Here is a 55455-nt window from a genome sequence, read left to right as displayed (position 1 = left end):
GATGAAAGACAAATCTTTCTGACGTCTCCTGAGATTTGTCCTTAAGACCCTCGATGAAAGACAAATCTTTCTGACGTCTCCTGAGATTTGTCCTTTTGACCCTCGATTGAAAGTCAAATCTTTCTAGCGCCATTCAGACAGGTTTAGTTAAATATAGAGAGAGTGTCCGAACAAAAGAACAATCAATACAAAAACCAGCTTTTATAAAAAAGTATAAATAATTCAATTCATCATAGAGTTTTATAACGGCCAAGATTAAAGGGGGGGTTTATTTGCTTAAATTAGTGTTCATTATTTTACTCGTTCTTCTTGCCATTACTATACTCTTCTTTATCTTAACAAAAAATAAGCAGGGAATGATTCGGACTTATTCTATTTCAACTTTTTTAGGAACAAGTACTGATGATGATTTTCTGGGACCAAAACAATCTATCACCGAAAAAATTAATAATTTTTTCAATGATAATCAAGATGAGGATGATAACATAGACGATGGTGGTGATGACACCGGAGAGTAGCAAAAATGCTGAATCGGGCGTATCGATTCAGCATTTTTGTACCTATCTTTTTGTCTAACTAAATTCCTTAATGAAATTATTAAATTCCTTTATAAATAGTTCTGATTCCTCTAGGAATGGATAATGATTGGTGGGTTACACAAATCGGGTTTCCCTCACCCTTAGTAAATACTTCAAACGTTCCACGAGAGGTTTCAACTAACATCTGATTCCAACAGTTCATATTTGAGACTCCTAATTTTCTTTAATCTATAAACATAATTTTTTAATTACATCTAAATTCAACAGTATTCTATTCTCGAATACATTTCTCCTCTACATTATAAGAAAATAAAGAATGAAAAGATGATTAGGGTTTGATAATAAGTATCAAAAAGGAGGGATTATGATGGATGGAAAATACAATACAAATGATGATGCAAACGTTGAGATGAAAAAAGCGCTAAGCAAAAGTAGCCCTAGAAAGAATCCAAATATGAGTGAAGCAGAATTTAAGATGAAATATCAAGGGAAGAAGCCAATTTAATCATAAGAGGGGCAGGTTTTTCTGCCCTCTTAATTTTCTTATTCATCATTAAATTTAGGTTTAATAGCATCGATTATTAGCGATGGAAATAATAATTTATCCCCTTGGTTCCTAGGATCAAATCTTTTCGAACGAAAAATAACTCCATCTTTCCCATCCCATTCATTGAAAAGGAAGTTGCCGTTCTCATCGCAATATTCGAGTAAATTCACTTTATACCCGGCCGTTTCAAACATTTTAGATAAGGTTTTATAGTTATGTACAATCTTATGACTTGCAGCAGGATGATCTTTTGGACCAGGACCACCTACTTTAACGATATTTTGGTACTCCTCATTTGGAAAGAATCCATCTGGAACAGCACAACGTATGTAACCTGAAGGCTTCAGAAAATCAAAACAAAGTTGTGCAGCCCTTACACCTTCTTCGTAGGTTAAATGTTCCCAGACGTGTTCAGCTAGAATAGCCGTTATAGAATAATGATCAAACCTGCCTTTCCAAGTATTAATATCGATTAAATTAAGTTCATCTTCCTGTGTATGAATCCAACCAGGATTATTATTGTACTCCCCTGCTCCAATCACAACTCTGATTTCCTCTTTTCTATTTCCCACTGGTTTCTCTTCTATTTTTTTCTTTTTAATTTTTGCTTCTGCTTTCTTTTTATTTTCAGAAACCCGAAATTTAACAATTTCACTAATTACTCCATATGGCAACGGCTTGTCTTTAGGAAACTGAACGGCACCTTTTGAACTTTTAAATTCGGATAAATCATGTTTAAAAGCTTCAATTCCGCTTGGAGCCGGATAAAATCCAATGTGATTTTTATTGGCCGCAAAATGAACTAGATTACCATGTAAGTAAAAAGTCGGCATTTGGTAACTTATTTTTTCTACTGCCTCTGGTGCTGACTCCTTTATTACATTCCTTATCTTTTGTAGTATTTCTTGAACTTCACTCGGAAATTGTAAGATGTATGCATCAATAGAATTTATTGTTTTATTTGCTTCCATGATGGCTCCTATCCTTCTCAAATTAATCCATTTGGAAATTTTATAGTTCTATCCAGAATCTTTTAACAATATTTCCATCTTCTTCGATAAAATCTGAATCTGGAATACCACCATTATTTATAATCGTTTTAAAGGACCCTGTATTATCTTCATCACATACAACAAGTGCTTTTCGTATTCCCAACTCTTTAGCTTTTTCAATCGATAATGACAATAATTTAGTTGCAAATCCTTTCCTTCTCTCTGAAGGTCGAATACCGTAGCCAATATGACCGCCTCTATTCAATAGAAACGGTGTTAATTGATGTCTAATATTCACAGCACCAACTATTCTTTTATCCTGATTAATTAACCAAAAAGTTGAGTCAGGAACCCAACCTTCTCGCAGATTATGTCCTTGTTCATTATCTTTTAAAAATTGGACCATTTCCTCAAAGTCTGACGGATCCTTTTGAATCACCCAAGGTACCATATCTTCTTTGCTATCTACCCATTCTTTATAGAATGAGAGGTATTCATCTTTCAACTCTATTGTTGGTTTAATCAAGGATAGATGATCGCTAGATTCCATTAATAGTCTTTCATATGTTACAGTTCCATCCTGTATCTTCAAAAGAAACACATCCGGATTTTTTAAACTTCTCCAATCTTCAAAGCCGAACTGATGTTGATAATGATTTAAAAGTAAGGAAAGTAAATTTCCATGTGTGACGATGACAGTATTTAGCTTCTCACTTTTCAGAACTTCCTCCATAACGGTAATGATTCGTTTCTTTGCTTCACTACTCGATTCGCCGCCTTCAAATTTCAATTCAAAATCATCAAAGGTAGCTCTTAGTTTTACAAGCCAGTCCGCCAGGTTTTGGGAACTAAGTACACGTTCTGTTAACAGCTCATTTTTTTCAATTTCAAGATTCATTCTTTTTGCAAGTGGTTCTACCGTTTGAACAGCACGCTTATATGGACTAGAGATTATGCGGTCTATAGGGATATCTCTAAAGAATTCAGATAATTGGTTGGCTTGTTGAAAGCCATTGTCTGTTAGAGGTGCTTCTGCCGGCTGCCCCTCAGCCTCACAATGCCTAATAAGATAAATTTTCTTCAATCACTTCCACTCCTATTCTTCAAAAGTCTTTCTGAATCCGTAAAATGGGCGATAGCCCTGACCTTCATAAAAAGTATGAGAGGTACTTGAAGCAAGCAGTTCCATTCTTGTACTTGGATATTGAGCATGGACGTATCGAAGTAGTTCTCTCCCGATACCTGTTCCACGGTAATTTTTGTCAATTAACAATTCACAAATATATAAAGTGATACGTGTATCCGTAAAACCTCTAATATACCCCACAATTCCATCGTCTTCTGCTTCCACAACTAACGATACATTTGAATGTTTCCATGCCTCTTTTGTCTCTTCGTTCTTCTCAACTAAGTTACTCCAGCCTTCCTTCTGGTTTAACTCTTGAATTCTAGTAAAATCATCTTCCTGGTACTGCCGAATACGAATGTTCTTCATTAGCTACATCTCCCCGTTATAAGAAACAAAATGATCACCATTTAATATCGGAACACTTTGATAGACATTTAACCTGCTGCAATGCTCTACGTCTGCTGCAAATCCTCGTTCACGTAATTCCCGGCCGCTTCCACTATCCCAAATAAGTGCATCTAATTTTGGCTTCGCCTGCAGGAATGCACCCAAACATACTTCTGCTTCTGGTGATTTTTCACCTTCCAAATAAGATAAAATAGCGCCTGCACCTAAATAATCCTCCATAGCAGGACGAAGGGTATCTTCCTCTTCTCGCCCACTACTCCATTGTTCACCACAAGGGATCACTGTGATATTTGCCTTCGTTTTTAATTTTAGTTGATTAGCTGCGGAAGCAACTTGAGCAGCATTTAATAAAGATCCAACAAAAAGTGCTTTTGCCTTTGAGCCAATCCAAGTACAAAAGGCACCATTTAGCGAGGAAAGTACATACTTATTATTTGAATGTTCTTTATTAAAAGTAACAGGCGATAATGTTGGCTTCCCTGCTTTTGCTGCCTCCGCTCTGCCCAAAATATATTCAGCATTCACTTTTTTTGCGTATTCTTTCCCATCCACATACGGGGGATAAGGATAAATCACCGCATTAAGGTGTAAGGCGGATACGACAGTCGATGAAAAACTGAGGATATCGACTATAATAATGATATCACCGCGTTCTGCTGCTTCTCTAGCGCCGCGTCTGCCCCATTCCATTCGGCATGCATAGGGGGATTGACTGAACAATACAATTACCACCTTTAGTTAATTTTTTTGTTTTGATTAGAAAGGACGGATATTATGCTCAAAAAATTTACGTTAAAAACAAACACCCGTGATCAAATGATAGAAATCACACAGCAGGTTGAGGCATTCATAAGAGAAGATAACCTGCGGGAAGGATCAGCTATTGTCTATTGTCCACATACCACAGCCGGGATTACCATAAATGAAAATGCAGATCCAGATGTGAAGCGCGACATGATTCGGCGCTTTGACGAGGTTTATCCTTGGCATCATGAACTCGATCGGCATATGGAAGGCAATACCGCAGCTCATATGAAAGCAAGTACCGTCGGGGCTTCACAATATGTTATTATTGCAAACGGACAATTGCTGTTAGGTACGTGGCAGGGAATCTATTTTTGCGAGTTTGACGGACCACGCACACGAACGTTTTATGTAAAAATCCTCTAACCTTAAATGATTAGCCGAAATAGTTAATTCTTTATTAGGTAGTTTTTTTCCTTCTTATGTTATCAAGATTGCAGGAAGTTTTTGTTTAAATCTACTGGATAAAGGAAATATAAAAGGAAGCATGTGGGAACCGAACAAGTTCAATTTTTACAAAGAAAGGGTTTTACGAGAATGATTGTACTGGAACGGGAACAAAGCTTTCTTATGGTAACTCAGAATGACCATGCACATCTAGCTGGAGAAATCGCCCAGAACTGCAAAGAGGATTATTTTTTTAATGATAACCATACGGAAGAAGTGCTGCTGGCAATCAAAGAACATGACCGAGGCTGGATCGAATTGGATTCGTCTCCGGTTTGGAATGATAAAACAGAGAAGCCGTACTCTTTTATTGATTATCCACTATCACTGAAAATAACTTTTTATAAAAAGGGGTTAGATGAAGTAGAAAAACTCAGCAAGTATGCAGGACTTTTATGTAGTTTGCACTACTCCTCTTTCATTCAAGATTCAAGCGAACCCGCTGTCAGGGAATTTTGGAAAGCGGAAAAACAAAGACAGGAACAGCTTTCAAAGGCATTGCAATTAACGGGAAATGAGCATAAACAAAAAGCCCTTATGTACCACTTAGATCTTTTAAAATTCTGTGATTATTTATCCCTGTTTATTAGTCTAAATGAACCTGGCGATAATAAAGGGACTCACCCATTTTTCCGCAATGGGTTTCCACAATTATTTTCGTTTGTTACGGACAAGCCAATTGTTGCTCATTGGGAAAACCGGGATACAGTTTCGCTTTCCTTCTCCCCTTTAAAGGGAGTATTGGAAGTAAATCTGCCCTATAAGGATGTAATGAAAGATCAAATTGAAGAGGATGGCATTATACAAGCATATAAGAAAACCCCTGTTTCAATTAGGAAGGTAGTTTTTAACTAGTAAAAAATGCTCTACTCCTTTATGGAGTAAAGCATTTTTTCATAAATCTTCTAATATGTTCCGACTTTGTGGATCTTCATTAAAGGTTAGAACTTCATCAACTGGCTGGTAGGACTCTCCATAGAAGTGTTGATCCTTATAGGTGTGAATCTTATTATACGTCTTTCTCATGGCGTCAAATATCAGCTCTTCAGACTCTTTATTTGGAGCCCAATAAAGAATTTCCATTTTGTTCATCTCATTTGTCGCTAATGACCTGCGCTCATACCCAATTGAATTTGCGTGTTCAAAACCTTCACGTTTATAAAAATGAAGCCTCTTCCCCGTATCACTGTCTTCATACTTAACGGGTTCCACTTCCAGAATAATCGGCTTTCCTTTTTGTTTCATTTTTTCAAGAAGCTTGTGACCAAGCCCCTGCCCGCGTGCATCTTTGGAGACAAATAGATAATCAATAAATACAAAATCCTCTAATTCAGCATACATCAAAACATGATTAGGACCTTCATCTTTATAATAAATATCTGAACGCTCTTTCAACAACGTTTCCATATGCTCTCTAGATTTCATTTCTTCAATCGGAAAATATTGGTTTAACTTCTCATACCAATGCATACCCTACTACTCCTCTGTTAAAGTGTCTTAATGAGAGAAGTATGTGTGATTTTTCCATATTTCATTCAATGATTATTATCGATCTTCTTAATATGATACAATGGTTGTTATTATCTAATATACCAAAATCAGGAGATTAAAATGAAAACTGAAAAGGATAAAATGTTGAGCGGTGAGCTCTATGACGCTGCGAATCCCCAATTGTTACAAGAACGTATAAATGCCCGAAGACTCACCAGGTTGTACAATCAAACAATCGAAACCGATGAGGAGATAAGGACTGGTCTGTTAAAAGAGTTATTCGGAACAACAGGTAAGAATATATACGTAGAACCAACCTTCCGATGCGATTATGGATACAACATCCACGTTGGCGAAAATTTCTATGCAAATTTTGATTGTGTCTTTTTAGATGTATGTGAAATTCGAATCGAAGATAATTGTTTCATTGCCCCTGGGGTTCATATTTATACTGCGACACATCCCCTTGACCCCAATGAAAGAATTACAGGGAAAGAGTATGGAAAGCCAGTGACCATTGGTCATAATGTTTGGATTGGCGGAAGAGCCGTTATTAATCCAGGGGTCAGCATTGGAAATAATGTTGTAATTGCTTCAGGCGCAGTCGTAACGAAAGATGTACCTGATAATGTTGTGGTAGGTGGAAATCCTGCAAAAATCATAAAACCAATCGAAGGGTTATGATAGGATCCCTGCCCAAGAAAACCCTTGTACAGACAAGCTTCAATCATTTCTTCCGTTGCTTTTCTGCATAGTCTCTCAATTCGGACTGCCTAAGAATTTCCTTCTCTGCCAGTCCGAATCGCAGAACTATTTCCCCAATGAAAACCCATGGAATAACCGCCCGCCATATGGCTGCAGGATATCATCCACCATCGCAATAATCTTATTTTTATCACCAGTTTTATAGAAAGCATCAAACGCTTCAACAAATTTATAAGCAAACTTCTCATCGTAGTTTTTTAATGATCGTAATATCCATTTAGAAGTACCAATCCATTGTCGGTTCGTTCTTAAGACAAATTCGCTAACCATTTCAGCAAGTGTATGGGCTATAAATATTTCTTCTGCCCGCATTATACAGCCAATAAAATCATCAAGCGCATCGGTAATAAAATAACGCTTAATTCTTATGGTTTCAGCTGACCATGCTTCGGGACCTTTCTCTAGTAAATCTCTTGCCTCTTGTTTAATAAGATCTAGGAATCCACTATCTCTTAACACGATACCCTCTGACACCATTTTAGGCAAAGAAGGTCTTGCTCGTTCACAATCACTTTTAAAAAACTCCTTATATGAAGTTAAGTTATGTACAAAAACCTCTATATTCCAGCCAAATTCAATGACTGATTCTCGATATGCAGAACTGAGGTTACTGTCAAATATCACAATATCAAGGTCAGATGTTTCGGTGGCTTCACCTCGAACGACGCTCCCTGCTAATAAAGCTCCTTGACACGACGGAAAATCATTCAAGATAAACAATTCCGCTGCTTTACATGGATCGAATCTTTTCATTTCCCTCACTCCAATTGCGCTAATTATTTGTCGCAGGCCTATATAAAATTCACAGACTGCAAATGAGTGATATCTCCTTCTAGCACAAGCTTATAACCATTATCAGCCATTTCTACAATCGTAAGACTTGTATCATGAATATAGGGAGGGTCCCATAAGGTTTCAATAGGTGTATTCTTAAAAAATGAATACAAACATTTGATAACGACTGAATGTGTAACAATTAATATATTTCCAGATTTATATTCTCTTTTTATCCGTTCTAAAACCTGAATGGCTCTTGCACGTGTTTCTTCAAACCTTTCTCCTCCAACAGTCGTAAATAGATGTGGTGTATTCCAGAATGACTCAAATTCTGTTGGATACAATTCTTTAATGGATGAATGAGTTTTTCCTTCCCATTGGCCTAGTTTAATTTCTCGTAAATTCTCATCATAAATGACAGGAATATCTCTTTCCCCTCGTATCAAGCTGGCAGTCTCTCTCGTCCTCCCGCTTGGACTTGAGAAAATAGCCGTCAACTCTGTTTCTTTCAATCTCTCACCTAAACAAACTGCATTTTTTACTCCGTTATCTGTTAGATTCGAATCAAGCCAGCCTTGCATTCTTTTTTCACGATTCCAGTCTGTTTCACCATGCCTGGTTATGTATAGCGTAATCATAAACATTCTCCCCTAATTACTTCAATTAGTTTTCTCGCTGTTCCTTTTAACTTCGTTTCATTTTCTATCACAATCTCATCATCTGAATAGAAATCAGCAAACGATTGATCCTTATATCTAGGTACCACATGCATGTGATAATGCGTTAATTCATTAAATATCCCGCCATTTTGACAAATAGTGATTCCATCTGGGTTACAGAGTTTTTTAATTGCTTTCGAAAGAAGAATAGAAGCCTTCATAATGGAAACCATAGTATTTTCATCCAGTTCTTCCGCGTCATAAACATGTTTTTTCGGGAGTATCAAAATATGCCCTTCATTAAATGGCTCGTGGTCTAAGAAACAACAAACATACTCATCTTCAAAGACAACATGAACAGGCAGATTTTTAGTTGCTAACTTACAGCCTAAGCATTCCATTTAAACACAACCTTTATATTCTATCTGATTTCACTTTAACAAAAAAAAGCCGTAACTCACGACCTTTATACTAGATTTTGAAGTGTTTCTAAAATATATAAAATAAATTGGTGTATCAACGTAAATAGTTGTGACAAGAAATAAAACAAGGGATCAAACATCACATTCATCCTTTCACAGCTGCCTGTCATATACTATGCATCGTTGGACAAGTATGAAAGTGATAAACGTTTATAATTTTACAATAAAAATGAAATAATCAACTGGCTGAAACTAACAATAATTATACTTTGGCCGAGACCGCTTACTATACCAGTTATGAACCTTAATCGATTATTACTTTCTCGAAATTGCCTTTTTTGGGTCCACCCATCCAATACCATGGGGAAATTTAATAGGATCCCCAGCCAAAGTGGAAAATATAATCCAAAGAAAAATAAAAAAGGAAAAAATAAATAACCTAATAGGATTCCCGTGCACCTTGCGCATAATGGCAGTGTATGCCCTTTTATGGTTATACTCCTAGACTTCATCCGATGGCAAGGTACAATGTCGGTCAAGACCTTCAGATTAATTACAATTTGGCCCACAGTCACAATCTGGTCCCCCGTCACAATCTAATTTCCTATCACAGTCAGGCACGCAATCAAATGTAGGACAATCTGGCGTACAATCATATTTCTTTTTACGATATTTCTTCCTTCCATAATAATATAAGATAAACAGCATTAATAAGAGCCCTGCAACTGCAGCAATTATCCCAAATACCATTTCTCCATTAATTAACAACGTAGTTCCGACCACAAAGGAAATAATCATCCCTGTCAGCAAAAGAAAAAACATCATTCCACCTTTTTCTTTAGGAAGTTCTTGTATTCTTAAACATTATAATACCAATAGTAACAACTAGCATAGGTCCTATAATAAGGTATTTAAAAACATCAGGGGTCGCTAAACAATATAAACTGAGTGGCAATGCCCATATAGAACCTATAATAAGCCATATTGGTTTCACAGAAAAACTTCCGTAACCAGTTAAGAACATTGGAAGCAAATACATGATTGTATATGATGTAAGAACATCTGGTTCTGCGCTTGTATGGGTATAAGGGTTAAAGAGTAAAATGTAACTGCAAAATAGTAAACTTCCAATTGATACGACAGTCCCAATTAATCTCATAAACTTCATCTATTCCCCTCCAAAAAAATCAAAGCTAATTATTTATATTCCATTTTTCATTAAAAAAACCTTTTCCGAATCTAAAAAGAGAGCAGCAACATTGTGCCGCTCTCTTCGCTGCTAAAATTCAGGTAGTCGATCGAGATTGTTCTCTTTTATCCCATCAGGTTCACTTCGTATAATATCTCTTCCGTATTTATGAAAAACATCAACATGGGCAATCTGGCCTGATTTTGCTTCCGTTAAAGCAGTGATGTAATCCAGTTCTCTTCCTGAGCTTGTTTTGAATGCGATAATGTCTCCATCATCGTTTTTCCTTACGGCCACGAATTCCTCTTTTCCATTAGGATTGCTTTGACCTGCCTCAAACTGAGCTTGCTGCTCACTTTGCTGCTTGTATTCCTCATAGATTTTTTCAAAATTCTTATCTTCCATAACTCCCACCTCCGAACGTATGTTAGTATTTTGCCATATATACTTGATACCTATTCAAAATACACAAAGTTGACAAAAAAGCTCATAAACAGCACGTGGTATAATTTACCTAATTGGGGGCGATTATATGGAATCAAATAAAGAAAATGTTTGGTTTTTTATTAAAGATTCTCAGCAACAAGGGCCAGTTTGTTTATTTGAATTAAAGAAGTTAATTGAACAGCGAGTTCTTTCGGGTGATACTTTCGTTTGGAACAAATCAATGAACTGCTGGCAAATGGCAAAAAGCCTGGATATTTTTTCAGAAAGTATCGTTGCCTCCTCAAGAATTCACCTTCTCCCGGATAAATTCAAAACAAAAGAAGAATATGAAGAAGCTACTTATCCAAATGGAAGACCCTATGTCCGGTACCTTGCTAGATTTTTCGACCTATCCTTATTTTCCATCACTTTTATCCTATCGGTATCTATTCTTTATCCAGCATTTATTGAGGAAACTTCCAATTTATATATATTTATCACCAGTTTACTACTCTGGATAATTGTTGAACCTGTCCTCATATCGATTTTCGGCAATACTTTGGGGAGGGCTTTCCTAAGCATAAAAATTAAAAGTGTGAATGGTGAAAAACTAAATTTCACAACTGTGTTTAAGCGAAGTTTTTTCGTTAATATATTAGGTATGGGATTCGGTATCCCGATTGTTAATTTTATTTGTTTCTTCTTTTCTTATCGTGACTTAAAAGGCCATGGAATGTCTACTTGGGATTATACAATTGGAACCGTTATTTTGTATGGAAAAGTGAGTATGTCCAGGCTTTTTATTGCTGGATGTTTACCAGTTGGATTATTAGCCGCAGGATTTTATATTTAAAGTGCTAAGAAAAGGAGCTGTCATGTTGGAGTGAAGAATGTAATGAAAATTTTTGATAAAAATCATGATCCTCGCAAAAATGGAAAACTGCTTATAGAGATTACAGGTAAAAAACTTGATGCCGCAAAGGTAATTTCAGAAACAGAGGAAATTTTCCAACAATGTAGTAAAAATGAGCCCGTCCCTCGATTACACAAAGTAATCAGAGTTCCATTTTCGAAGAAATTCACTGAGGGTCTGTTTCGGTTATTGGCCAAACCATTTAGCCTCTTGGAACCTACAAAGCTATACGTCGATTCGACCGGAAATGTATATCCTGAATGGAAGCAGAAATTGGATGCTGAATATGAAAACCTCCTGCGCACCATCACAAGGGAAGTAAATATTGAAGATTTTGGCGGGATTGGGGACGGAAAAACAGATAACACAGCTGCTTTTAAAAAAGCGCTTGGAGATGGCCGGGTAAAAGTAAAGGTGCCGGAGGGCACTTTTATCACAAAAGGTATTTACCTTCCTTCTTGGACATTTCTAGTGGGAGCCGGAAAGGGAAAAACAATCATTAAACTGCATAAGAGTGCCGCGAAGGGAACAAGATTAATTACCAATGCCAACCATTGGAAAGGAAATCATCATGTATCTGTACAGGGAATGAGTTTAGATTGGAATGTCGAAAGGCTTGGGGTTGTAAAAAAGACGAGTACGTGGGGCAATCATTCAAGCTGTCTAACCTATGCCAATGTCACCTTTGGATGGGTGAAGGATTTGGAAGCGATCAATCCGGGACTCCATTGCTTTGATATTTCCTCAACCCTGTACAATTATGCGGGAGACGGCTTTCGTGCAAAAGGTGGCAGCCAGTATGTGTGGCTTGACACCCTAAATGGATATGGTTTTGGGGATGATGGGATTACGACCCATCATAGTGATTACATACTTATTACATACTCTCATATGTGTGATCCGAGCGGACGAGCCCATCAACGTGGTGTTTCGAATTCAAATGGCATTGAAATTGATGATGGCTCAAGGAATGTAGTGTTAGTTAATAATTCTTCAGCCAGATGTTTTGGAGGCATTGAAGTAAAGGCTCATCAAAATTCGTCTGCTGCCTCCAATATTCAAATTGCAGGGCATATCTCCGTAAATGACAACCGTTCTTACAACTTCCGTCATATCGGACATCATAAAAGTACAGATACAGTGTCAAAGTCGGCATACAATATTACTGCGGTGAATCTTGCCGCCATCAGACCAATCTTTACAGATTTATATAAAGATTCCACACCTCGCGGCTTAGTGGTGTCGGGATATAAAAATGTGGTGATCAACCATTTTACATTGATTGGGGACCCTGATTACGATTATAGAAGCAACCCTATTATTGCGTTACAGTACCGAGCAAGAAATGTGGTTCTAAACAATCTTTCAGTCAGAGACTTTAAGAGTGCCAGTGCAGACATTAAGGCTTATGGAGGAAAAAATCGCGCTGATTCAATCTTAATCAATCATGTCGAGGCTCGTGACTCTGCCTCAAAAGTGATTGATATAGGTAAAGGTATACAAGATATACGAATGGAACACATAAATCAAATTTAAAAAGCGTCTAAGATATGATTATCTATGACGCTTTTCTTCTTTATCCACTACAATTTCGTCCACTAACTTTTCCGCAACTTTCCGATATAGGTTGCTCATGTGTACAAGCGAAGAAATCATAAGTACCTGTTCAAGATGGGCAGAGCTCCGATCCTCCATTTTTTCTACTTCTGCCTTTACATCGTTGACCTGTTCATTAATATGCATAGTAAAATCAGCAACATTTTTTTGAGAGAGAGCTAAATAACTATTATAAAAAGAATCAATTTCTATATCCTCTTTGATCATCCTTTTATTTAACCCATCGAGCGTTATTTGGATATCGTTAATGGATAGAGCCCCTTTTAGTTGGTAAATCAAACTAATTAAAATTAAATGTTCTTTTGAGTACTTCTTATTTTTTATTGGAAAAATGAGTTTTCCCTTGGCATAATTATTGATCATGGTTTTTGTCAAAACCTTTTCCTCTGCATTTCGCTTCGAATGTGAGAATTTGTTTTCAAATAACTGAATTACTTGATCCATATACAAGTCAATATTCGGTATTTCATCTAACGAAAGGTTTGTTTCCAGTCCAAGCTGACCAAGTATTTCTTTGATTTTTTCCATGATAAAAACTCCGATCCATGTTTAATCTGATTAACATTATATCGTAACAATTATCCGTTGACTAGGTATTGTTTTACGAGTATCATTATAAGTAGTTATTAAAACTACATGTTGCAATAGGAGGGTTATTACTTGAGTAATTATATTCGGGAACCAATTAATGGACTCACGCATCTATCAGGAGCGCTTTTATCTTTTGTAGGACTTCTTGCGATGGTAATTAAAGTGTCGAGTACGACATCGTCAGCTATGGCCATTACAGCTGTTATCATTTTTGGTGTCAGCATGATCCTCCTTTATTCAGCTTCTGCCACTTACCATATGGTAATAGCGAAAGATCATGTTATTGCTTTTTTAAGAAGACTTGACCACTCGATGATTTTTATTTTGATTGCTGGTACCTACACACCTTTTTGTTTTATTAGTTTAAATGGAACCACTGGTAATATACTATTTTCCATTATTGCTGCGGTAGCATTAAGTGGGGTTGTTTTTAAAATGGTCTGGTTTCAATGCCCACGCTGGATTTCTACAGCATTGTATCTCGTCATGGGATGGATGATTGTATTTGTATTCTCGCCATTAGCGGGAAGCATGGATTCGATGGGATTATTTTTATTAATACTCGGCGGTATTTTTTATACAATCGGTGGAGTTATTTACGGAGCAAAACCAAGATTCCTTCAATCTAAATACATGGGATTTCATGAAATTTTCCACATCTTTATCATGCTTGGGAGTTTGTCTCACTTCTTATGTGTGTTTTACTTTGTAATTTAAAAATAGAAAAACGCCCTCAAAGGCGTTTTTCACATTGAACTATGAGTTGTTTTTATTCTCTCTTGCAGCTTGTTTCCTTGCTTTTTTGCTTAACCCTTTATCGGCACCAAACTCCGTATCTGCTTTGTTTCCTCCAGTATGCGGCTGGTTCCGATTGTTATTTTTATTGGTCATTGGTGATATCCTCCTTTTATGTAGATTGGCTAGTAACACCTTTATACTGCATAAAAATATAGGTATTTATACCTAAAATCTCTTTATTTCTTTATCGTAATAAAGCGTTAACAAATATTAAGAACTATCCCTTTTGAGCACCTAAGAACTCTGTTGGAAGTTCGGTTTCGACTACTTTATTTTCGTTGTACACACGATAGGCTTTGCTAGTTGGTCTTGAACTAACTATTTTACTTATTTCTTGTTCAATGTAATGAATGGCAACCCCATCATCGGCTGCAATACCTGCTTGTATCTTATTAGTTCCAATAAGATTATGGTACGCAGGTCTTCTTTCTGCTTCCCCATCGTAATGAGGACAATTACTGCCTTTTAGGAAACCTAAGCAATGGAGTGGTTCCAGTCCGTCCCCAAAGGAGTCCGTTACCCCTTCCTCAAACCAACAAATGGAACCCGCACTAATCCCTGCTAATAGGATTCCTTGGTTCCAAGCTTTTTTTAAAATGATGTCTAATCCCCAATCCTTCCACAAGGCTAACAGATTTTTTGTATTTCCACCGCCAACGTAAATAATATCTTTATCCAAAATATAGCTCTCCAAATCTCTGGTCGGCGGTCTGAATAATGATAAATGTGATGGTCTGCAGTTTTGGTTTTGGAAAAAGCCATAAAACCTTTGAATATAATTCTCTGAATCTCCACTCGCAGTGGGAATAAAACAAATCTTTGGATTTTCTTTACCTGATTGCTTCAAAATATAAGTATCCAACAATGTATTTTCCGGCTCCATGGAAAAGCCGCCGCCGCCAAGAGCAATAATTTGCCGCATATTTTTCCTCCTGTTTAAAGTCTTATCGATATGCTTTTATTCCATTTTCAAATGCTTTTACATCGTTATTTTCCACCCCATGCAGGGCTTCCTGCAACGCAAATGTACTCCTGTAAAACCTAACTCGTTCAGCTATTTCGGCTCCATTTGGATACAAATCCAAACACATGTTAAAAAAATCTTCCCCATAACTGGATAGTATTCCTGCAAGATCATATGCCTGGTCACCTCTACCACTGCCGCCAAAATCTATAATCCCTGAAATAGTATAGGTAGTTGGTTCCCATAAAATATTTGTCGCCCCAAAGTCACCGTGGACCAAGGTGGTGTTGAGGTTTGCGCATGCTTCACTATTTAGAAAGGTTTCAAAAGAATAAGAGATTTGTCGTTGTATTTCTGCCCTCATAAAAGGATAAAGCTTATTTTGTATTTTTTGATAAAGGGTTACCATTTGTTCACGGGGATCTGTTTCCTCTAATTGTAGTTTATTTTTAGAAATTGAATGAATTTCGAGAAGGAAGTTAACAAGCTGTGATGCAAGACTTTTTAAAACTTCTTCATTTTTAATGCGTCCGATACTAGCTTTCCATAATGGAGAGCCCTTAATTAACTCATAGCCAACAAAAACTTTTCCTACTTCCCATTTTTGAAAAGATTGATAGATGGGATTTGGAATTGGTATCGATATAGTATTTTGGATAGCTTCTAAAATCTCAGTCTCTCTTTTTAAACTGTCTATCCCCATTGGATATTTTGGAAATCTAAAAACGATGGATCCATTTACAATGATGACATCATTATTTTGACCAATATCATTAAGCTGACAGTCCTTAATGGAAAGGCTGGGGTAAACCTGGTTAATACATTCAATATATTTCTCCATTCTCTATACTCCCTTTTAACTCTTCCTATGTCGTAACAAATGGCAGACTAAATCTATTTGGATTTAGCTGCCTTATCTCTCTTACCAATTCACGTTCGCATCAGGTGCCTTGTCGGCTACAAGATTTAATTGAATATTATATTCTAGATAAGCTTTTAATCCAGAGAGGACCATTATGTACCCTCCCATAGAATCGATGGCCTGGTTTACCATATCATCTCCGCTTCCAGAAAAGCCAGTGTTTGTAATGGAAACAAAGGTTTCACTTTTAGTTCTAGGAGTAAATAGCCACTCAACCTGTGTGCCGTCAGTCCAATCAATTCTTATTAGCTTGTTTTGCTCCAATTCTTTAACAAATAATTCATCGCCGACAGCATACATTTCCCAGTCCCACCGGATTGTTTTTCCCTCTTCTAATCTTCCGCTGCTTTTGGTGAACCAGAATTTTGTTGTGATTTCTGGGTTTATAAAAGCCTCATATACTTCCTCGACTGGTTTGCGGATAAGCATTTCTGCTTTAACCACTGGTTTTTCATTTAGTGTTATCATGCTAAATACTCCTTTTCCTTTATTTATAGCCATTATCACTCTATGGTATCTAATTCGAGCTTATTTCATTTAATACTTTTTCAGATAATCGATTAGCAATTAATTTATAGCCAGCAGGATTGGGATGTAAAGAATCACTGAAATAGGTGCCTTTGGGTTTATCTTGAAATAGGTCAAGCGTGGGAACAAAAGAGGTTCGCTGAAAATTACCTGCAACTTCGATAATCCCATTGTTCCAATCTGTTATGGTGCTTAAAATTTCCTTGTGATTCGAGTATTCTACATATGGTTGATAAAGACCTAAAATAAAAATAGGAGCCCAGGGATTTCCTTTTCTTATGTTTTCAAGGATTTTATTGAGGTTGGTTGTGAATGTAACTTTACCCTCATTTATTTTTTTTACATCTAGTGGGTTAAATTGATAATCGGCACTCTTTCTAAAATCATTCGTTCCGATAAAAAGAATAATATAATTTGCTTGTTTTATTTGCGCAGTGATTTTTTTATCCTGCAGTTGTTCGAGAACTTTATCGGTAGAATATCTAGGTATAGCAAAGTTACTCAGTTTGACAGGGGTATTCTGTAAATCCTCCAATTTTACTTTAACATCTTCTATGTATCCCTTTTTTGCAGGATCCCCTACTCCATGTGTGATGGAGTCACCCAGAGCTACAAGGTTAATACCCTTTGTACTGGCCGAGGAACTACGAATACCGGTATAAGAAGCAAACAGAATTACGCTTATACAGAGAAAAAAGATAAAATTTTTCATATTTCAAACTCCTACTTGTATTGTTATTTAGAAGTTTTCCCAGTGGAACCGACACTCATGTAGTATCATAAAAGAATTAAACTCCAGATAGTTTCTAGTTTTTATCTAACCCATGGAAGGAACCCGAAAATATGCAAGCGGGTCTTTCAAATCATCTGTAAAAACACCTGTATTTCTGAGAACAGCCTCTGCAAAATTCAAATAGTTAGAACCTGTAGATGTTATGACATTTTTATCAATAACAAGATGTTCTTTTAACTGATTTTTTGGAACTAATACATGACTGTATAATGGATCGTCCGTATCTAACGAAGCTGTATACTTTACTTCCTCTAGTATACCTGCAGCACCTAATATAGCAGGGCCCCCACAGATTGCTGCAATTTGTTTCTTTTCGCTATAGAAATGCTGGACTATTTTCTTTAGTTCGGCGTTATCTAGAATAGGCGCTGGGTTACCGCCAGGTATGATTAATACATCAAAATCTTCAGGATTCACTTGATCTATCGTTAAATGGGGAATGACCTGAAATCCGGCACAAGACTGAATAGGTCTTATCTCATTTTCAACAGTAAAAGAATTTATCTGGTACTTTGAATCTATACAGGTTAATAAAATCATGACTTCAAAATCAGCAAAGGTATCATAAGTTAATAAAAGTGCCTTTTTCATATTATCTTTCTCCTTTTTAGTACAGAATAATGTGGCCTTAACGATGAATAATGTCGTACTTTTATCTCTTACATATTCAAGAAATTTAGTTAATAATCCTCTAAAAAATATAGATATGTAAATAAAAGAGGAGCCCCTATCGCGGAGCTCCTCTTCTATGCTTTTACTTCGTCTATAATTCTGTTTAGCTCTTCTTGCAGCACGATTGCATGATTATATACGGGATCTTTTGCACCGTATAGAAGAGTAACTCTTCCTTTTGATGTCAGTGTATAGATTTCATTTATGATCTTCTGTTTCTGTTCATCCGTACGCAACTCCTCTAAGTACTTAGCACGAAACTCCTCAAACAACTCTGGCTTATGACAAAACCATTTGCGAAGATCAGGACTTGGAGCAACCTCCTTCTCCCAAGCAGTCAACCTTGCCGCCTCCTTCGAGATTCCACGCGGCCAAATACGATCCACTAATATCCGAAAACCATCAGACTCATCATACGGCTCATAAACCCTCTTCAAGAAAAAATCACCCATTAAAATCCCTCCTCAACTAGATTTCGGTGAAAAGTGTCCATACCAGGTGGACACTGTCCACGGACGGTGACAGGCACCATCTTATAATGATTCTAATTTAGTCCTCGTCTTTTATGTCGAGGTCTTCGGGGATGGGTTCGTTTAGGATTTCTTCGATTAGGTGTTTGTATTTTTCGAGTTGTTTTAGGTGGGAGTTGAATTGTTCTTTGTTGATAACCCACGTTTCTCCGTCATGGATGGCGCGAATTTTTTTTTGTTTGATTAAGTCTTCTATGGCTGCTTCTGGCATGGATAAGTACTCTGCTGTTTCTTTAATGGTTAGATACATTTAATTCATTCCTCATCTGTAATGGTGATTTCATTTATTATACTCTTCCTCAGTTGGCAGACTAACCGTTATTCCTTTCTTTCTAACCATCATCCTAACAATCCTGGCCGATGGTTAAGGAAGTTTTGGTAAGCAAAACCTCTCACCTCATCCTCTTTAAAATGCTTCAATAATTCATTAATGAGATTTTGCGTTTTAGAAGCGTCTTCTAAATTCGTTATAAATGTTCCAATCCCATCAAAATCGGACCCTAATCCAATATGGTTTACACCGCCTAATGAGCAGAAATGATCGATGTGCCTGATAAGATCAGATATGGTTGCCTCTCCTGTTTCTTTTACAAATGGAGGATAATAAACAACATGTATCATGGCGTTTATTGTAAACATGGCTTTTGCCTGATCGTCCGTGACATTACGGGGATGCTGACAAAGTGTGCGTGAATTAGAGTGACTTGCAATCGGATACTTGGCTAATTCAATGACCTCCCAAATCCCCTTATCACTAAGATGAGAGATATCAGTAAGGATTTTATGTTCATTATTAAACTGAACAATCGCTTTTCCAAACAGCGTAAGACCTGCTCCCCGCGGTTCACCTGCTCCATCTGCTGCGAGATTTGCATTATTCCAGGTCAAACCGACGGAACGAACACCCAACTGATATAGAACATGGAGCTTCGTTAAATCATTGCCGATCGCATCTACTCCCTCAAGGGTTAGCATCGCGCCAATTTGGCCGATATTGATTTTTTCAAAATCTGACCACTCTTTAATATGGACCATATCAGGATTTTTCCCAAGTACTTCCTTATAAAAATAATCAATTTGTACAAGCGCTTCATGAAATTTCTGATCCGAAGGAATGTCTGGCTCTATAAAAATGGCAAAGCATTGAATCTTAACTTGCCCTTTATGTAATCTTTTCTTATTCGTCTGTAATTCTATCGCGTCTGCAAAACGCAGCGAACCTTTTCCTTCGGAAAGCTTAAGTAATGCGTCACAATGCAGATCAATTAATTTCATAGTACGCCGACTCCTTTTTTAAGAAATTTTATCATAAATAACAAAGAAAGGTTGAATAAGGAAAGCGGCATGTTAAATACTTACATTTGTGTAGTAAATAATTACCAGAAGTAATAACATTAAGAATATTAATAATTACCTATTAATACTAGTAAATAAATAGTAGAATTTATGTATAAACTACAGTAATGGAGGTGAATGTACCCATGACAAACAAACCAGTTCATTATGACGGCAGTATGCAAAGCAATGAAACTTCTGCAGCTAATTCAACAGTAAATGAGCCATTTACATTAACTGACGAAATGCGTGCAAACATTAGCGGAAACCCTTACTTCAGTGAAAACAATAACTAAAAAATAAAAGGAGTTTGCACACGCAAATTCCTTTTATTTTCGGTTTAGATTTGTTTTTGTATCTGCATATAATCACGTTTGTTGCACAAACTAGAATGCATGCTAGATACAGAAAGGACGATACAAAAATGACAAAAGTATTGTACATAACAGCTCATCCTCATGATGATACTCAGTCTTATAGTATGGCGGTAGGAAAAGCATTTATTGACACTTATAAAGAAGTAAATCCGAATCATGAAATAATCAACCTAGACCTCTACAAAGAAAATATCCCGCAACTTGATGTTGATGTTTTTAGCGGGTGGGGTAAGCTTCGCTCTGGTACAGAATTCGAACAGCTTTCAACTGATGAAAAAGCAAAGGTTGGCAGACTATCAGAGCTTTGTGAGCAATTTATTTCTGCGGATAAATACATTTTTGTAACACCACTATGGAATTTTTCCTTCCCGCCTGTTATGAAAGCCTACTTGGATTCAGTATCTGTGGCAGGGAAAACCTTTAAATACACAGAAAAAGGTCCAATTGGACTGTTAACAGACAAAAAAGCCTTACATATCCAAGCACGTGGAGGCATTTATTCTGAAGGTCCTGCGGCAGCAATGGAGATGGGTCACCGCTACCTTGAAATTATAATGCAATTCTATGGAGTCCCATCATTTGAAGGATTATTTGTTGAGGGACATAATGCAATGCCTGACAAGGCCCAAGAAATCAAAGAAAATGCCATCGCACGGGCGAAGGATTTAGCACATACATTTTAATGTTATTAGAGCCAACGCCTTTGTTGGCTCTTTGCTATTGCATGTGAAATCATGATTTACTTGCTAACAGCTACCTTACCAATAAATCATAAAGGGTACAGGCGACAATCTTAGCAGCAGCCTGTAAATCTGAAAGTCGAATATTTTCATCCGCCCGGTGTCCATTTGCATCTTCTAACACTTTGGGTCCGACTCCAAACATAATCGTTGGAATTCCTGCCGCAAAAAAGTGACGAGCATCTGTATACAGTGGTACTCCATGGACCGGTAATTCTCCGTCCTCCTGTAAGATTGACCGCCAATTGGCACCCAAAGCTTGAATCAATCTTGTATTCTCCGGAACAGGGCCAAAGCTTTTGGCATGGAGAATTTTTTTAATCTCCACTTTTATCCCTGGAATTTCTGATACTGCTTGATGGACCATTTCTCTAAACTCAGATTCGGCTCTAACAAAGTCCTCTTCAGGAATTAATCGTCTATCTACCCTTATCGTGCATTCATCAGGAACAACATTTGTGTTAATTCCACCTGTAATAAGTCCTACATTCAATGTTGGAAAATCAATCCCTGGTACCTGCGACTTTTTTTCTGCGAGTATTTTACGATAATCGTATAACACCTGTAAGATTTTAGTAGTCGCCTCAATCGCATCAATTCCGGTATGCGGCAGGGCTGCATGTGCTGACTTTCCAGTTGTCTTAATCTCAAAATGTAAACAACCGTTATGTGCGTTGACTGCTGAGTAGGTGAATCCCGCTACAATCGCTTGATCGGGCTTGATATAACCTTGGTCAATTAGCCTTCGCGGACCAATTTCTCCTCCTGTTTCTTCATCAAATGTGAATGCCAGGTCCACCCTTCCAGAAAGCTTAGCACCAACCTGTTTTAAAGCAAGTACTGCAAAGGTATAGGCAGCAATATCAGACTTTGAAACAGCCACTCCCCGCCCATACATTTTTCCATCCACAATCTCTCCTCCGTATGGATCCACACTCCACCCTAGACCAGGAGGAACTACATCTCCGTGTGCATTTAACACTACATTTGTCCCTTCACCAAATTCTGTGGTGGCAAGGACGTTAGCCATACTAATCATTCCATTTGCTTTTACACTTTCTTCATCTACTGGAAGAAGCGATACTTGTTCAAACCCAAGGCCAGAAAGCTGTTTCTCTAGAACTCTGGCTATCGGTAAACAATCACCTGCAGGATTATCGGATGCAGTTTGCACTAATTTTTTCAAAAAAGCAATGAGTTCTTCCTCATGTTCCTGTATCCACTGTACAATCTTCGTTTTATCCTCATTCATAAAAATCACTCCTCAGCGGTGGTATGCTAATTGATGTAATAGTTGTATGAGAACCTCCAGACCTTTTTCTAAGTCCTGTGTTGAAGTATATTCGAGTGGTGAATGGCTAATACCGCCCTGGCTGGGAACGAATAGAATGGTCGTAGGACAAATACCTGCAAACAGCTGGGCGTCGTGCCCAGCACCGCTATTCATCCAATGACAAGGAATCATATTGTCCGTGCAGATACCTTGTATAATTTCATTAAGCTTATGATTCATTTGGGCAGGCTGAACCTCATGCCACATCTCAACACTTAAATCCAGACCGAATTTCTTTGCATGGTCTTCAAACATTTGGACGAATTGCTGACAAAAAGACCGTAAAATGGATTCATTTGGATGTCTCGCATCGACAGTAAACTGAACGTGATTAGGAATGACATTTGGTACATTAGGTTCCAGAAAAAGCTGCCCTACACTTGTTACAAGATCCTCATCGTATACCTTTACACTTTCGTATAAATCATGAATCATGAATACCGCCCCATGCAGCGCGTCTCTTCTCCATTTCATTGAGGTTGTACCAACATGGTTTGATTCTCCATTCACCGTAATTCGAAACCGTTTTTGACCGACAATTGCCTTGACAATGCCAATTGATTTTTCAATTTTTTCTAATGTGGGTCCTTGTTCGATATGTAGTTCAATAAAAGTCTGGATATCATTTCGGACCCTATATTTAGAAAGACCAAATCCAGCTGCCATCATAGCTGTCTCAAAGCTTATTCCCTGTGAATCCTTGATATCACGAATATCTTTAAATGAATAATTCCCCGTAATCACACCTGAACCCCAGAGAGCGATTGGAAAGCGGCTTCCTTCCTCTTCGCAAAAAGAAACCACTTCAAGGTTTAGGTCGGGCTGCCCGAACTTTTTTTTCAAATAAATTAATGCTAGAATCCCAGCAATGATTCCATAAGCACCATCATATTTACCGCCGGATTTAACGGTATCAACATGCGACCCAATTAAAATTGTCTGTGCATTTGGAATAGAGGAAGGCAATCTTCCAAATAAGTTTCCAATGGAATCATAATTTGTGTCGAGCCCAGCGTCCTCCATCCAACCCTTTAAGGCTTGCTGAGCATCCTTCCAAGACTGGGAATAAAGGGTTCGAGTTACCCCTCCATCAGGCTCAGCCCCAAAAGAGGCAAGCCAGTCGATTGCCTCATTTAGATTCGTTGGGAACTGAGCCATATGCTACCTCCCCTGGCAGTATATACTGTCCATCCTTTTCTTGCGTGATTCCGCTGTAATCATCATAAATGACTTTTCCTCGTAAAATGGTTTTCTTTACCTTTAACATGAATTTTCTATTTTCATAGGGGGAATATCGATTGCGGAAGGCAATACATTGCTGATCCACAATCGTTGTTTCATCTAATGAAATTAAAACTAAATCCCCGTCCACCCCAGATTGAATTCTTCCTTTCTTTGCAGATATCCCAAACCGATCAGCTACATTTGCAGTTCCCAGAGGAAGTATGTCTTTAAGTGGAATTTTCCTTTTCATAGCCTCATCGAGTAAAGCAAGCCAAGTAAATTGTACTCCTTGGATTCCTCCCCAGGCTTCCCAAATGGAGTCCGTGTTTTTCATGGAATAAAGACAAGGAGAATGATCAGAACCAATCGTATCAATCCACCCATTTGACATACAATCCCACAGTCCTTCTACTTCTTCTCTTGGCCGAAGCGGCGGCGCACACTTGAGAATGGCACCAGATTTAAGGAAATCATCTTCATCAAATAGTAAATAATGAGGACAGGTTTCTACTGTAGCGTTAATTCCACTTTCCTTGGCTTCTTGAATGAGTTTAACGACTCTGGGTGAACTGATATGGACGAAGTGGACCGATGTTCCATATTTCTGAGCAGCCTCTAAAGCATAACTAACCGCCTTTTCTTCCGCGGAAATCGGTCTGCTGGCAAGAAAGGCCCTGTGCTCATCGAGGCTAGTTTGTTTTTTATAAAAAGTAGTAAGGTTATGAATCTCTTTCTCCCATTCTGCATGCAGAGCGAGGATTTTATTTTGTTCAGCTGCTGTTTTCATAGCCATCTTCATTTGATTAGGTGAAACAAAGGGAAAATCATCAATACCGCTCTCACACATAAATGCCTTCCATGCAATAATACCCTTACTCATTTGGGCGAGTTCTTCTTGATTACTTACCGATTTACCAGTCATGCCACCCCACAAGGCATAATCAATATAGGATTTGGAGGTTAAATACTCCCTTTTATGCTGTAAATTTTTCACGGTTGTCACAGACGGAGAACAATTGAGCGGCATATCAAAGATTGTGGTTGTTCCTCCAATGGCTGCGGCAAGGCTGCCCGTCTCAATTCCTTCCCAATCCGTCCGGCCGGGATCATTAAAATGAACATGTGCATCGATAAATCCAGGAACCACTAGGCAGCCACTTGCGTCTATGAAATTTGCATTGTTCTCTGTCATTGGTTCAGGTTCGCACTCGTAGAGAGTATCAATCTTACCATCTATAATCCTAATATTTTTGTATCGAAACCCTTCTTCTGTCAAAACATATCCGTTTTTTACCCAAAGTTCAGTACTCATTTTTCCTCCTAACTCCCTCGGTACGTACTGTACCCTCCCGGTGAGATCAAAAGAGGCACATGATAGTGGGAATCTGGCTCAGAAATACCAAATCGAACGGGAACACAATCCAGGAATGAGGGATTTTCAGTGGCAGCTCCGCGACTTCGGTAATAGTCTCCAACAAAAAAAAGAAGTTCATAGATTCCCTGTTTCATATGCTCCCCCTTCAAAAGGGGCTGATTTAATCTGCCATCTTCATTTGTATAGGAAGACGCGATGACTTCGTTCTCTCCATTTGGACCAACATGTACTAACTCTACTAACACACCGCTCGCTGGCCTTCCTATGCTAATATCAAGGACATGCGTTGTTAGCTTCCCTTTCATTTATTGGGTTCCTCTTTAGCTTCTAGGTCAGCACGCGTCATTGAAAAACATTGGAAACCATAAGGGGGACGAGGTTCCGTAAATACTTTTCCTTCTTGTGAGGCAGGAATTTCATCTAAAATCGTTTCCCACGTACGGTTATTTGATTCGAACCGGACCTCTGCTAACTGTGGAAAACGTTCTAGGATTCGAGTACCGATTCGGTAAATGAGATTTTGGATGGATGGAGAGTTTTCTTCATGGAAGACAGTGTACGCAATATCCCTGACCTGTTCTGCTGCCACATAGCCATCGGATGTATTTCCCCTGGCATCCTCAAGGTCGTCATAACGCCAATCAATATTTAAAAAGATAAACAGCGGGCGGTCAAAGGATTCCGGCAATGTCGTATATTCATCCTTCACATAGCCGTAAAACGAACTGCCCTTTACCTTAATAAGCTTAAGACCCTTTAAAGTGCTTAGGTGAAGGGTGGTGATAATGTCATCATTTTCACGTTTTACTTCTATGGAGGCTCCGGCCTGTTCATTTAATGAGTAGCGAAACACCAATGGGCTTGGTTCAAAGCTGCCATTTGCCGTCGGAACAGGAAGCTCTTCAAAGGAAATCTGTTCACCTGAGATATTAATGCCTGTCATATGTGAGTACGTCTCAAGAAATCGTTGTGCAACAAATTCAAGGAACCCTTCCTGGGTGGCTCCCTGATAATCGCCTGCATGCTTAAGGATGAAATTTTTCATAGAATCGGTTGCAACAACCAACGTGTTATCACCATTTTTAAATGAGGAAAAAAAAGCTTCACCTTCTACAGCGACTTTTACATTCATGCCAAATAGAATGTTTTTTCTCCCTGTGAATGTGGACTCGGGAATGTTTCGAATTACAGTTAACGGCTTAGCGTAGGTACGATAAACCCAAACATCTGCTTTTCCGTAGCTCATCGTTCTTTTCATATGGCATTAGCCTCCTCTGTCTTTTTGGATAGGCTTAGACACTGAACGTTTTTACATTGGGTAGCTTGTTGAAACCACTTTTTATATTTCCTTTGATTGGGGTCATCTATGGGCTCTATTAGTGACCACTTTTTCGGTTTTTTCTCGTTTTCAGTCACTTATAGCCTCTATTAGTGACCATTTTTTCAATTTCTTCTCATTTGCGGTCACTTATTTCCTCTACCATTAAACACTTTTTCGATTATCCTTTTATTAAGGGTCATCATGGATGCTTTACTCTTTGAAAATATCATTCAATCTAAACTCGGCTATTTTAAATACTTCTCGCAAGGCAATGTTATATTCTTTTCCGTAGGTATTATGGACCCTTTGCTTCATTGCAGCTAAAATGGTGTCCTTGTTTTGCCCCTTTACCGCCATAATAAACGGAAACTGAAATTTATCTACATACTTCTTATTAAGGGATATAAACTCCTCAAATTCTTCCTTTGCAAGCTTATCAAGGCCTGCGCCTTCTTGCTCCTTTTGTGAAACCTCGGACATTTTCAACCTTGTTCCTAAATCTGGGTGTGCACGAAGTAAGGCTAACTTCATAGACTCCTCGGCACGTTGAACAATATCAATCATCGTTTGTAAAAGGTTCTCATGGGATTCAAACGGCATACTTTCCCATGCTCCCGCTGCTACCCATGGAGAATGTTCAAACACCCAGCCTATCTTTAGTACAAACTCCTCTTTGTTCATTTGATTTACTTCCTCCATAACCTCACCTCTCTTCCTCCGGCTGGTGACCATTCAGCCGGATTACAGTTAAAACTATATATATTCCAGACCTCCTAAAAATACATCAACTGTTCTCTTTCTATTTATGAATCTTCATTAATGGCTTGGCTATTGTCAGCTGCCGTCGGCACACCAAACTCGTCCTGCCAATTTTTCACTATATTATAGAAATGCCGAAATAGTATCTACAAACCTGTCATATAATCTAACAAGTTTTTTAATCATCCTAGACCAAAATAGTCTGTAAGCAAACCTGACAATAAGGAAGCAATTCTAAGTGGGTTATAGAATAATGAATCTCAAGTTAATAAATCATGAATCCTTACGTACTAAATGTAAAAAAGTTCATCAGAGAATGGAGAGATTACATGTCAGATATTCATTTTATGAAAAAGGCCATTGCGGAAGCACTCAATAATGTCTTAACCAATCATGGCGGACCGTTTGGGGCCATCGTAGTGAAGGATGGAAAAATAATTGGGGTTGGCCGTAATGAAGTAACATCTTCCAACGATCCAACAGCACATGCAGAAGTCCAAGCTATTCGCGCCGCCTGCAGCTATTTAAAAGACTTCCAACTGACGGATTGTGAAATTTACACGAGCTGCGAACCTTGTCCAATGTGCATTGGTGCTATTTACTGGGCGAGACCGAAGGCCGTTTACTATGCATGCACGAAACAGGATGCCGCCAAGATCGGGTTTGATGATCAGTTCATTTATGAACAGCTCGAACTTCCAATGGAAAATAGGCAAATACCCATGAAAAAAATCTTTCCGGACGATGGCGACCTTCCTTTTCGGACATGGGAAAGTTCTAAGAATAAAGTTGAATACTAATATTAAAGTAGAGGGTGTTGAGCAATGAAGAGAAATCAATTAACCCGAAGAATTTCAGTTGCCTCAGGAAATGAGCCTGCCGACACCGTAGTAAAAAATGGCAGGATTATCGATGTATTTAACGGAGAAATAGTCGAAGGCGATATCGCTATTGTCGATGGTTATTTTGCAGGGATCGGGCAATATAAGGGGAAAAATATTGTTGATGCCAAGGGGCGTTATGTAATTCCTGCCTTTATTGATGGTCATGTTCATATTGAATCTTCTTTGGTGACGCCTAGTGAATTTGCCAAAGTCCTCCTTCCTCACGGAGTAACGACCGTTATCGCTGATCCCCATGAAATTGCGAATGTCCTGGGTACTGCCGGCATTCAATATATGCTCGATTCTTCCGAAAATCTTCCTTTTGATATTTATATTATGCTTCCTTCCTGTGTTCCTGCGACAAGCTTCGAAAACTCAGGCGCTATTTTAAAAGCAGAGGATTTAGTTCCCTTTTATCAACATCCACGAGTCCTAGGATTAGCAGAGGTGATGAATTTTCCTGCCGTCCTAAATGCTGAAGATGATATGCTCAACAAAATATCTGATGCTAAACAGTTCGGAAAAAAAGTGGATGGTCATGCTGCGGGATTAACTGGAACTGATTTGAATGTGTATATGGCTGCAGGTATTAGGAGCGATCATGAAAGTACAACCGCGGAAGAAGCGAAAGAACGTCTTCGAAGCGGCATGTATTTAATGATTCGTGAAGGAACTGTGGCAAAAGATTTACAGAATTTGATTCCGGCAGTAAATGAGTATAATTCACGGAAGTGCTTATTTGTTACCGATGATAAGCATTTAGATGACCTAGTAATTGGAGGCAGCATCGATCATAACGTTCGGCTGGCTATCAACTTAGGAATTTCCCCGGTAACAGCTATCCAAATGGCTTCCATCAATGCAGCAGAATGCTTTGGGCTTAGTGATAAGGGTGCAATTGCCGCCGGTTACAAAGCGGATTTTTCTTTAGTAGAAGAACTTGAAACGTTAAAGATTATACACGTTTATAAAAACGGAAAAGCCGTTGTAGAAGATGGTAAGTTGGTTACGGATTGCATTTCCACTCATAAGGGTGGCAGTGCTAACTTAAAAAATTCTGTCCATTTTGATGACATTTTAAAAGCAAACTTCAATATTCCATTATCAACGAACAAAGCAAATATCATTGAAATCATTCCTAACAGTCTTATAACACGGCATATCGAAGAAGAAGTAGACACCTGCAATAAAGGGTTCTTCCAACCTTCGATCAGTGGGGATCAGTTAAAGCTCGCTGTAATCGAGCGCCATCATTTCACGAGGCAAATTGGTTTGGGCATTGTGAAAGGCTTAGGATTAAAACATGGTGCAATTGCTACCACTATTGCCCATGATTCACATAATCTCATTATCGCTGGGACCAATGACGATGATATGGTGTTAGCTGCAAATACAATAAAAGAAATGCAAGGCGGGCTGGTTGTGATTAAAGAAGGTCAAATACTTGCTTCTTTAGAGTTACCCATCGCAGGATTAATGTCTGACCGCCCTTACCGTGAAGTCTACAGTAGTCTCAATAACCTTCACAATGCTCTTGAGCAGCTTGGAGCAAACGATTATTTCAATCCCTTTTTAACCCTTTCCTTTTTAGCGCTTCCTGTTATCCCAGAGTTAAAACTTACCGATAAAGGTTTATTTAAGGTTTCAACCTTCGAGCATATTAACATCAGTACTGTTTAAAATTCGTGCTTTTAAGACACACTATCATGCGAGAAACCGAAAAACGGTTGCTTTCAATGCCATTACCTGTCAAACTAAATAGGATAATTAACTTCGAAAGAAAGTAAATGTAGGTGACGAACATGATAGAAATAAAATCTTCAAAGCTTAGTGACGGAGAGTTCAATCGAGGAGTATTCGCTACACGTGATATTAAAAAGGGCGAGCTTATCCATGAAGCACCCGTTATCGCCTATCCGAATGAAGAGCATGAACACATTGAAAAAACATTGCTTGCTGATTATGCGTTTGAATATGGGATTAACCATACATGCATTCTCTTAGGTTATGGGATGTTATTTAATCATTCCTATCAGCCTAATGCCACATATGAGATAAATTTTCCAAACCATACCTTTGACTTCTTTGCTTACAAAGATATTAAAGAAGGCGAAGAGATTCTAATCAACTATAACGGCGATGAAGAGGACCAAGAACTGCTTTGGTTTGATAAAGAAAAACAAGAAAAATAACAGCCCTGGTTGGCTGTTATTTTTTTTGCACTATGATAGGGTTTACTAAATGCTGCCCTTCACAAGAAGTTGCTGCTCCTGTTTGAGAAGAGTTTTGTTTTGCATGTGCTGTAATGAAATACTTTTCGTAAAACAGATATCTTCGCATAATGAACAGTCTACACATTTAGCAGGATTAAGTGTGATTGATACTTGGTTATTTTCCGTGTCCATTTTCAAGGCATCCGTAGGACATAAAATCGAACAGGCACCGCAAAAATTACAATCATCCGTAATAGTAGGAAGCCTGATATCCTTTTGGTTTTGTAAGATTTCATTTTCCTTCAATTGAGCCAAAAACAACGCTCGTTTATTCATATAAGGAAGTGCAGATTCATTGGTCATCTTCTCATATAGATGAAGAGACACTTCATCCAACTCTCTCTTCACTTTTGAAAGTGTATTCTCCTGTCTTTTTTCCTGATATGATAAAACTTCAGAACCTCCTAATAGTTCTTTAAATGCTAACTTATTCGTTGCTTTGATTTCATTAAAAAAGCTTGATAGGAAGGCACGTCGATCTGTATCAAACGATTTGGGTTTCGCCGAATAAGTGATATCGGACATGATTTTCATAGAAGAACCTGCCATCTTTTCTCCAGCATCAAGCTCTTTTTTCCAAACCGTTTCACCTGTTGTGATTTCACAGGAAGTACAACCTGAACCAGTATGGTAGATGGTAAGATTTTGGCACTTATTCAAGATGGAAACCCACGCTTCTCTAGGAATCATCCCTAAGCAGGGCACCGAAACCGTGATTACATTCTTATCTGAAACAGGCATTTTTTTACAATGTAAGTATACTTGTTCATTTTGTTCACACTGATGAACTAGATCAGATAGTATTTGTTCGAGAGGGGGGCGATTAAAAGCAAGAGCATTTGTTGGGCATACGGTTGAACAAAGCCCGCATGCCAAACAATGATCGTCTATTTCAATCTGCTTTTTCGAAAAAGAAATGCTTTTTGTTGGGCAATGGTCTACACAGCTATGACAAGTGCTTTTCGGTGATATCAAATGCGCACATAAATTTGGCTCGACCCTCATTGAGGTCATTTTTTGATCCATTACCTTTACCCATTTTAACAAATCCATTCTGCCAACCCCCTCGCAAACAATTACCTACAAATGAATAGCTGTTTCATAAAATAATACCCTGCCTAAAAATTCACTGATGAGTAAAACCGCAAATGCCACAGAATAGATTTTTACATTTTGCCATTTGCTATTTTTATAGGATAAAAATAATATCGTAAAGGCTGCTGCAAACGTCACAAGTCTAATCCAAAAGAATATATGGTTGAATGTTAATCTAGCAGTTTCAACCGCTTCTGGCAGACCTGCGAGCAAGGATGAAAAGTAACCTGCCATTACAACCGCTGTGACCGCAAGTGTTAAGACCGAAAGACCAGAAATATTAATGTTTACTTCTCCTCTAATCGCTAAGATTGCAGCCACGAATAGCGGCCCTAATAGAATCGATGTTAGAAAGAAAGCGAAAAGAGTGCTTACTCCATCCCAGGCAGGAATGGCCGGGATCATGTAGATTTTCGCAGATGAAAAGATTGCGACAACTCCTATACTAGAAGTGATCCAGCCTATGGTGCTGCGCTTTGCACGATCATCCTTATACCAAAACCATGTATAGGCTAAAATCAATCCGACGAATGCCCCATAAAATGTTACCTCACGACTTAACCATGAGACCCCAAAATTTAAGATTGCCCGATATGCGAAAAAGGGTTGACCTAAATGCAACATGGACACGAGAAGCGAAACACCGCCAAGAATCAAGAACGATATCGATATCAGTAATCCTGTTTTTCGGGATATGCGAGTTTTTTTTCGATCGATCCACCATAGTGTCACAAATCCGCCTAAAATAAGCTGCGACAAAATGGTAAAGACTACAAGTGGAAGATCATGCATGATTATGCCCTCCTAAACTGTTTGCCTGGTTTTGGCAAAATAAATTGAGTAGTTGGATGAGTGATCGACGGGTCGGCAAATGTCGGCACCAAGGAAACTGTACCAGATGGCTGAACTTCATTATAATCAACAATTTCTATGGCCTCCATTGGACACTTCGATACACAAATTGGTGATTCCCCTACATCGAGCCGGTCGTAACACATACTGCATTTGTCCATTTTTTTCTTAACAGGATTGTATTGCGGCACACCATATGGACATGCCTTGCCGCACATTTGACATCCGATGCAAAGTTCTTGATTATGAACAACAATTCCATCTTCATCCCGTTTTGTATAAGCTCCAACTGGACAAGCCTTTTGACAAGCAGGTTCATCACAATGGTTACAAGCCGTTGATACGAAAGCGCGGACGGGAGAACCCACTAGATCCTCTGGCAGCTCCCGTACCGTTCTCCGTCTCATAGACGGCTCAAGCTGGTAAAAACTTTTACAAGAAATTTCACATGCATGACAGCCGATACAACGTTCAATATTTACCAAAAACCCTAGTTTTTTTGCCATTGTTTCTACCTCCTCTTTACGCCTTTTCTATTTTGACAAAATTATCATGGAAGGCGATTCCGCGCTGGCCTTTACTATAATCACCCATATCAGAAGGCAATGCCTTAACATTAAAGTTTTCTGTATAATGCACATCTTTCCACCAGCCCTCATACATCACAACCGTATCGACCGGAACAGTTTTTGTTAATTTGGCTGGCAGGGTCAGATACCCTGCTTCATTTCGGACGTTGACCATGTCATTCTCGCGAATTGAATATTTCTTTGCCAAGTCTGGGTGCATTTCAACAAATGGATGGTCTTGGATGGCTCCTAACCAATCGATATGTTGAAATTGACTATGAATGCCCAGTTTCCAGTGTGGTGAGATGCAGCGAATCGGATATTCATTGTTTGCCTTATACTCCTCAATAAATACTGGTAACGGATGATGACCATATTCAACTGCTTTTTTAGAGAAAAATTCATACTTGCCAGAAGGTGTTCTAAACTTTAGGTCTTCCCAGGCGACCGTTACCTTTTCACTTGCCTTCACGGTACCGCCATTTTTTCGAAGTTCATCCCAGCTTTTGACCCCGAATAACTTGCGAATATCATCATTAAATTCTTTTTCCACCCATTCAACGAGATTACCTGAAACAGGGAATGTACAAGATCCTGCCTCTAACTCATTCAATTTCTTAGAAAGGCCCATGGCAATCTCTAGATCACTTTTCGTTTCATATAGCGGCTTGATTGCCTGCTCGTTGGCATTCATCCAATAATGCCAGTAACTCACGTTGATTCCCACCGTCTCAAATGGTGTGGTAACAGGTAAGACAATATCTGAATATTCCACAGTTTGATTCATATATAAATCGGCTGTCACAATTAAATCCATCTGATCAAATGCCTTCTTGACTACATTTGGCTCAGGGTCCTGAGCAATTGGATTACGACAGGCAATCCACATCATCTTAATTGGGGGATCTTGTGCATCAAGGACTTGCGCACCAAAATTATTCATATTGACATAACGATCTGCTTCGCCTTCCGTTCCTTCAGGTGCTCCAAAACTCATGGTATGGTAATTAAATCCCCAAGTCTCTCCGCCGATATAATTGACTCCGCCGCCTTTTTTACCAATATTGCTTGTTAGAGCAGCAAGAGCGTCAATAGCGCGAACCATAGAACCGCCATTTGTATGACGCTGCATTCCAAAACCAATCCAAATATTCGCTGGCTTTGATGTTGCATATTCACGGGCAATTCTCTCAATCACCGGCTTTGGTACACCTGTTTTTTCAGCTGCCCATTCAACCGTAATATTCTTTTTTACATATGACACAAATTCATGAAACCCAATCGCATGGTTATTTACCCATTCCTCATCATATAAGTGTTGATCCATAATATAACGAATCATTCCAAGCGCTAGGGCCCCATCTGTACTTGGTTTAATTTGAATATACTCATCCGCCTTAGAAGCAGTTTGTGTAATCAATGGGTCAATGACAACAAGCTTCGTCCCTTTTTCTTTCGCCTGCTCAATAAAGTACATCGAGTGGGCTGACGTCCAGGCAGGATTCGCTCCCCAAAGGATAATATACTCCGCATCCATAAATTGCTCTGGATCATTGTTATAAGCCGTTCCCATATCAAAGGCTTGGGCGTCTGAACCGGCTGGGTCACAAGGAGTTCCTTGCGCACGTGTGGTAAACCCAATACTCGAAAGCATTCCTTCTGTTGCGTAGTTTAATATATTGAAGTTACCAGAATACTTATTTAAGCAAATTGGCAGCGTGTTTCCATACTCTTTTTTTATATCAAGCATTTTCTTGGCAATGATTGTATAGGCTTCATCCCAGCTAATTCTTTCCCAATTTCCCGATCCGCGTCCTTTCTGCCTCATAGGGTATTTAATTCGGTCTGGAGAATAGACGATTCGTGGATACGTATTTCCCTTTACACAAAGTCTCCCTTTTGTATAATGGTTATTTTCATTTCCAGTAACAAACGTAATTCTACCGTCTTCTACTGTTGTGACAATTGAACATGTATCATAACAATTTCGAGGACAGGCATTGAAAAATTGTTGTTTTTGGCTATTGGACTTCGCAGCTGCTGTTGGGACGAGGCCATTCGTTGCTTTACTTCCGATTGCTCCGAGTCCTAAAAGTGTACTTAATGCTGCAGAACCCTTTAAAAAAGTTCGACGAGAAACATTATCAGCTAACATCTTTATTCCCACCTTCCAGTTGTAAAAATTCCTTTAATATAACGGCCATCGCGTGTGTGATGGGATTTTGACTATTTTGTAAGATTAATTCACAATGCTTAAAACCCCATTGCAAGAGATGTTTTTCTAAGAACATCTTGTAGATTTGACGATGATCTTCAATCGTTGGCTGACTTAAGACATGAAGTATGAATTCCAATTCAAATTGGATGTGATCATCTGGAATCTGCCCTTCATTCGCCACTTGAAGTCCAACATAACGGTAAAAGTTCCGTACATTCAACGTTTCCTGTTGCAAAACGTTTCCTTCATAGTTCCGATAACTAGATTCAAATGGTGATGCTAATAACTTATTGGGACCCACAAATAAACGATTGTAATCATACTCAAACGTTTGAATATTTCTCTCTGTTACTTCTTCTAACACCTGTAAGCTTTGAGCCACTTCATCTAGTAAACTTGTATATTGATATTCCTTAATTATCTGGACTACCTGCTTCCACTGTTTTCGAGTCAGTTGAAGTAAATCCCCTCGATAGTAATGACAAAACAACTGATAATAGAACGATCGTTCTTCAGGTTTCATTACCGTTTCTTGTGTAATGGTCATATTATTCAACCTCGTTTTTTAACTGAATTTCCTTCTGAAGCTTCTCGAATTCTATCTTTTCCTCATCCGTTAATTTCATTTCTTTCTTTACAACAGGATTTGGATTACCCACATATTCTTCATTTGGAACCATTTGAATTTTTACTTTTATACTTCCTTCTGCTTGCTGTTCACAGCCTAACAGTGAAATGACACTCATTAGATTGATTAATAGGAAAAGAAAAGTTTTCATATCTCTTTAACTCCCTTCTAATTCTATTTACAGAATATCATGTTCAACAGTGAGCAAATGTAGAAGTGTAAACATACTTTTAGCTTCAATGGTGTAGAAAATTGAATTAAAGGCTTCTAGACACACCTTGTTCATTATTTCACAATATTTTAGACAAACTTTCGTTCACATATCTTCTTTTTTTAAAGGCTCTGTTAAATAAGGCTGTTGAGTTACGCTTCAGGAACCAGCGAGAGTAAAGTAAGCGGAGACTTTCCGGTTAAATGCAGAATGGAGCTTTTTTCAAGGTATATAAGGGGAGGTTTTCCGGTTATGCAAAGAAAAATCTTGAATTTTTGAATTTTCGAGTCAATAGGCGGAATTTCTCCGTCTGTTTATGCTATTTTTAATCATAATTACGAATTAAGCGGAATTCCTCCGTGTATTTAAATTCCTAAAATTCACAAAGGTCAACAATATCCTTTAACACAGCCTTTTTAAAAAAATGGATGACTTTCAAAGGTTTGTACCAACCCATTTAAAAGTCATCCACTCTATTTAATTCGATAGATTTTCAATATTTACATGTAAATTGTTTAATGCATTCCCTTTTCCACCTGTCATGTATTGTCCCATATCAGAAGGGGTAAAGGTGATCAATTTATTGATTAACGGATGGTTCGGATACAGTAATAAAGTCTGCTTTTGTACATCATAAGAGTATTTTGCGCGAATGATGATTTCTCCACTTTTACTTAAGAGCTTCACCATCGTATCATGTTGAATATTCTTTTCTTTTGCCAGTTTTGGATGAAGATACACAGATGGCTCTTGGTTGATCTCCTTAAAGGAGTTTAAATTTAGAAATTGTGAATTGATTCTGAAAGGTTCATGATTTAATAATAATGTATATGGGTAATGGGGATCCATCTGAAGCTCCACCGGTTCCAATCCAAATGGTGAAAGTTGATTCCTTTTTGCTTGGAAGGAATAAAGTTCTATTTTCCCCGAAGGTGTCTGGAACTTAAAATCCTCCCATGCCGTCTTTGGGTAATCTACTCTCTTTGGTCCGTTCAACAATTCTCGCCAGTTTTTTATATGAAGTTGTTCATATAATGTATCTGTAAATTCTTGATCAATAAATTCCTCATCTGTTAAATGAGAAGGAAATGCACTAAACCCTTCCTTATATTCGTTTAGCTTCTTCGAAAGTAAACGAGCAATCTCTAAATCACTTTTACTCTCATAGTAAGGTTCAATAGCAGGTTGGTTAATGCTAATCCAATAATGCCAATAACTAGAGACGATTTCCCATTCTTCAAATAACATCGTTGCAGGCAGGACAATATCAGAAAATTGAACAGTTTCGGTTAAAAAATGTTCAACTGTCACAATTAATTCCATAGCCGATAGGACTTCTTTTAATTGTTTTATATTTGAACTTTGAGTGAGTAAATTCCTGCAAGTGATCCAAAGAAATTTGACAGGAGGGTCTTGTTGTTTTTGAACATCCAGAGCAAAATCGTTCATATCAATGGTCCGTATCTCGTTTTTTTCTATCCCATCTTTTTGTAAGTAATTCAAAATTTGAAAAGTAAACTTCTCCGTTGTCCTCTTTCCAAATTGGACGCCGCTCCCCTTTATTCCAATGTTTCCAGTCATGGCAGCTAGAGAATTAATAGCACGGACATTTTGACCGCCATTCATATTTCTCTGCATTCCAAATCCAATCCAGATGGTAACCGGTTTGTCTCGACATAATCTTTCGGCCAGATATTGTATCGCTCCTATACTCTGGCCACATTCTCTTAATGCGTCATCCATGGAAAACTGCTGAATATGCTCCTTTAATTCGTTCCAACCCACTGTATGTTTCTCGATAAATTCGAGATCATATAATTCATGATCGACAATATATTTAGCTATTGCTACTGCAAGTGATCCATCACTACCAGGTTTCACTTGAATAAATGCATCTGATTTTTTCGCTGATTCCGTATTAATAGGATCAATAGTGATGACTTTCGCTCCACGTTTTTGCGCTTCATATATATAGTTCATAGAATGAATGGACGTCCATACCGGATTTACTCCCCAAAGGATAATCGTTTGGGCATCATGAATATCTTCCATATCAGAAGTTTGACATGCACCATAATCGAAATATAATGCGTCCATTCCTGGTGCCCAACATGGGTTCCCAGTGGCTCTTGAAGTTTTTCCTAATCCATTAAAAAAACCCTCCATCGCATGATGGAGTACACCCATATTACCTGAATATTTATTTAAGGCTAATGATAAATGGGAACCATAACGTTCGTACAGTTCAATGATTTTATTTGTAATCGTTTCTATTGCTTCTGACCAAGAAATTCTTTGCCATCTTCCACTTCCCCGTGGAACCTGTTTCATTGGATATTTTAGCCGTTCCTGATGATACACTTGATTCATATAATTATATCCTTTTGCACATAGTAACCCCTTTGTATAACCATGCGCCGGATCACCTGTTACCTTTTCTAAATGCCCATTTTTTGTAAATCCGAGAATGCTGCAAGCACTATAACAATTACGTGGACAGACATGACGAGTTATCTCAAAGCTATTGTCCATTAATCTCATTCTCTCCTTTACAATAAAAGTGTTTAAAATTTGTTACATTTTTCACAATGTTTATAGTTAAAATTCCTTTACAATAAGTATATAAAATTATTGTAAATATAGAGGTCGAAATAATGGCAAAAGGGTGACGTTATATGAAACAATTAGGTTTTTTAGTTCATATAGAACAGTGTTTAGGCTGTCGTTCTTGTGAATTTGCATGTAAAAATGAACACGGTCAGAATGATTCATTTCGAAGGAAAATTCATACTGTCTCTGACGCTTTTATGAAGAATGGACAACGTTTTCACCATTTTTCCATGTCATGCAACCACTGTTCTACTCCTGCCTGTCTGTCTAATTGCCCTGAAATGGCCATCAAGAAGAAGGCAAATGGAATCGTGATTATAGATCACTTGAAATGTACAGGCTGCTCCCGCTGCGTAACGGCTTGCCCCTTTGACGCGATTTCTATCAATATGATATCGAAGAGAGCTGATAAATGTGATATGTGCTATGATCGACAAATGCAAGGTGATTCTACGATATGTGTTTCATCATGTCCTGTAAATGCAATTGAAATTATTGATTTGAATGATCCCGTGAATGCTCATTATGATAAAGCTGTATATGGGTTTGATATGAAAAAAATGACCAATCCGTCCATACGATTTGATACTCAAACTGAACCTTCCAAGCTGCGTTTTTGGTCTAACTCATAAACGGATTTTAAGGAGAATTGTTACTATGCTTACATTTCAGGAACTGATTTGCGCCTCTCCTTTTTACCATGCCGAAATTATTGGCGGATGGGAAGGTAAGGAGAAAAGCTTTTTAAGGGCTGAGGATAACCCTCTGAATTTAGGCGAACCAACATTATTTATTGTTCGGAGCGATCACCAATCGATATCTCGGTTGGATGAACTCATTTCAAAGCAAAACGTACAGGGTATCCTTTTATATGGAGGGGTAAAACCTTATATTCCTCACACGATGATTGAAATCATTGAACACTTCAATAAACCGGTTTTATTTTTAAAAGAAGAAATCAATTCTACAACCACAAAAAAGAAAATTACAGATCTTTCACAACTTAAATCCCTAGGTTTATATCATTATGTATTCGAACATACCACAAATTATTGGCTGCAATTGATTGATGAAAAAGGCTTAGCAGGGTTTTTACAACGCCTTTCCTTATTGTTAAATCAGGAAATCTTTCTATTAGATGAACACTTTTATCCTCACTCTACACAAGATATCGATGGAAACCGTGATCAATTTAAGCATTTCTCATTGATTTATCATGAGCAAAACGCTTCCAATAAAAGGGAAGTGTTTTCCATGGTACAAGATGGCCAATATCATTATTTCCTTTTTCCCTTATTAGCTGACGACCATCTTTATGGATATTTCCTATTTCAAGAACAATCTAGTATGATGATTGATGTTTGTACGGAGCAAGTCATACATGCTATTCCAGCACTTCTATCTTTTTTTAAAAAAGAAGAGGCCGTACTTCGAGCCCATCAATCCTATCAGGAAAGTTTCCTTTATAACCTTCTTTATAATAACTTAGATTCAGAACAGGTACTGATTAAACAAGGGAAACAATGGGGCTGGGATTTCACGAAGCCAACAGAATTAATGGTAATGCGATTAAATCAAAAAAACGAAGCAGCTAAATTCAGTATTGATATGGACTCGATAATTAGAAAGGTCCGTTCCCTCATTTCAGCTCGATTTTTACAAGCGATTACTTTCCCTATGCAAGGGGATATTATTATGATTGTTTTTGATTCTGTACACCTTCTCCCTAAAGAGAGGAAAGAGTTTACATTATCTTTAGGACAACAAATTCATAAAAAGGTCGAACAGGACCTTCCGGGTCTAGCATGTGAAATTGGAATTGGACGCCATTATCCTTCGAATATGGAGTTATTCCGCAGCTTTTATGAAGCAAAGGTGGCTCTAGAATTAGGAAAATATGAAATCAGACATGAGGCAGTCCGTCACTTTGAAAACATTGGAATCGTCAGACTGCTATCCAATATCCATCACCATGTACTACAGGAATACTATGAGGAAGTATTAAAAGACATATTTTTAGATCAAGAAAACAGTGCGGTTAATATTGAAACATTAGAAGCATTCTACCAAAATAACGCAGATATTAACCAAACGGCTGGACAATTATACATTCACCCAAACACCTTACGAAAGCGACTAAAAAAATTAGAATCCATTCTAGACATCGACTTCAATCGACTAGATGACCTTCTAGAAATTTACGTAGCTTTAAAAATAATCAAAATGATAAGATAGGCAAAGGTGACAGGCACCACCAAATTAATAATGTTACTAATTTTTCTAAAATGATATTAATAGGCGAAGGAAATTCATCATTGACATTTCTTTCGTCTTTTTTCATGTGAAATCAACCAATGGTCTTTGGAAGATGGTTTAGTAATAAGAGATTCAAAAAAAAACCGTCCTCACTTAAAAATGAGAACGGCAAAGTTTCTTAAACTGATTTTCCAGCCAAATGATTATAGCAAACGTTTTACACAGAGATTGACATGCACCTGTTCATTACAGTCAAATTTCCTCATTTTAAAACAATTTCTATTTGTTTGATACCGTTTCAATAACTAGATTATCTAGCATAATATCTTTGTAGCCATTAAAGTTAGCTTGTGCACCTGTCACACCTTGAGTATCGGCAGCTTTGTTAGTGGAATAAATCCCAAACCAGCTTTGACCTGATTCATCCCCTACTAATGTAAAGGAATACGTGCCAGATTTTGCATCTTTATCGCTACTTGCTGTTGATTTTAATTCATCCAAAGTTAATATTCCTTTTTCTTCAAATGGAGCATTACCTGTTACTACTGCATAAGTTCCATCACTACCTGCTTCATAATCAAAAGTGATTTTATACGTTACACCTGGTTGGAATTTGAAGTTTTGTGGTATCGTTTGGTATACAAGTTTGTTGCGTTGAGTTAAACCATTCGTTTTAATTGACCATTTACCAGCAATAACATCATTTACTAGTTTTTGGTTCCAACCTCTTTGAGTATATGGTGCATGTAATTCAGCAAGGTGCGTTCTATTATCTTCTACACCTTCAATATTACCAATTACAAACGGATAGATACCTTGTGCAACATTTTCAAAGTCTTGTACGAATTTATTACTGCTTACTTGATTATTAGAATTATTTTCTACGATACGAATATCATCAAAGTAACTTGCACCATTCCCAGCATCTCTAGATAAATCAATGGTTACATCAGTTGCTTCTGGGCCAGTTTCAAAGAAAACATACATATTTTGAAAATAACTTGTTCCATCTACTGTTGAAGCCATTTGACCATCTGCTTTTGCTTTCTCGGATCCTAGTGTATTATGTGCATAAGCTCTAACATAGTTTTTAGCGATAGATTTATCAGTACTATTTGTATACTTTTTTCCATTAGAAGTAATTGTTATACTTGCTTGTTCTTCACTTCTGTTGTCTATACCAACATAAGCAGCATACTTGGTATTTGGTTTTAATCCCGTGACTTTTTGAGTAACATTTACTTTCTCTTTATTGTTAGAGATTGTTAACATGTTATTATTACCTTCACTCTTCGTAATCTTAACCGCTTCTGAATCTCCTGTAACGATCCAATCTTTTAAGGAATTGCTGTTAAAGCCAGTATCTACAAGATGCATTCCTTCGCTCCAATTAACATCTTTGTTCGTTTCCGCTCTTTTATGAATTACATATGCAGTAGATTTTTTGGCATTTAATGTGATCTGACCATTTTTAATCGTAACGTCTTCCACATTTTGTTTACCTAATTCTGTTAACTCATAAACTTTAACTGTACCCTTCCAGCCAGTTGGAACAGTCCAAGTAGTTTCTCCACCATTGGTATTCCAGTGGTATAATTTTTCCTTCGCTGTTGGCAATTTCTTACCATTTTGATCCCAAGACCATGGTATTAAATACTTTTCATCACCAGGTTTACCTTCAAATATTTTATTACCATTAAATGTAATAATTCTTGTACGGTAACCATCTTTATCATTTGCAAAATCATTAGATTTTCTTTCAATTATAAGAGTATTTTTACCAGAGTCATCTTTTAATAATGCCTTCATGCCTGGTACCCAGTTGTAAGTTTGATTATTATCTGTCATTTCGACTGCATTGCCATCTTCCCACTGTGTTACTTTATAATGTTGGATGAATTTTGTTGGAACGTTCACTGCAAACAAATTATCCATATAAGCTTTGTAGTCACTTCTACCTTGCCATCCTTCGAAGTCTTTCATGCTGTAGCCAAATAATAATGGAGCATCCGCGTCGCCGCCATACCTAGGATAGTTACCAATCCATGCATCTTTTTGATGGTTTTTAATAAAACGTGTGATGGTACTATTGATACCTTTTAGAGTAAAACCACCATAAGTTAAATCGGCTGCCCAGTGTTGGAATGTAGAATCATACTCGTTTGCATATCCCCACTCACTGCCTAAGCGCCAACCTAAACTGTTTATTTCTTTACTTAATTGACGGCTTGGCCATGTACTATTATCACCTGACTGTCCGTTACCCCAAACGTCAACATAAATAAAATCTAAATCATTCTTTTTGCCACCAAGAACGTCATACAAATCTTTGAATCGTTGTGCTCTACCATTTCTTAAATCATAATCAGCATCAATGTTTATTCCTTGATCAATCCAGTTCCAACCATACTTATAAGTTCCATCTGGATTTTTTAATAAACGATCTTCATGGAAATACTTTGATTCTGGGTACGTTTCACTTGCATTCACATGAATTCCAAAAGTTGCCCCATATTCTTTACCTTTCTCTAGCAATGTTTTCATATCCTTTGCACCACCGATACGCGTTCCAACATCTGCATAATTTAAATGACCAGAATCATGCCCTTCACTACCATAACCTTTCAATAGAATAGATTGTCCTAGTCCATCGGTCCCTAAAGAAAACTTCTTAACTCCATCTAGAGTCATTAAGAAAGGATTTTGGGCTTGACCGCCAAAATTCATGCTAATGCGGTAACCAACTAAGTCTGGAACCTTTTCTGACCCTAGTGGTTCGTTCATAATATTTCTATAAGCAATAGCCCCATCTTGCCAGTTTATTTTCTTATCACCATTAGCGTCAGCAGTAATAACAACCTTCGCAGATGGCATTTCATCTACCTTGTTTACTGTTCCATCTTCTAGCTCCAGAGTTCCATCTTCCTTACGATACTCTTCTGATTTTTGATACGTCCAGAATGTACTGCTTAAGCCAATTGTTTTTTCCCCTGCACTATTAGTCGCAGCCGTAGCTGTAATTCTTTGTGCATCAGTTTTTGCAGCATAAGAATTGGGATCTAGTTTTTTTGCTAAACTATTCTCTGTATTCGACCATATACCTGCACTTAATTCATCATTAGAAAGAAAAGCATACATATATCCTTTTTGCTCTTCATCTTGCGTATTCAAATTATTATCAACCTTTACCTGTCTGTCGCCATTGATGTGTGTATTTGTAGACATCTGTACTCCATCTAGTACAGCATCTTTTTGACTGCTATTTACAGAAACTAAATTGTGATTTGGAATTTCAATTGTTTTTACGATTTTGTTGTCCACAATTTTTGTAATATTGAATTCTAAAATATTTCCTTTAACAACCATTTCTGCAGTAATAACCGCATTGATATTGTTACTATCGTCTATTAAAGTCATCTTGTACTCAATTTTATCGGATGAAATGATTGCTTTTACTTGTGGTTTTACTGCTACGTTATTAATAAGGATTGTATCTATGGCCTCAGGCTGTCCGTAAAAAGTTTTCCCTGCACCATTTCCAGATATTAAATTGTACTGAATTACTCTTGGAAAATTCACATCGACAAGAACGTTCATTTGATTAGACGAAATAACCGTTTGTGAACCTTGTGGAATAATTTGACTTCCTTCTTGCTTAATTACCGTATTTCCCTCCGCCAGTACCAGGGAACTATTCGCATACCATGTAGAGCCTACCATACACCCAGCTAAAAGTACTGCAATCGTTTTCTTAAACTTATTTCTTGAATTTTTCATATTTCCTCCTTTGAATTTACTACTTTAATAGAAGAAGATGCCTTAACATAAAGCACCACCTTCTACTTGTAATCTAGCTTACGTTTATTAAAACGCTTACACAATAAAGATGTTGTCCAAATTTTTAGAAATATTGTTTTTTTAGTGATTTCCAGATTTATGTACTGCAGGGGAACGAGGTTCCTGTCTCCTCCTAAAAAAATGACAGGCACCACTATAAGTACCATCAAAATCAAGCTGCCCGTAGTTTCCGACATTCTGCAGCCCTTTAAATCACGTTTTCACCTCTATTTTTCCATTAAATAAAGTATCTATGATGGTTTGTGTATATTCTGGATTAAGTGATAAGGAAATCTTTGCATCTAGCATTTTTATCAGATCATTGGAAAAAGACGCTAACCTTTTTGCTCCTGCTTCTACAGTTACATACAGATAATTCAACATCTTGATTTTAATAGTCTTTGATTCTGATAAGGAAGTTGCAACCTTCGCAATCCCTTCCCATGCTCCTCAACCAGCCTAGATTAAGGACAAGTCCTTCCCTTTCATCACTACCCTTAGGGAAAAAGGACTGTTTTTGGTATATTTGCTAACAGTTCAAAGTTTGTTCAATATTTCACAAACTTTTTCCGGAAATTGATGTTATGATTAACTCATAAAGGAACAAGGAGTGATACGACATGATGGTATGTGAATGGAGATCCTTTTCAACCGACTCTGAAACCTATACACAAGAAGCGTTCGAAGAAACGGTTGGTGATGAATTTGAAGCTATGATGTTTAAAGATAACGAAAATATTCCAAGTTATATTTGGACAGTAAATTATGTCATCATTGTAAAAAAATATTCGAAGGTCCTTACTGACATTTCCTTTGAAAAAATTCCACGTAATCCTGTATGCGAGTAATGGTGCAAGTTCATAGCAATACTGTTTGTTGTTATTTTTTTAAATCTGTTTGTGAAATACTTCACAAACAAATGAGAATTTGGAGGAATTAGCATGGCAGTGGCAGAAAAAACAGGTAAAGAAGTCCAAACTGTAACCAACATGATTGATACCTTAGTGGAAAATGGTTTAAAAGCGCTAAATGAATTCCGCAGCTTTGACCAAGAAATGATTGATACTATTGTGAAGCAAATGGCCTTGGCTGGTCTTGATCAGCATATGCAGCTTGCAAAACTTGCTGTTGAGGAAACCAAACGAGGTGTTTATGAAGATAAAATCATTAAAAATATGTTTGCAACCGAATATGTCTACCATAATATCAAATATGATAAAACGGTTGGTATTATTAACGAAAATGAACATGAGGGAATCATTGAAATTGCTGAGCCCGTTGGAGTAATTGCTGGTGTTACACCTGTAACCAATCCAACATCCACAACGATGTTTAAAGCACTTATTTCCATAAAGACGAGAAATCCAATCGTGTTTGCCTTCCATCCATCTGCACAAAAGTGCAGCAGTGAGGCAGCAAGAATCCTTAGGGACGCAGCAATTAAGGCAGGTGCCCCGGAGAATTGCATCCAATGGATTGAAACACCTTCTATTGAGGCTACACAAGCACTGATGAATCATTCAAAGCTATCAATGATTCTTGCAACGGGCGGCGCGGGAATGGTTAAATCCGCTTATAGTTCCGGTAAACCAGCCCTTGGTGTCGGACCAGGAAATGTTCCATGTTATATAGAGAAATCTGCCAACCTTCATCAAGCAGTAAATGACTTAATTTTATCAAAGACTTTTGACAACGGAATGATTTGTGCTTCTGAACAGGCCGTTATTATAGATCAAGAGATTTATTCGGCCGTCAAAAATGAGATGATTGCAAATAATTGTTATTTTTTAAATGAAGAAGAAAAAGCAAAAGTTGAAAAATTAGTAATTAATGAAACATCATGTGCGGTTAACCCGAATATTGTGGGGATGGCTGCCAGCAAAATTGCGGCTTTAGCAGGTGTAACAGTTCCTGAAAATACAAAAATTCTTGTAGCTGAATTAACCGGTGTCGGACCTGGATTCCCGCTATCAAGAGAAAAATTAAGCCCAGTTCTTGCTTGTTACAAAGCCAGCAATCATGAAGAAGGCTTAAAAAGAGCAGAAGAAATGTTGGAATTTGGCGGTCTAGGACATTCAGCTGTCATCCATTCTCAAGACCAAAACATTATCAAGCAGTATGGGTACCGGATGAAAGCTGGAAGAATCATTGTCAATGCCCCATCCTCACAGGGTGCGATTGGTGATATTTACAATGCTTATATGCCTTCATTAACACTTGGCTGTGGATCTTATGGAGGAAATTCTGTTTCCACGAACGTTGGAGCGATTCACTTAATTAATATTAAAAAAGTAGCCCAAAGGAATGTTAATATGCAATGGTTTAAAGTTCCGTCCAAAATCTATTTCGAGAAAAATGCCACTCAGTATTTAGCTAAAATGCCGCAGATTTCTAAGGCATTCATTGTAACAGACCCTGGAATGGTGAAATTAGGCTATGTCGATAAGGTACTATATTATTTAAGAAAACGTCCCGATTATGTACATTGTGAAATTTTCTCTGAAGTAGAACCAGATCCATCCATTGAAACGGTCATGAAGGGTACCGAAATGATGGCTAAATTCCAGCCAGATGTAATTATTGCCCTTGGCGGCGGGTCTGCAATGGATGCGGCAAAAGGAATGTGGCTGTTCTATGAAAACCCAGAATCTGAATTCTTTGGCTTAAAGCAGAAATTTCTCGATATCCGTAAACGAATTGTGAAATATCCTAAGCTTGGTGAAAAGGCACAATTTGTAGCAATCCCAACCACCTCTGGAACAGGGTCGGAGGTAACTTCCTTCTCTGTAATTACCGATAAGGAAGCAAATATTAAATATCCGCTTGCCGATTATGAATTAACACCAGATGTAGCGATTATTGATCCACAGTTCGTTATGACGGTTCCTAAACATATTACCGCTGATACTGGAATGGACGTTTTGACCCATGCCATCGAAGCGTATGTATCTTGTATGGCAAACGATTATACGGATGGACTTGCGATGAAAGCGATCCAGCTTGTCTTTGAATATCTGCCTAGAGCATATCGAAATGGCAGTGATGAATTAGCTCGTGAAAAAGTGCATAATGCTTCGACCATCGCTGGGATGGCTTTTGCCAATGCTTTCCTTGGTATCAACCATAGCCTTGCCCATAAACTTGGCTCAGAGTTCCATATTGCTCACGGACGTGCTAATACAATCTTAATGCCGCATGTAATTCGTTACAATGCTACTAAACCTAATAAGTTTACCGCTTTCCCTAAATATTCTCACTTTGTGGCAGATAAGCGTTATGCGGAAATTGCCAGAACACTTGGATTGCCTGCCAGCACTACAGAAGAAGGCGTGGAAAGCCTAGTTCAGGCCATCATTCGTCTTGCAAAAGAGCTAGACATTCCAATGAGCATTGAGGCTAATGGTGTTGACGCTCAGGCTTTCGAAAGCAAGGTTGACTACCTTGCAGATAAAGCATTTGAAGACCAATGTACTACCGCCAATCCTAAACTGCCATTAGTAACAGAATTAGCTGAAATCTATCGTCAAGCATATAGGGGAGTTTAAAAGAGTAATATAAGTAAGATGAAAGGCCATCCAGAACAATGGATGGCCTTTTTAATGGCTTTAACTCTTTTGCAAATTCGTGCTTAATTACTCGTTTATTTCTGATAAACCTTCAACTGCTGCCTCTAATGATGTTCTTGCAGCAACCACTTTATCCAAAGTGCTTTGAGGATTTTTTAATACCTCTTTTGCTGTTTGAATCGCTTTATGGAATGTTATCCAGCTTTCCTTCGTGTAGCCTTTGTGATCTTTGTCTTTATTTGCATCGTACAATTCCTGTAATTTTGTCTTGTTTACTTCGACTTTATTTCTGCCTGTAACAATATCAATACCGTCTAATGTAAAAGTACCGCCCTTAATCACCACTTTAGCAGTGTGTTTTGTATCTTTTAGTCCGCGAATCGTATAAGAGGTTTGTCTGTCACCTTTAGCATAAATTCTATAATTTTCTTCGATTAATTGGTCATCAATATACACATCGATTAAAGCATCAGGAGTCGCACCAAATAAATTGAAACCTGAACCCTCAAAATTGAAGATCATGCTGCTGTTAGGACCCTCTACTTTCGGTGTACTATAGATATTGACTCCACGGTAATCCATAAAGGTTTCTTTTACCTCATTATCCTTCAGAGAAACCTTCAATGTATGTGGTTTTTCTTCCAATCCTCTAACAGAATACCTTATGCCCGTGCTAGTATTTACGGCAAAGTTACCCATATCTACACCGTCAAGCTCGAAATTATAAAGTGTTTTATCACCAGTTCCTGACAAATAATCAATACCACTGCCCGTGAAGTTAACTAGAATATACGGATCATCATTAAAATTGGCCCATGCATTCGTGCTGTTAGAGCCCCAGGCAGTATTTTTTCTAAATGCATAAACTGTGTTCTCTTTATTCTCTATTAGGGGTTCATCTGAAATTTTCACAATATCCGCTGGTCCTGACTTTTTAACAGCTAATACAGGATCAGTGGTTTCAACTTCAACTTTGGTAAAGCTGATATACTTCTCTTTTGCTACCACTTTAAGCGTATGTTCTTTATCTTCTAAATCCGCTGCAGACCAAACCATCTGGGTGATACTGCTGTTATTTGTATAGTTGGCTTCACCAACTAATACTCCATCTAAATATACATCGCCTTTTCCATTAGACGGATTCGTTTCTCCATACAGTCTAACTTCAGTGCCCTTAAATTTAATTTCAAGAGAACTGCCTGCAGATGCCCAAGCATTATTACTGTTAGATGACCAGCCTTGAGAATAGAATACTTTATTCAGGGTTCCTGGTACTGTTGTCGTGTCCTTATGACCTACAGTTACTCCATTCCAAACAGGTACATCTGTTTTAGCCGTCATTTGTGTACGGTTAAAATGTGCATATCCTGCCTGCGTATAATCCCACTTTCCAAGATAACCAATAAGATTAATTAAGTCCTTATTGTTCAACGCTTCTTCTTCCGTTGCATATTTCTTACCTTGGGCACTGTCGACTTTTTCTGAGGTATAGGTGTATCCTTTAATTGGCTCAATCACTAAGTTATCGATAAGAGTTTCATAGTATCCAGAACCTAATGCCACTCTTCCTGCCATAACAGTTGAATCTTTGTCTGTATAGGAATCTATTTCTGCTCCATCTAAATATAGCGTAAATACATTTTCTTTCGCTTCAAATGCTAGATTATGCCAAACTTTATTGTCGAAGCCTTCAATTGTACCACTTTTTTCTACCTTACCGAGTTTAATAATTTCATATCTTCCATCCGAATATACACGTGCATTGTATGGTGCATATGAATCTGCCCCGCCGGCTTTCACTTGTCTAACACCGATTAAGGCATAGTTACTTCTGCCCTCTGCTTCAGGTGTATGCGTATCTAGTAAAAAGTCATAAGAAGCTTTATAGTTTACCCAACGGTGGTCACCAATCGTAGTGTTAGGATTACCGCTAGCGGCAGAGCCATCTCTTCCGCCCCAAACTGCCCAATCAGCACCAATAATATCATGACTGATTTTCTGCTGCAGCATATTTCCATGAGCTTTTTCATCGGGAATTTCCAGGTCCGCTCGTTCCGCACTTCCATTAGCTGCTGGTTTTGTTGCCTCTTTTACTACTTCAAAAGCACCCGTCTGGTCCGTCGTATATCGCGGCGTTCCTCCGCGGCGCTCTACATAATCTCTGCCCTTTTCGTCAACAGCGTACTTAGCGTATTCAAAATCATCCTTATACGGCAGCGGCATAATCGTATCTTTCGATAAATCAACTGGTTCTGATTCATATTCAAAGCCTTCGACCTCGGATGCCTTATCTAATGTTGAAATCGTCACGATTGAATATGGCTTTACCTCCACTTCATATTCACCATTCACTGGGGTAATTTTATTGATATTTTTAAACCAGTTGGCGTCAACTTCTTGCCCTTCATCTGCTCCTCGTGTTTCCCAGACAAAAATAGGAGCATTCTCTTTGCCATTTAGGTTTTGAGCTTTAATCTTATATTTACGTGTCTCCTTTGTGTTATTAGCAAATACAGTTGAATAATCATTGGTTTCTGGATCTTTTAAGGTTAAGTAATTATGGGTACTAGTATCAACATCCACACCGCCGTCAAAGAAAGCTCCATCACTAAATGTTGCATCTTTTATATACATCCAGCGTTCATTTTCAGGTGTGCTGTGATCATCATAACCAACAAAGTTCATCACATGACGAACTCCCTGAAGACCTCCATCTACTTCAAAAAAACCAGACCATGGATCCATCGCGCTGATCAGGTGTTTTGGATTATAAGCGGAACCTTCATAAAATGCAGCAACAGATGGCTGAAAATCAAATGAAACCGCGTTAAGAGGAGTGTTTCCTGCTCCTGTCCAAGAATACACAGAAATTATTCGCGAAGTGACATCGATAATCCCTGCTTTTCCTCCGAGTCCTTTATAATTCGGCTCCATATTTTCACGATAACGGGCATTAATCATTGGGGCGATTCCTTCAGACACCCAGCTTTCTTTTGGCTTCTTGCCATCGGCTATTAGTTTTGCTTGTAATTGATTTAATTCCGTTGAACCAGTCAGACCATAATGGGAGCTGATGACATCTATTTCATCCATCAAGTCTGGATGGTCGAGCAGTACGCGGCTGATTGATTTTGTATCACGATAGCCGTCTGCTGCAACAAGTTTAATATGTTTGTAGTCTGATTCATAATTTGCTTCCTGTTTAATTTTTGTGGTGAAGTATTTCAACCATTCTGTTTCAATCCGGTTATTGTTTTGTGCTCTTTCATTTTGAGAGATACCAATATAGTCCAATTTAAAGCCATATTCATTATAAACAGCATCTATTGTCTGCTTGTACCATTGATATCGATTTTCATATTCATTACCTGAAGCGCCGTTCCATGTAAAACGCGGTTCACCCCAGCGCAAAATTTCAGTCGTGATATCCGGATTAATGGATTTAGCGTCAGCCGCAAACTGGAATCCAGCACCTCTTAGAACATTAGCCGGTTCATCAGCATAACGCATGGTGGCTGGCTCTGTTCCGGAGGATGAATTAACATCACCGCCTAATTCTATCTTGACGTGCGCTAGCCCTGCTCCCGTATCCTTGTTAAATAGCTTGTTCATAATTTTCCAATATTCCTCAGGGTGCTCTTCTTTGTAATCTAGCATTAGTCGAGATGTATTATTAGCTGTTACAGTTCCAAACCCTTTAAATCGGTTATACTGATCAACATTGTTTCCATCAATTGTAATAGTTTTGGTGATGACTTCGGCTTTTGTTTCATGTGACCCGATAAAACCAAAAGACCCAACTACCATAGAAGCAACACATAAATTCCCTATCATCTTTTTTATTTTTTTTGTTTGTCTTCCCATATACTTTCATCCTTCCCCTTCACTGTATATAAGATTTTGCTAGATTTTAGCGGCTAATCTGGTGGATTTCCTAGTAGGTATGTTTTCTGAGGTTTTTCTTAGGAGCTGGTAAAAGGCAATACAATTCTGTTGATTACTTTCCCCCTTTTGTCTCATTAATTATCTGAGTTTTTCGATAACAACTTGTTAGCGTTTTCATTATTTCATAATCTACTATGTTTTTTATACAACTATATCGACTACCTATAATGATATTTTTACCTTTTTCACTTGTTTGCACTAATAGTAAAAGCCGCTTCACTTTAGTGTGAGAGCGGCTTTTACGTATTCTGGATATTCGTTTTATTATATATAGCAAAATGTATCCAGGATGATTATACCATTATCTTGCAGATGTCATTTGTAAATTCAACTGGATCCTGGATTGGTAATCCCTCAATAAGCAGTGCTTGATTGTAAAGTAACTTTGTATATAGATCTAACTTATCTTTATCATTTTCAAAAGCTTCCTTTAAGGATTCGAATACTTCATGATTCTTATTAATCTCTAAGACCTTATCTGCTTTAATATTTTGATTATCTGGCATAGCTGCAAGGATTTTTTCCATTTCGATTGAGATGTCTCCTTCAGTTGCCAGGCAGACAGGGTGAGACTTTAAGCGTTTTGAAACTCTGACATCCTTTACCTTATCAGCTAAGATACCTTTCATATAGTCAAAGATTTCTTTGTATTCCTTCTCTTCTGATTCAGAATCGCTCTTGCTTTCATCTCCTTCAATTCCTAAGTCACCCGAGGAGATGGATTTAAATTCTTTCTCCTTGTAAGTCATTAACATTTTAATTGCAAATTCATCAATGTCCTCAGTGAAGTAGAGAATCTCATAGCCTTTTTCAGAGACAAACTCTGCCTGTGGCAGTTTATCGATTCTTTCAATGGAATCACCAGAAGCGTAATAAATATATTTTTGATCTTCACGCATTCTTGACACATATTCATCCAATGTTACTAACTTCTTCTCTTTTGAAGAGTGGAACATGATAAGGTCCTGCAATACTTCTTTATTGGCACCAAATTCATTATAAACCCCATATTTCAACTGACGGCCAAATGATTTATAAAAATCTTCGTACTTTTCTCTTTCATTTCTTAACAAGCTTTGCAATTCACTCTTAATTTTTTTGTTAATGTTTTTAGAGATAAGTTTCAATTGACGATCATGCTGCAACATCTCTCTTGAGATATTAAGAGATAGGTCTTCAGAATCTACCATCCCTTTGACAAAGCTAAAATGGTCAGGCAGCAAGTCTGCACACTTGTCCATAATTAATACGCCGTTAGAATAAAGCTCCAGGCCTTTTTCAAATTCTTTTGAATAAAAGTCAAATGGAGTTTTCTCAGGGATATATAAAATTGCATTATAGCGGATGGTCCCATCTACACTGATATGGATATGTTTAAGCGGTTTATCGAAACCATATCTTTTTTCAGCATAGAAATTCTCGTAATCCTCATCCGTTAATTCACTTTTATTTTTTCTCCAAATTGGCACCATGCTATTAATAATTTGTTCTTCTACATAGTCCTCGAACTCATTTTCGCTGCCTTCTTTAGGTCTTCTTCCAGTAACATCCATTTTAATTGGATAGCGGATAAAGTCTGAGTATTTTTTAATAATCGACTTTAAACGGTACTCTTCTAAAAACTCATCGTAATTCTCATCTTCATTATTTTCTTTGATTTTTAAGACAATCTCTGTTCCAATCGAATTTTTTTCTGCAGGTTCAATCGTATAACCCTCTGCTCCATCTGATTCCCACTTGTAGGCTTCTTCGCTTCCTAATGCCTTACTTGTTACCGTAACGACGTCTGCCACCATAAATGCCGCATAGAAACCGACACCGAATTGGCCGATAATGTCATAGCCATCCTTTAGTTCTGTTTCCTTTTTAAAAGCTAAAGATCCACTTTTTGCAATGGTACCAAGGTTATTCTCAAGCTCTTCCTTTGTCATACCAATACCTGTATCAATAATTTTTAAGGTTCTAGTTTCCTTGTCTGGAATTACTTGAATAAAGTAGCTTTCCTTATCGAAGCTTAACGCGTCATCTGTTAAAGCTTTGTAGTAGATTTTATCAATCGCATCACTTGCATTGGAAATTAACTCTCTTAAAAATACCTCACGATGGGTATAGATAGAGTTAATCATCATTTCTAACAGCCTTTTTGATTCAGCTTTAAACTGCTTTTTTGCCATCGAAACCTCTCCTTACTTAATTTGGTTAGATCTTTATTCGAACCATTAGCACTCTCAAGTTCAGAGTGCTAACATCGACATTATTTAAATATCATAAATCCTGTTATCATGTCAATAAAATTGTGGCACACTTTTTTTATGTGCCGCATCCTGTTATTTTTGACTTTGAAAAACCAATTGTAAACCTAATCCAATATAAATAGTTCCTACTAGTTTTCCCTGCCAGCACGATATCTTGTTATCTTTCGCGAATAGCTTATTACCTAATGAACTTGCTAGAAAGGCTAAGGAAGAGGTATACAAAATACTCATAAACACAAAGACTAGCCCTAAACTTAATAGTTGATAGACTACGGGGGGACCATCTGCTATTACGAATTGCGGAAGAAACGCAAGAAAAAATAATGCCGTTTTAGGGTTTAGCAATTCAATAAGCAATGCCTGTCGAAAGGATACAGCAGATTTCTCTATTTTTACTTTCGGCTGTTCCTGTCTTTTTGTTTTTTCGAACAATGCCTTTATTCCTAAAAAGATTAAATATGCTGCTCCTAGATATTTAACTACTTCAAAAGCTAAGGCCGATGTCATAAGGATAGCTGATAGTCCAAGAACGGCTGAAAAGGTATGAATTAAATCCCCCACAGCAATTCCAAAACCGGTAATGATTCCAGCTTTTAATCCACCTTTTACGGTTTGAGTCAAGGTCAATAATACCGCTGGACCTGGGATTAGAAATAGCACCAGCACGACCAAAATAAAAGCCCACATATGCCTCTCTCCTTAAACGTTTTTCCAATATTTTAGCACAGTATTTTTGAATTTGGCTTTTTAAAAAAAGATGAACCTGAGTTTAAATGCTCTTTCGGTCACTCCAGACCTCCTGCATTGACCCCATACATTTTCTGAATGCTCTTCATTCACTATAAAATAAAAAAACCGACATTAATTTT

The 55455-nt window shown here is 37.8% G+C and carries 57 protein-coding genes and 2 pseudogenes; 17 read left to right on the top strand and 42 right to left on the bottom strand.

What is annotated here, in order from left to right; genetic code table 11:
- The first annotated feature begins 272 nt into the window (after positions 1-272).
- Positions 273-518, top strand: a complete 246-nt coding sequence (locus BANA01_RS22745; RefSeq protein WP_034677426.1) for a hypothetical protein — start codon at positions 273-275, stop codon at positions 516-518.
- Between the two features lie 79 nt (positions 519-597).
- On the opposite strand, the gene BANA01_RS29685 is transcribed toward BANA01_RS22745, so the two are convergent.
- The gene (locus tag BANA01_RS29685; RefSeq protein ID WP_411834635.1) at positions 598-741 is read right to left on the bottom strand and encodes a hypothetical protein; all 144 of its coding nucleotides are present in this window, start codon (positions 739-741) and stop codon (positions 598-600) included.
- A 165-nt stretch (positions 742-906) separates the two neighbouring features.
- Here BANA01_RS29685 and BANA01_RS29680 point away from each other — a divergent pair, with 165 nt between their 5' ends.
- Positions 907-1044 (top strand): hypothetical protein, encoded by a 138-nt coding sequence (locus BANA01_RS29680; protein WP_169803738.1) that lies wholly within the window; start codon positions 907-909, stop codon positions 1042-1044.
- A gap of 38 nt (positions 1045-1082) precedes the next feature.
- Here the strand turns inward: BANA01_RS29680 and BANA01_RS30045 are convergent, their stop codons facing one another.
- From BANA01_RS30045 to BANA01_RS29670, 6 genes and pseudogenes are all read right to left on the bottom strand, one after another.
- Positions 1083-1658 carry a class I SAM-dependent methyltransferase gene (locus BANA01_RS30045; protein ID WP_034677438.1) on the bottom strand — a complete coding sequence of 192 codons (576 nt, stop codon included), beginning with the start codon at positions 1656-1658 and terminating at the stop codon, positions 1083-1085.
- Positions 1659-1730: 72 nt separating this feature from the next.
- Positions 1731-2057 (bottom strand): annotated as a pseudogene (locus BANA01_RS30040) (iron chaperone); the annotation flags it as partial.
- Positions 2058-2097: 40 nt separating this feature from the next.
- Entirely contained in the window at positions 2098-2628 is a 531-nt protein-coding gene (locus BANA01_RS22735) for a GNAT family N-acetyltransferase (protein WP_034677439.1), read from the bottom strand.
- A 21-nt stretch (positions 2629-2649) separates the two neighbouring features.
- Positions 2650-3162, bottom strand: a pseudogene (locus tag BANA01_RS29255) (histidine phosphatase family protein); the annotation flags it as partial.
- Between the two features lie 12 nt (positions 3163-3174).
- Positions 3175-3573 carry a GNAT family N-acetyltransferase gene (locus tag BANA01_RS29675; protein ID WP_034677427.1) on the bottom strand — a complete coding sequence of 133 codons (399 nt, stop codon included), beginning with the start codon at positions 3571-3573 and terminating at the stop codon, positions 3175-3177.
- Positions 3574-3576: 3 nt separating this feature from the next.
- The gene (locus BANA01_RS29670) at positions 3577-4335 is read right to left on the bottom strand and encodes a 2-phosphosulfolactate phosphatase (protein WP_034677428.1); all 759 of its coding nucleotides are present in this window, start codon (positions 4333-4335) and stop codon (positions 3577-3579) included.
- A 54-nt stretch (positions 4336-4389) separates the two neighbouring features.
- Here BANA01_RS29670 and BANA01_RS22720 point away from each other — a divergent pair, with 54 nt between their 5' ends.
- Together BANA01_RS22720 and BANA01_RS22715 are read left to right on the top strand one after the other, a co-directional pair.
- Positions 4390-4785 carry a secondary thiamine-phosphate synthase enzyme YjbQ gene (locus tag BANA01_RS22720; RefSeq protein WP_034677429.1) on the top strand — a complete coding sequence of 132 codons (396 nt, stop codon included), beginning with the start codon at positions 4390-4392 and terminating at the stop codon, positions 4783-4785.
- Positions 4786-4908: 123 nt separating this feature from the next.
- Positions 4909-5721 (top strand): DUF3891 family protein, encoded by an 813-nt coding sequence (locus BANA01_RS22715; RefSeq protein ID WP_052106451.1) that lies wholly within the window; start codon positions 4909-4911, stop codon positions 5719-5721.
- Between the two features lie 39 nt (positions 5722-5760).
- Here the strand turns inward: BANA01_RS22715 and BANA01_RS22710 are convergent, their stop codons facing one another.
- The gene (locus BANA01_RS22710; protein ID WP_034677430.1) at positions 5761-6336 is read right to left on the bottom strand and encodes a GNAT family N-acetyltransferase; all 576 of its coding nucleotides are present in this window, start codon (positions 6334-6336) and stop codon (positions 5761-5763) included.
- Between the two features lie 141 nt (positions 6337-6477).
- Between BANA01_RS22710 and BANA01_RS22705 the strand changes: the two genes are divergently transcribed.
- Entirely contained in the window at positions 6478-7041 is a 564-nt protein-coding gene (locus tag BANA01_RS22705; RefSeq protein WP_034677431.1) for a maltose acetyltransferase domain-containing protein, read from the top strand.
- A 126-nt stretch (positions 7042-7167) separates the two neighbouring features.
- On the opposite strand, the gene BANA01_RS22700 is transcribed toward BANA01_RS22705, so the two are convergent.
- The 6 genes from BANA01_RS22700 to BANA01_RS22675 form a co-directional block, all read right to left on the bottom strand.
- Positions 7168-7875, bottom strand: coding sequence for a nucleotidyltransferase domain-containing protein (locus tag BANA01_RS22700; RefSeq protein WP_034677432.1), 708 nt, complete (start codon positions 7873-7875; stop codon positions 7168-7170).
- Between the two features lie 38 nt (positions 7876-7913).
- On the bottom strand, positions 7914-8537 hold the full coding sequence (locus BANA01_RS22695) for a histidine phosphatase family protein (RefSeq protein ID WP_034677433.1): 624 nt from the start codon (positions 8535-8537) through the stop codon (positions 7914-7916).
- Complete coding sequence (locus tag BANA01_RS22690; RefSeq protein WP_034677434.1) at positions 8534-8959, bottom strand: HIT family protein; 426 nt, start codon at positions 8957-8959, stop codon at positions 8534-8536. Before BANA01_RS22690 ends, BANA01_RS22695 begins: the two co-directional genes overlap by 4 nt.
- Positions 8960-9198: 239 nt before the next feature.
- On the bottom strand, positions 9199-9492 hold the full coding sequence (locus tag BANA01_RS30795; RefSeq protein WP_082799639.1) for a DUF2085 domain-containing protein: 294 nt from the start codon (positions 9490-9492) through the stop codon (positions 9199-9201).
- 37 nt (positions 9493-9529) lie between these two features.
- Positions 9530-9805 (bottom strand): hypothetical protein, encoded by a 276-nt coding sequence (locus tag BANA01_RS22685; protein ID WP_157411870.1) that lies wholly within the window; start codon positions 9803-9805, stop codon positions 9530-9532.
- A gap of 454 nt (positions 9806-10259) precedes the next feature.
- The gene (locus BANA01_RS22675) at positions 10260-10574 is read right to left on the bottom strand and encodes a DUF3892 domain-containing protein (RefSeq protein ID WP_034672539.1); all 315 of its coding nucleotides are present in this window, start codon (positions 10572-10574) and stop codon (positions 10260-10262) included.
- A gap of 127 nt (positions 10575-10701) precedes the next feature.
- On the opposite strand from BANA01_RS22675, the gene BANA01_RS22670 reads away from it, so the two are divergent.
- Together BANA01_RS22670 and BANA01_RS22665 are read left to right on the top strand one after the other, a co-directional pair.
- The gene (locus tag BANA01_RS22670; protein WP_034672541.1) at positions 10702-11448 is read left to right on the top strand and encodes an RDD family protein; all 747 of its coding nucleotides are present in this window, start codon (positions 10702-10704) and stop codon (positions 11446-11448) included.
- 42 nt (positions 11449-11490) lie between these two features.
- Positions 11491-13044, top strand: coding sequence for a glycosyl hydrolase family 28-related protein (locus BANA01_RS22665; RefSeq protein WP_034672543.1), 1554 nt, complete (start codon positions 11491-11493; stop codon positions 13042-13044).
- 18 nt (positions 13045-13062) lie between these two features.
- Here BANA01_RS22665 and BANA01_RS22660 read toward each other — a convergent pair whose 3' ends face one another.
- Complete coding sequence (locus BANA01_RS22660) at positions 13063-13653, bottom strand: DUF1836 domain-containing protein (RefSeq protein WP_034672545.1); 591 nt, start codon at positions 13651-13653, stop codon at positions 13063-13065.
- A 132-nt stretch (positions 13654-13785) separates the two neighbouring features.
- On the opposite strand from BANA01_RS22660, the gene trhA reads away from it, so the two are divergent.
- On the top strand, positions 13786-14433 hold the full coding sequence (gene trhA / locus BANA01_RS22655) for a PAQR family membrane homeostasis protein TrhA (RefSeq protein ID WP_034672547.1): 648 nt from the start codon (positions 13786-13788) through the stop codon (positions 14431-14433).
- 39 nt (positions 14434-14472) lie between these two features.
- Here trhA and BANA01_RS30685 read toward each other — a convergent pair whose 3' ends face one another.
- From BANA01_RS30685 to BANA01_RS22615, 9 genes are all read right to left on the bottom strand, one after another.
- Complete coding sequence (locus tag BANA01_RS30685) at positions 14473-14607, bottom strand: hypothetical protein (protein ID WP_268875108.1); 135 nt, start codon at positions 14605-14607, stop codon at positions 14473-14475.
- Positions 14608-14731: 124 nt separating this feature from the next.
- Positions 14732-15436, bottom strand: coding sequence for a Type 1 glutamine amidotransferase-like domain-containing protein (locus BANA01_RS22650; protein ID WP_034672549.1), 705 nt, complete (start codon positions 15434-15436; stop codon positions 14732-14734).
- Between the two features lie 22 nt (positions 15437-15458).
- Positions 15459-16319: a phosphotransferase family protein gene (locus BANA01_RS22645; RefSeq protein ID WP_034672552.1), complete on the bottom strand. Its 861-nt coding sequence runs from the start codon at positions 16317-16319 to the stop codon at positions 15459-15461.
- A gap of 81 nt (positions 16320-16400) precedes the next feature.
- A complete protein-coding gene (locus BANA01_RS22640) occupies positions 16401-16868 on the bottom strand; it encodes an SRPBCC family protein (protein ID WP_034672555.1) in 468 nt (155 codons plus the stop codon).
- A 49-nt stretch (positions 16869-16917) separates the two neighbouring features.
- On the bottom strand, positions 16918-17640 hold the full coding sequence (locus BANA01_RS22635; RefSeq protein ID WP_034672558.1) for a GDSL-type esterase/lipase family protein: 723 nt from the start codon (positions 17638-17640) through the stop codon (positions 16918-16920).
- 105 nt (positions 17641-17745) lie between these two features.
- Positions 17746-18312, bottom strand: a complete 567-nt coding sequence (locus tag BANA01_RS22630) for a DJ-1/PfpI family protein (RefSeq protein WP_034672560.1) — start codon at positions 18310-18312, stop codon at positions 17746-17748.
- Between the two features lie 155 nt (positions 18313-18467).
- The gene (locus BANA01_RS22625; RefSeq protein WP_034672562.1) at positions 18468-18845 is read right to left on the bottom strand and encodes a DUF488 domain-containing protein; all 378 of its coding nucleotides are present in this window, start codon (positions 18843-18845) and stop codon (positions 18468-18470) included.
- A gap of 97 nt (positions 18846-18942) precedes the next feature.
- Complete coding sequence (locus BANA01_RS22620) at positions 18943-19173, bottom strand: excisionase family DNA-binding protein (protein WP_034672564.1); 231 nt, start codon at positions 19171-19173, stop codon at positions 18943-18945.
- Between the two features lie 89 nt (positions 19174-19262).
- Complete coding sequence (locus BANA01_RS22615) at positions 19263-20198, bottom strand: dipeptidase (RefSeq protein WP_034672566.1); 936 nt, start codon at positions 20196-20198, stop codon at positions 19263-19265.
- A 206-nt stretch (positions 20199-20404) separates the two neighbouring features.
- Here BANA01_RS22615 and BANA01_RS30035 point away from each other — a divergent pair, with 206 nt between their 5' ends.
- Positions 20405-20554 (top strand): hypothetical protein, encoded by a 150-nt coding sequence (locus BANA01_RS30035; protein WP_169803737.1) that lies wholly within the window; start codon positions 20405-20407, stop codon positions 20552-20554.
- A gap of 128 nt (positions 20555-20682) precedes the next feature.
- Positions 20683-21318, top strand: a complete 636-nt coding sequence (locus BANA01_RS22610; RefSeq protein WP_034672568.1) for an FMN-dependent NADH-azoreductase — start codon at positions 20683-20685, stop codon at positions 21316-21318.
- Positions 21319-21388: 70 nt separating this feature from the next.
- Here the strand turns inward: BANA01_RS22610 and BANA01_RS22605 are convergent, their stop codons facing one another.
- The 6 genes from BANA01_RS22605 to uraD all read right to left on the bottom strand — a co-directional run bounded on the left by BANA01_RS22605 (position 21389) and on the right by uraD (position 27327).
- Positions 21389-22627 carry an ArgE/DapE family deacylase gene (locus tag BANA01_RS22605; protein ID WP_034672570.1) on the bottom strand — a complete coding sequence of 413 codons (1239 nt, stop codon included), beginning with the start codon at positions 22625-22627 and terminating at the stop codon, positions 21389-21391.
- Positions 22628-22639: 12 nt separating this feature from the next.
- A complete protein-coding gene (locus BANA01_RS22600; protein WP_034672572.1) occupies positions 22640-23866 on the bottom strand; it encodes a M20 family metallo-hydrolase in 1227 nt (408 codons plus the stop codon).
- Positions 23838-25244, bottom strand: coding sequence for an allantoinase AllB (allB, locus tag BANA01_RS22595; RefSeq protein WP_052106259.1), 1407 nt, complete (start codon positions 25242-25244; stop codon positions 23838-23840). The genes BANA01_RS22600 and allB overlap by 29 nt, the downstream gene beginning before the upstream one ends.
- 8 nt (positions 25245-25252) lie before the next feature.
- A complete protein-coding gene (uraH, locus tag BANA01_RS22590) occupies positions 25253-25612 on the bottom strand; it encodes a hydroxyisourate hydrolase (protein ID WP_034672574.1) in 360 nt (119 codons plus the stop codon).
- Positions 25609-26565, bottom strand: a complete 957-nt coding sequence (gene pucL, locus BANA01_RS22585) for a factor-independent urate hydroxylase (RefSeq protein ID WP_034672575.1) — start codon at positions 26563-26565, stop codon at positions 25609-25611. Before pucL ends, uraH begins: the two co-directional genes overlap by 4 nt.
- Before the next feature lie 273 nt (positions 26566-26838).
- Positions 26839-27327: a 2-oxo-4-hydroxy-4-carboxy-5-ureidoimidazoline decarboxylase gene (uraD, locus tag BANA01_RS22580; protein ID WP_034672578.1), complete on the bottom strand. Its 489-nt coding sequence runs from the start codon at positions 27325-27327 to the stop codon at positions 26839-26841.
- A 389-nt stretch (positions 27328-27716) separates the two neighbouring features.
- Between uraD and BANA01_RS22575 the strand changes: the two genes are divergently transcribed.
- From BANA01_RS22575 to BANA01_RS22565, 3 genes are all read left to right on the top strand, one after another.
- Positions 27717-28187: a nucleoside deaminase gene (locus BANA01_RS22575; RefSeq protein ID WP_034672515.1), complete on the top strand. Its 471-nt coding sequence runs from the start codon at positions 27717-27719 to the stop codon at positions 28185-28187.
- Between the two features lie 24 nt (positions 28188-28211).
- The gene (ade, locus tag BANA01_RS22570; protein ID WP_034674903.1) at positions 28212-29951 is read left to right on the top strand and encodes an adenine deaminase; all 1740 of its coding nucleotides are present in this window, start codon (positions 28212-28214) and stop codon (positions 29949-29951) included.
- 122 nt (positions 29952-30073) lie between these two features.
- The gene (locus BANA01_RS22565) at positions 30074-30463 is read left to right on the top strand and encodes an SET domain-containing protein (RefSeq protein WP_034672518.1); all 390 of its coding nucleotides are present in this window, start codon (positions 30074-30076) and stop codon (positions 30461-30463) included.
- Positions 30464-30508: 45 nt separating this feature from the next.
- On the opposite strand, the gene BANA01_RS22560 is transcribed toward BANA01_RS22565, so the two are convergent.
- The 7 genes from BANA01_RS22560 to BANA01_RS22530 form a co-directional block, all read right to left on the bottom strand.
- On the bottom strand, positions 30509-31597 hold the full coding sequence (locus BANA01_RS22560) for a 4Fe-4S binding protein (protein ID WP_034672521.1): 1089 nt from the start codon (positions 31595-31597) through the stop codon (positions 30509-30511).
- Positions 31598-31624: 27 nt separating this feature from the next.
- Positions 31625-32431, bottom strand: a complete 807-nt coding sequence (locus BANA01_RS22555) for a dimethyl sulfoxide reductase anchor subunit family protein (RefSeq protein ID WP_034672523.1) — start codon at positions 32429-32431, stop codon at positions 31625-31627.
- Positions 32432-32433: 2 nt separating this feature from the next.
- Positions 32434-32997 (bottom strand): 4Fe-4S dicluster domain-containing protein, encoded by a 564-nt coding sequence (locus BANA01_RS22550; RefSeq protein ID WP_034672526.1) that lies wholly within the window; start codon positions 32995-32997, stop codon positions 32434-32436.
- 16 nt (positions 32998-33013) lie between these two features.
- The gene (locus BANA01_RS22545; protein WP_034672528.1) at positions 33014-35215 is read right to left on the bottom strand and encodes a molybdopterin-dependent oxidoreductase; all 2202 of its coding nucleotides are present in this window, start codon (positions 35213-35215) and stop codon (positions 33014-33016) included.
- On the bottom strand, positions 35205-35825 hold the full coding sequence (locus BANA01_RS22540) for a TorD/DmsD family molecular chaperone (protein WP_034672531.1): 621 nt from the start codon (positions 35823-35825) through the stop codon (positions 35205-35207). Before BANA01_RS22540 ends, BANA01_RS22545 begins: the two co-directional genes overlap by 11 nt.
- 1 nt (position 35826) lies before the next feature.
- Complete coding sequence (locus tag BANA01_RS22535) at positions 35827-36057, bottom strand: hypothetical protein (RefSeq protein ID WP_034672533.1); 231 nt, start codon at positions 36055-36057, stop codon at positions 35827-35829.
- A 537-nt stretch (positions 36058-36594) separates the two neighbouring features.
- Positions 36595-38649 carry a molybdopterin-dependent oxidoreductase gene (locus BANA01_RS22530; protein ID WP_052106357.1) on the bottom strand — a complete coding sequence of 685 codons (2055 nt, stop codon included), beginning with the start codon at positions 38647-38649 and terminating at the stop codon, positions 36595-36597.
- A 143-nt stretch (positions 38650-38792) separates the two neighbouring features.
- Between BANA01_RS22530 and BANA01_RS22525 the strand changes: the two genes are divergently transcribed.
- Positions 38793-39359, top strand: coding sequence for a 4Fe-4S dicluster domain-containing protein (locus BANA01_RS22525; protein WP_034674899.1), 567 nt, complete (start codon positions 38793-38795; stop codon positions 39357-39359).
- A 25-nt stretch (positions 39360-39384) separates the two neighbouring features.
- Positions 39385-40962: a PucR family transcriptional regulator gene (locus tag BANA01_RS22520; protein WP_034674896.1), complete on the top strand. Its 1578-nt coding sequence runs from the start codon at positions 39385-39387 to the stop codon at positions 40960-40962.
- A gap of 300 nt (positions 40963-41262) precedes the next feature.
- Here the strand turns inward: BANA01_RS22520 and BANA01_RS22515 are convergent, their stop codons facing one another.
- Together BANA01_RS22515 and BANA01_RS30030 are read right to left on the bottom strand one after the other, a co-directional pair.
- A complete protein-coding gene (locus tag BANA01_RS22515; RefSeq protein ID WP_034673083.1) occupies positions 41263-44760 on the bottom strand; it encodes an endo-alpha-N-acetylgalactosaminidase family protein in 3498 nt (1165 codons plus the stop codon).
- Positions 44761-45033: 273 nt separating this feature from the next.
- The gene (locus BANA01_RS30030; protein WP_169803736.1) at positions 45034-45204 is read right to left on the bottom strand and encodes a hypothetical protein; all 171 of its coding nucleotides are present in this window, start codon (positions 45202-45204) and stop codon (positions 45034-45036) included.
- Between the two features lie 236 nt (positions 45205-45440).
- Between BANA01_RS30030 and BANA01_RS22510 the strand changes: the two genes are divergently transcribed.
- Together BANA01_RS22510 and adhE are read left to right on the top strand one after the other, a co-directional pair.
- Positions 45441-45668, top strand: coding sequence for a hypothetical protein (locus BANA01_RS22510; RefSeq protein WP_034673080.1), 228 nt, complete (start codon positions 45441-45443; stop codon positions 45666-45668).
- Positions 45669-45761: 93 nt separating this feature from the next.
- Positions 45762-48365 carry a bifunctional acetaldehyde-CoA/alcohol dehydrogenase gene (adhE, locus tag BANA01_RS22505; RefSeq protein ID WP_063254853.1) on the top strand — a complete coding sequence of 868 codons (2604 nt, stop codon included), beginning with the start codon at positions 45762-45764 and terminating at the stop codon, positions 48363-48365.
- An 87-nt stretch (positions 48366-48452) separates the two neighbouring features.
- Here adhE and BANA01_RS22500 read toward each other — a convergent pair whose 3' ends face one another.
- The 3 genes from BANA01_RS22500 to BANA01_RS22490 all read right to left on the bottom strand — a co-directional run bounded on the left by BANA01_RS22500 (position 48453) and on the right by BANA01_RS22490 (position 55273).
- The gene (locus tag BANA01_RS22500) at positions 48453-52250 is read right to left on the bottom strand and encodes a glycoside hydrolase family 30 protein (protein ID WP_034673091.1); all 3798 of its coding nucleotides are present in this window, start codon (positions 52248-52250) and stop codon (positions 48453-48455) included.
- A gap of 374 nt (positions 52251-52624) precedes the next feature.
- Positions 52625-54505: a molecular chaperone HtpG gene (gene htpG / locus BANA01_RS22495; RefSeq protein ID WP_034673088.1), complete on the bottom strand. Its 1881-nt coding sequence runs from the start codon at positions 54503-54505 to the stop codon at positions 52625-52627.
- Positions 54506-54658: 153 nt separating this feature from the next.
- Positions 54659-55273: a LysE family translocator gene (locus BANA01_RS22490; protein ID WP_034673085.1), complete on the bottom strand. Its 615-nt coding sequence runs from the start codon at positions 55271-55273 to the stop codon at positions 54659-54661.
- Positions 55274-55455 lie beyond the last annotated feature (182 nt).

The organism is Neobacillus niacini NBRC 15566 (assembly GCF_001591505.1).
Classification (GTDB): Bacteria; Bacillota; Bacilli; order Bacillales; family Cytobacillaceae; genus Neobacillus; species Neobacillus niacini.
The sequence above is the reverse complement of the archived record's forward strand: the minus strand, read 5'-3'. Positions and strand labels throughout refer to the sequence as shown.

Coding starts and splice junctions, on each gene's coding strand:
- BANA01_RS29685 (WP_411834635.1), bottom strand. CDS start 741: ATGAACTGTTGGAATCAGATGTTAGTTGAAACCTCTCGTGGAACGTTT.
- BANA01_RS29680 (WP_169803738.1), top strand. CDS start 907: ATGGATGGAAAATACAATACAAATGATGATGCAAACGTTGAGATGAAA.
- BANA01_RS22735 (WP_034677439.1), bottom strand. CDS start 2,628: ATGGAATCTAGCGATCATCTATCCTTGATTAAACCAACAATAGAGTTG.
- BANA01_RS29675 (WP_034677427.1), bottom strand. CDS start 3,573: ATGAAGAACATTCGTATTCGGCAGTACCAGGAAGATGATTTTACTAGA.
- BANA01_RS22720 (WP_034677429.1), top strand. CDS start 4,390: ATGCTCAAAAAATTTACGTTAAAAACAAACACCCGTGATCAAATGATA.
- BANA01_RS22710 (WP_034677430.1), bottom strand. CDS start 6,336: ATGCATTGGTATGAGAAGTTAAACCAATATTTTCCGATTGAAGAAATG.
- BANA01_RS22705 (WP_034677431.1), top strand. CDS start 6,478: ATGAAAACTGAAAAGGATAAAATGTTGAGCGGTGAGCTCTATGACGCT.
- BANA01_RS22700 (WP_034677432.1), bottom strand. CDS start 7,875: ATGAAAAGATTCGATCCATGTAAAGCAGCGGAATTGTTTATCTTGAAT.
- BANA01_RS22695 (WP_034677433.1), bottom strand. CDS start 8,537: ATGATTACGCTATACATAACCAGGCATGGTGAAACAGACTGGAATCGT.
- BANA01_RS22690 (WP_034677434.1), bottom strand. CDS start 8,959: ATGGAATGCTTAGGCTGTAAGTTAGCAACTAAAAATCTGCCTGTTCAT.
- BANA01_RS30795 (WP_082799639.1), bottom strand. CDS start 9,492: ATGAAGTCTAGGAGTATAACCATAAAAGGGCATACACTGCCATTATGC.
- BANA01_RS22685 (WP_157411870.1), bottom strand. CDS start 9,805: ATGATGTTTTTTCTTTTGCTGACAGGGATGATTATTTCCTTTGTGGTC.
- BANA01_RS22675 (WP_034672539.1), bottom strand. CDS start 10,574: ATGGAAGATAAGAATTTTGAAAAAATCTATGAGGAATACAAGCAGCAA.
- BANA01_RS22670 (WP_034672541.1), top strand. CDS start 10,702: ATGGAATCAAATAAAGAAAATGTTTGGTTTTTTATTAAAGATTCTCAG.
- BANA01_RS22665 (WP_034672543.1), top strand. CDS start 11,491: ATGAAAATTTTTGATAAAAATCATGATCCTCGCAAAAATGGAAAACTG.
- BANA01_RS22660 (WP_034672545.1), bottom strand. CDS start 13,653: ATGGAAAAAATCAAAGAAATACTTGGTCAGCTTGGACTGGAAACAAAC.
- BANA01_RS30685 (WP_268875108.1), bottom strand. CDS start 14,607: ATGACCAATAAAAATAACAATCGGAACCAGCCGCATACTGGAGGAAAC.
- BANA01_RS22650 (WP_034672549.1), bottom strand. CDS start 15,436: ATGCGGCAAATTATTGCTCTTGGCGGCGGCGGCTTTTCCATGGAGCCG.
- BANA01_RS22645 (WP_034672552.1), bottom strand. CDS start 16,319: ATGGAGAAATATATTGAATGTATTAACCAGGTTTACCCCAGCCTTTCC.
- BANA01_RS22640 (WP_034672555.1), bottom strand. CDS start 16,868: ATGATAACACTAAATGAAAAACCAGTGGTTAAAGCAGAAATGCTTATC.
- BANA01_RS22635 (WP_034672558.1), bottom strand. CDS start 17,640: ATGAAAAATTTTATCTTTTTTCTCTGTATAAGCGTAATTCTGTTTGCT.
- BANA01_RS22630 (WP_034672560.1), bottom strand. CDS start 18,312: ATGAAAAAGGCACTTTTATTAACTTATGATACCTTTGCTGATTTTGAA.
- BANA01_RS22625 (WP_034672562.1), bottom strand. CDS start 18,845: ATGGGTGATTTTTTCTTGAAGAGGGTTTATGAGCCGTATGATGAGTCT.
- BANA01_RS22620 (WP_034672564.1), bottom strand. CDS start 19,173: ATGTATCTAACCATTAAAGAAACAGCAGAGTACTTATCCATGCCAGAA.
- BANA01_RS22615 (WP_034672566.1), bottom strand. CDS start 20,198: ATGAAATTAATTGATCTGCATTGTGACGCATTACTTAAGCTTTCCGAA.
- BANA01_RS30035 (WP_169803737.1), top strand. CDS start 20,405: ATGACAAACAAACCAGTTCATTATGACGGCAGTATGCAAAGCAATGAA.
- BANA01_RS22610 (WP_034672568.1), top strand. CDS start 20,683: ATGACAAAAGTATTGTACATAACAGCTCATCCTCATGATGATACTCAG.
- BANA01_RS22605 (WP_034672570.1), bottom strand. CDS start 22,627: ATGAATGAGGATAAAACGAAGATTGTACAGTGGATACAGGAACATGAG.
- BANA01_RS22600 (WP_034672572.1), bottom strand. CDS start 23,866: ATGGCTCAGTTCCCAACGAATCTAAATGAGGCAATCGACTGGCTTGCC.
- allB (WP_052106259.1), bottom strand. CDS start 25,244: ATGAGTACTGAACTTTGGGTAAAAAACGGATATGTTTTGACAGAAGAA.
- uraH (WP_034672574.1), bottom strand. CDS start 25,612: ATGAAAGGGAAGCTAACAACGCATGTCCTTGATATTAGCATAGGAAGG.
- pucL (WP_034672575.1), bottom strand. CDS start 26,565: ATGAAAAGAACGATGAGCTACGGAAAAGCAGATGTTTGGGTTTATCGT.
- uraD (WP_034672578.1), bottom strand. CDS start 27,327: ATGGAGGAAGTAAATCAAATGAACAAAGAGGAGTTTGTACTAAAGATA.
- BANA01_RS22575 (WP_034672515.1), top strand. CDS start 27,717: ATGTCAGATATTCATTTTATGAAAAAGGCCATTGCGGAAGCACTCAAT.
- ade (WP_034674903.1), top strand. CDS start 28,212: ATGAAGAGAAATCAATTAACCCGAAGAATTTCAGTTGCCTCAGGAAAT.
- BANA01_RS22565 (WP_034672518.1), top strand. CDS start 30,074: ATGATAGAAATAAAATCTTCAAAGCTTAGTGACGGAGAGTTCAATCGA.
- BANA01_RS22560 (WP_034672521.1), bottom strand. CDS start 31,597: ATGGATTTGTTAAAATGGGTAAAGGTAATGGATCAAAAAATGACCTCA.
- BANA01_RS22555 (WP_034672523.1), bottom strand. CDS start 32,431: ATGCATGATCTTCCACTTGTAGTCTTTACCATTTTGTCGCAGCTTATT.
- BANA01_RS22550 (WP_034672526.1), bottom strand. CDS start 32,997: ATGGCAAAAAAACTAGGGTTTTTGGTAAATATTGAACGTTGTATCGGC.
- BANA01_RS22545 (WP_034672528.1), bottom strand. CDS start 35,215: ATGTTAGCTGATAATGTTTCTCGTCGAACTTTTTTAAAGGGTTCTGCA.
- BANA01_RS22540 (WP_034672531.1), bottom strand. CDS start 35,825: ATGACCATTACACAAGAAACGGTAATGAAACCTGAAGAACGATCGTTC.
- BANA01_RS22535 (WP_034672533.1), bottom strand. CDS start 36,057: ATGAAAACTTTTCTTTTCCTATTAATCAATCTAATGAGTGTCATTTCA.
- BANA01_RS22530 (WP_052106357.1), bottom strand. CDS start 38,649: ATGGACAATAGCTTTGAGATAACTCGTCATGTCTGTCCACGTAATTGT.
- BANA01_RS22525 (WP_034674899.1), top strand. CDS start 38,793: ATGAAACAATTAGGTTTTTTAGTTCATATAGAACAGTGTTTAGGCTGT.
- BANA01_RS22520 (WP_034674896.1), top strand. CDS start 39,385: ATGCTTACATTTCAGGAACTGATTTGCGCCTCTCCTTTTTACCATGCC.
- BANA01_RS22515 (WP_034673083.1), bottom strand. CDS start 44,760: ATGAAAAATTCAAGAAATAAGTTTAAGAAAACGATTGCAGTACTTTTA.
- BANA01_RS30030 (WP_169803736.1), bottom strand. CDS start 45,204: ATGTTGAATTATCTGTATGTAACTGTAGAAGCAGGAGCAAAAAGGTTA.
- BANA01_RS22510 (WP_034673080.1), top strand. CDS start 45,441: ATGATGGTATGTGAATGGAGATCCTTTTCAACCGACTCTGAAACCTAT.
- adhE (WP_063254853.1), top strand. CDS start 45,762: ATGGCAGTGGCAGAAAAAACAGGTAAAGAAGTCCAAACTGTAACCAAC.
- BANA01_RS22500 (WP_034673091.1), bottom strand. CDS start 52,250: ATGGGAAGACAAACAAAAAAAATAAAAAAGATGATAGGGAATTTATGT.
- htpG (WP_034673088.1), bottom strand. CDS start 54,505: ATGGCAAAAAAGCAGTTTAAAGCTGAATCAAAAAGGCTGTTAGAAATG.
- BANA01_RS22490 (WP_034673085.1), bottom strand. CDS start 55,273: ATGTGGGCTTTTATTTTGGTCGTGCTGGTGCTATTTCTAATCCCAGGT.